Annotated in this window: 49 protein-coding genes and 2 pseudogenes (2 of these 51 running past the window's edge); 21 read left to right on the forward strand and 30 right to left on the reverse strand. The window is 75.0% G+C overall.

What is annotated here, in order from left to right:
* Positions 1-797: the 3' portion of a phosphoenolpyruvate--protein phosphotransferase gene (gene ptsP, locus AB8735_RS07485; protein WP_372411792.1), read on the forward strand. 874 nt of this gene lie to the left of the window's left edge; 797 of the gene's 1,671 nt are visible here — the last part of the coding sequence; the start codon falls outside the window, past its left edge; its stop codon occupies positions 795-797.
* Between the two features lie 96 nt (positions 798-893).
* Here the strand turns inward: ptsP and AB8735_RS07490 are convergent, their stop codons facing one another.
* Positions 894-1,793, reverse strand: a complete 900-nt coding sequence (locus tag AB8735_RS07490) for a hypothetical protein (RefSeq protein WP_344022370.1) — start codon at positions 1,791-1,793, stop codon at positions 894-896.
* Positions 1,794-1,875: 82 nt separating this feature from the next.
* On the reverse strand, positions 1,876-3,888 hold the full coding sequence (locus AB8735_RS07495; protein WP_372406218.1) for an acetoacetate--CoA ligase: 2,013 nt from the start codon (positions 3,886-3,888) through the stop codon (positions 1,876-1,878).
* Positions 3,889-4,088: 200 nt separating this feature from the next.
* On the opposite strand from AB8735_RS07495, the gene AB8735_RS07500 reads away from it, so the two are divergent.
* Positions 4,089-6,470, forward strand: a complete 2,382-nt coding sequence (locus AB8735_RS07500) for a TIM-barrel domain-containing protein (protein ID WP_372406220.1) — start codon at positions 4,089-4,091, stop codon at positions 6,468-6,470.
* Between the two features lie 193 nt (positions 6,471-6,663).
* Here the strand turns inward: AB8735_RS07500 and AB8735_RS07505 are convergent, their stop codons facing one another.
* Genes AB8735_RS07505 through AB8735_RS07515 form a run of 3 tightly spaced genes read right to left on the reverse strand, consistent with a single transcriptional unit; the run spans position 6,664 to position 9,712 of the window.
* Positions 6,664-7,047, reverse strand: coding sequence for a DUF742 domain-containing protein (locus AB8735_RS07505; RefSeq protein WP_344030059.1), 384 nt, complete (start codon positions 7,045-7,047; stop codon positions 6,664-6,666).
* On the reverse strand, positions 7,044-7,502 hold the full coding sequence (locus tag AB8735_RS07510) for a roadblock/LC7 domain-containing protein (RefSeq protein WP_372406223.1): 459 nt from the start codon (positions 7,500-7,502) through the stop codon (positions 7,044-7,046). The genes AB8735_RS07505 and AB8735_RS07510 overlap by 4 nt, the downstream gene beginning before the upstream one ends.
* Positions 7,499-9,712 (reverse strand): nitrate- and nitrite sensing domain-containing protein, encoded by a 2,214-nt coding sequence (locus AB8735_RS07515; RefSeq protein WP_372406225.1) that lies wholly within the window; start codon positions 9,710-9,712, stop codon positions 7,499-7,501. The genes AB8735_RS07510 and AB8735_RS07515 overlap by 4 nt, the downstream gene beginning before the upstream one ends.
* Before the next feature lie 485 nt (positions 9,713-10,197).
* On the opposite strand from AB8735_RS07515, the gene AB8735_RS07520 reads away from it, so the two are divergent.
* Positions 10,198-10,551: a hypothetical protein gene (locus tag AB8735_RS07520; protein WP_344030050.1), complete on the forward strand. Its 354-nt coding sequence runs from the start codon at positions 10,198-10,200 to the stop codon at positions 10,549-10,551.
* Positions 10,552-10,581: 30 nt separating this feature from the next.
* On the opposite strand, the gene AB8735_RS07525 is transcribed toward AB8735_RS07520, so the two are convergent.
* From AB8735_RS07525 to AB8735_RS07545, 5 genes are all read right to left on the reverse strand, one after another.
* Entirely contained in the window at positions 10,582-15,228 is a 4,647-nt protein-coding gene (locus AB8735_RS07525; RefSeq protein WP_372406227.1) for a hypothetical protein, read from the reverse strand.
* A 32-nt stretch (positions 15,229-15,260) separates the two neighbouring features.
* Complete coding sequence (locus AB8735_RS07530) at positions 15,261-16,157, reverse strand: hypothetical protein (protein WP_372406229.1); 897 nt, start codon at positions 16,155-16,157, stop codon at positions 15,261-15,263.
* 265 nt (positions 16,158-16,422) lie between these two features.
* A complete protein-coding gene (locus AB8735_RS07535) occupies positions 16,423-17,958 on the reverse strand; it encodes a hypothetical protein (protein ID WP_344030043.1) in 1,536 nt (511 codons plus the stop codon).
* 71 nt (positions 17,959-18,029) lie between these two features.
* Positions 18,030-18,998: a DUF979 domain-containing protein gene (locus tag AB8735_RS07540; RefSeq protein ID WP_372406231.1), complete on the reverse strand. Its 969-nt coding sequence runs from the start codon at positions 18,996-18,998 to the stop codon at positions 18,030-18,032.
* Positions 18,995-19,687: a 5-oxoproline transporter, DUF969 family subunit gene (locus AB8735_RS07545; RefSeq protein WP_372406232.1), complete on the reverse strand. Its 693-nt coding sequence runs from the start codon at positions 19,685-19,687 to the stop codon at positions 18,995-18,997. The genes AB8735_RS07540 and AB8735_RS07545 overlap by 4 nt, the downstream gene beginning before the upstream one ends.
* Positions 19,688-19,808: 121 nt before the next feature.
* Between AB8735_RS07545 and AB8735_RS07550 the strand changes: the two genes are divergently transcribed.
* The 4 genes from AB8735_RS07550 to AB8735_RS07565 are packed head-to-tail and all read left to right on the forward strand — an operon-like array spanning position 19,809 to position 22,694.
* The gene (locus tag AB8735_RS07550; RefSeq protein ID WP_372406234.1) at positions 19,809-20,453 is read left to right on the forward strand and encodes a GntR family transcriptional regulator; all 645 of its coding nucleotides are present in this window, start codon (positions 19,809-19,811) and stop codon (positions 20,451-20,453) included.
* Positions 20,450-21,208 (forward strand): 5-oxoprolinase subunit PxpA, encoded by a 759-nt coding sequence (locus AB8735_RS07555; protein ID WP_344030031.1) that lies wholly within the window; start codon positions 20,450-20,452, stop codon positions 21,206-21,208. Before AB8735_RS07550 ends, AB8735_RS07555 begins: the two co-directional genes overlap by 4 nt.
* Positions 21,205-21,831 (forward strand): allophanate hydrolase subunit 1, encoded by a 627-nt coding sequence (locus AB8735_RS07560; protein WP_372406237.1) that lies wholly within the window; start codon positions 21,205-21,207, stop codon positions 21,829-21,831. Before AB8735_RS07555 ends, AB8735_RS07560 begins: the two co-directional genes overlap by 4 nt.
* Positions 21,828-22,694 (forward strand): biotin-dependent carboxyltransferase family protein, encoded by an 867-nt coding sequence (locus tag AB8735_RS07565; protein WP_372406239.1) that lies wholly within the window; start codon positions 21,828-21,830, stop codon positions 22,692-22,694. Before AB8735_RS07560 ends, AB8735_RS07565 begins: the two co-directional genes overlap by 4 nt.
* Before the next feature lie 17 nt (positions 22,695-22,711).
* Here the strand turns inward: AB8735_RS07565 and AB8735_RS07570 are convergent, their stop codons facing one another.
* Together AB8735_RS07570 and AB8735_RS07575 are read right to left on the reverse strand one after the other, a co-directional pair.
* Positions 22,712-23,752 (reverse strand): glycosyltransferase, encoded by a 1,041-nt coding sequence (locus tag AB8735_RS07570; protein ID WP_372406240.1) that lies wholly within the window; start codon positions 23,750-23,752, stop codon positions 22,712-22,714.
* A gap of 110 nt (positions 23,753-23,862) precedes the next feature.
* Entirely contained in the window at positions 23,863-24,069 is a 207-nt protein-coding gene (locus AB8735_RS07575) for a hypothetical protein (protein ID WP_344030018.1), read from the reverse strand.
* 234 nt (positions 24,070-24,303) lie between these two features.
* On the opposite strand from AB8735_RS07575, the gene AB8735_RS07580 reads away from it, so the two are divergent.
* Positions 24,304-24,741 (forward strand): SPW repeat protein, encoded by a 438-nt coding sequence (locus tag AB8735_RS07580; protein ID WP_344030015.1) that lies wholly within the window; start codon positions 24,304-24,306, stop codon positions 24,739-24,741.
* Positions 24,742-24,772: 31 nt separating this feature from the next.
* Here the strand turns inward: AB8735_RS07580 and AB8735_RS07585 are convergent, their stop codons facing one another.
* On the reverse strand, positions 24,773-24,982 hold the full coding sequence (locus AB8735_RS07585) for a hypothetical protein (RefSeq protein ID WP_344030012.1): 210 nt from the start codon (positions 24,980-24,982) through the stop codon (positions 24,773-24,775).
* Positions 24,983-25,094: 112 nt separating this feature from the next.
* Positions 25,095-25,424: a hypothetical protein gene (locus tag AB8735_RS07590; RefSeq protein ID WP_344030009.1), complete on the reverse strand. Its 330-nt coding sequence runs from the start codon at positions 25,422-25,424 to the stop codon at positions 25,095-25,097.
* 261 nt (positions 25,425-25,685) lie between these two features.
* Here AB8735_RS07590 and AB8735_RS07595 point away from each other — a divergent pair, with 261 nt between their 5' ends.
* Positions 25,686-27,098 (forward strand): FtsW/RodA/SpoVE family cell cycle protein, encoded by a 1,413-nt coding sequence (locus tag AB8735_RS07595; protein ID WP_372406243.1) that lies wholly within the window; start codon positions 25,686-25,688, stop codon positions 27,096-27,098.
* Positions 27,099-27,179: 81 nt separating this feature from the next.
* Positions 27,180-28,730 carry an ATP-dependent DNA ligase gene (locus AB8735_RS07600; protein ID WP_372406246.1) on the forward strand — a complete coding sequence of 517 codons (1,551 nt, stop codon included), beginning with the start codon at positions 27,180-27,182 and terminating at the stop codon, positions 28,728-28,730.
* Positions 28,731-28,917: 187 nt separating this feature from the next.
* Here the strand turns inward: AB8735_RS07600 and AB8735_RS07605 are convergent, their stop codons facing one another.
* Positions 28,918-29,331: an ankyrin repeat domain-containing protein gene (locus AB8735_RS07605; RefSeq protein WP_344030004.1), complete on the reverse strand. Its 414-nt coding sequence runs from the start codon at positions 29,329-29,331 to the stop codon at positions 28,918-28,920.
* Positions 29,332-29,561: 230 nt separating this feature from the next.
* Between AB8735_RS07605 and AB8735_RS07610 the strand changes: the two genes are divergently transcribed.
* Positions 29,562-29,756, forward strand: coding sequence for a hypothetical protein (locus AB8735_RS07610; RefSeq protein WP_004948848.1), 195 nt, complete (start codon positions 29,562-29,564; stop codon positions 29,754-29,756).
* 55 nt (positions 29,757-29,811) lie between these two features.
* Positions 29,812-31,353 (forward strand): annotated as a pseudogene (locus AB8735_RS07615) (hypothetical protein); the annotation flags it as partial.
* Between the two features lie 6 nt (positions 31,354-31,359).
* On the opposite strand, the gene AB8735_RS07620 reads toward AB8735_RS07615, so the two are convergent.
* The gene (locus tag AB8735_RS07620) at positions 31,360-32,865 is read right to left on the reverse strand and encodes a PLP-dependent aminotransferase family protein (protein WP_372406247.1); all 1,506 of its coding nucleotides are present in this window, start codon (positions 32,863-32,865) and stop codon (positions 31,360-31,362) included.
* A gap of 120 nt (positions 32,866-32,985) precedes the next feature.
* Between AB8735_RS07620 and AB8735_RS07625 the strand changes: the two genes are divergently transcribed.
* Positions 32,986-33,696, forward strand: coding sequence for a YitT family protein (locus AB8735_RS07625; RefSeq protein ID WP_372406249.1), 711 nt, complete (start codon positions 32,986-32,988; stop codon positions 33,694-33,696).
* A gap of 233 nt (positions 33,697-33,929) precedes the next feature.
* Positions 33,930-34,304, forward strand: a complete 375-nt coding sequence (locus AB8735_RS07630; RefSeq protein WP_344029995.1) for an RNA polymerase-binding protein RbpA — start codon at positions 33,930-33,932, stop codon at positions 34,302-34,304.
* Between the two features lie 80 nt (positions 34,305-34,384).
* Here the strand turns inward: AB8735_RS07630 and fxsA are convergent, their stop codons facing one another.
* From fxsA to AB8735_RS07655, 5 genes are all read right to left on the reverse strand, one after another.
* Entirely contained in the window at positions 34,385-34,954 is a 570-nt protein-coding gene (gene fxsA, locus AB8735_RS07635; protein WP_344029992.1) for an FxsA family membrane protein, read from the reverse strand.
* Between the two features lie 441 nt (positions 34,955-35,395).
* Positions 35,396-36,160, reverse strand: a complete 765-nt coding sequence (locus AB8735_RS07640) for a polyprenol monophosphomannose synthase (RefSeq protein ID WP_344029988.1) — start codon at positions 36,158-36,160, stop codon at positions 35,396-35,398.
* Complete coding sequence (gene lnt / locus AB8735_RS07645) at positions 36,157-37,815, reverse strand: apolipoprotein N-acyltransferase (RefSeq protein WP_344029985.1); 1,659 nt, start codon at positions 37,813-37,815, stop codon at positions 36,157-36,159. Before lnt ends, AB8735_RS07640 begins: the two co-directional genes overlap by 4 nt.
* A gap of 490 nt (positions 37,816-38,305) precedes the next feature.
* Complete coding sequence (locus AB8735_RS07650) at positions 38,306-39,940, reverse strand: amidohydrolase (protein WP_372406253.1); 1,635 nt, start codon at positions 39,938-39,940, stop codon at positions 38,306-38,308.
* Between the two features lie 149 nt (positions 39,941-40,089).
* On the reverse strand, positions 40,090-40,533 hold the full coding sequence (locus AB8735_RS07655) for an Lrp/AsnC family transcriptional regulator (RefSeq protein WP_030365423.1): 444 nt from the start codon (positions 40,531-40,533) through the stop codon (positions 40,090-40,092).
* A 197-nt stretch (positions 40,534-40,730) separates the two neighbouring features.
* Here AB8735_RS07655 and AB8735_RS07660 point away from each other — a divergent pair, with 197 nt between their 5' ends.
* On the forward strand, positions 40,731-41,126 hold the full coding sequence (locus AB8735_RS07660) for a hypothetical protein (protein WP_344029965.1): 396 nt from the start codon (positions 40,731-40,733) through the stop codon (positions 41,124-41,126).
* A 41-nt stretch (positions 41,127-41,167) separates the two neighbouring features.
* Here AB8735_RS07660 and AB8735_RS07665 read toward each other — a convergent pair whose 3' ends face one another.
* On the reverse strand, positions 41,168-42,340 hold the full coding sequence (locus tag AB8735_RS07665; RefSeq protein ID WP_344029963.1) for an acyl-CoA dehydrogenase family protein: 1,173 nt from the start codon (positions 42,338-42,340) through the stop codon (positions 41,168-41,170).
* A gap of 313 nt (positions 42,341-42,653) precedes the next feature.
* Between AB8735_RS07665 and AB8735_RS07670 the strand changes: the two genes are divergently transcribed.
* On the forward strand, positions 42,654-44,168 hold the full coding sequence (locus AB8735_RS07670; protein WP_372406257.1) for an alpha/beta hydrolase: 1,515 nt from the start codon (positions 42,654-42,656) through the stop codon (positions 44,166-44,168).
* Positions 44,169-44,172: 4 nt separating this feature from the next.
* Here the strand turns inward: AB8735_RS07670 and AB8735_RS07675 are convergent, their stop codons facing one another.
* Positions 44,173-44,802, reverse strand: a complete 630-nt coding sequence (locus tag AB8735_RS07675) for a TetR/AcrR family transcriptional regulator (RefSeq protein WP_344029957.1) — start codon at positions 44,800-44,802, stop codon at positions 44,173-44,175.
* 77 nt (positions 44,803-44,879) lie between these two features.
* Between AB8735_RS07675 and AB8735_RS07680 the strand changes: the two genes are divergently transcribed.
* Both AB8735_RS07680 and AB8735_RS07685 read left to right on the forward strand, forming a co-directional pair.
* Positions 44,880-45,494, forward strand: coding sequence for a DUF6230 family protein (locus tag AB8735_RS07680; RefSeq protein ID WP_372406259.1), 615 nt, complete (start codon positions 44,880-44,882; stop codon positions 45,492-45,494).
* A complete protein-coding gene (locus AB8735_RS07685) occupies positions 45,485-46,345 on the forward strand; it encodes a DUF6114 domain-containing protein (RefSeq protein WP_372406261.1) in 861 nt (286 codons plus the stop codon). Before AB8735_RS07680 ends, AB8735_RS07685 begins: the two co-directional genes overlap by 10 nt.
* 29 nt (positions 46,346-46,374) lie before the next feature.
* Here the strand turns inward: AB8735_RS07685 and AB8735_RS07690 are convergent, their stop codons facing one another.
* The 3 genes from AB8735_RS07690 to AB8735_RS07700 are packed head-to-tail and all read right to left on the reverse strand — an operon-like array spanning position 46,375 to position 49,292.
* Entirely contained in the window at positions 46,375-47,169 is a 795-nt protein-coding gene (locus tag AB8735_RS07690; protein ID WP_372406262.1) for an ABC transporter ATP-binding protein, read from the reverse strand.
* Between the two features lie 2 nt (positions 47,170-47,171).
* Positions 47,172-48,227, reverse strand: coding sequence for an iron ABC transporter permease (locus AB8735_RS07695; protein ID WP_344029945.1), 1,056 nt, complete (start codon positions 48,225-48,227; stop codon positions 47,172-47,174).
* A complete protein-coding gene (locus AB8735_RS07700; protein WP_372406263.1) occupies positions 48,228-49,292 on the reverse strand; it encodes an ABC transporter substrate-binding protein in 1,065 nt (354 codons plus the stop codon). It abuts the gene before it with no gap.
* 161 nt (positions 49,293-49,453) lie between these two features.
* On the opposite strand from AB8735_RS07700, the gene AB8735_RS07705 reads away from it, so the two are divergent.
* Positions 49,454-50,191, forward strand: coding sequence for a PIG-L deacetylase family protein (locus AB8735_RS07705; protein WP_372406265.1), 738 nt, complete (start codon positions 49,454-49,456; stop codon positions 50,189-50,191).
* A 90-nt stretch (positions 50,192-50,281) separates the two neighbouring features.
* Here the strand turns inward: AB8735_RS07705 and AB8735_RS07710 are convergent, their stop codons facing one another.
* The 4 genes and pseudogenes from AB8735_RS07710 to AB8735_RS07725 all read right to left on the reverse strand — a co-directional run bounded on the left by AB8735_RS07710 (position 50,282) and on the right by AB8735_RS07725 (position 53,652).
* Positions 50,282-50,767: a PTS-dependent dihydroxyacetone kinase phosphotransferase subunit DhaM gene (locus tag AB8735_RS07710; RefSeq protein WP_372411793.1), complete on the reverse strand. Its 486-nt coding sequence runs from the start codon at positions 50,765-50,767 to the stop codon at positions 50,282-50,284.
* Positions 50,741-51,385 (reverse strand): annotated as a pseudogene (dhaL, locus tag AB8735_RS07715) (dihydroxyacetone kinase subunit DhaL); the annotation flags it as partial. The pseudogene dhaL and the gene AB8735_RS07710, both read right to left, overlap by 27 nt.
* 84 nt (positions 51,386-51,469) lie before the next feature.
* The gene (locus tag AB8735_RS07720) at positions 51,470-52,396 is read right to left on the reverse strand and encodes an L-tyrosine/L-tryptophan isonitrile synthase family protein (protein ID WP_372406266.1); all 927 of its coding nucleotides are present in this window, start codon (positions 52,394-52,396) and stop codon (positions 51,470-51,472) included.
* On the reverse strand, positions 52,393-53,652 hold the full coding sequence (locus AB8735_RS07725; protein ID WP_372406268.1) for a cytochrome P450: 1,260 nt from the start codon (positions 53,650-53,652) through the stop codon (positions 52,393-52,395). The genes AB8735_RS07720 and AB8735_RS07725 overlap by 4 nt, the downstream gene beginning before the upstream one ends.
* Positions 53,653-53,879: 227 nt before the next feature.
* On the opposite strand from AB8735_RS07725, the gene AB8735_RS07730 reads away from it, so the two are divergent.
* Both AB8735_RS07730 and AB8735_RS07735 read left to right on the forward strand, forming a co-directional pair.
* A complete protein-coding gene (locus AB8735_RS07730) occupies positions 53,880-54,080 on the forward strand; it encodes a hypothetical protein (protein WP_344029930.1) in 201 nt (66 codons plus the stop codon).
* Positions 54,080-55,989, forward strand: the 5' portion of a protein-coding gene (locus tag AB8735_RS07735; protein ID WP_372406271.1) for a heavy metal translocating P-type ATPase. It continues 460 nt past the right edge of the window; only the first 1,910 of its 2,370 coding nucleotides appear in the window; it begins with the start codon at positions 54,080-54,082; its stop codon lies beyond the right edge, outside the window. Before AB8735_RS07730 ends, AB8735_RS07735 begins: the two co-directional genes overlap by 1 nt.

Consider the following 55,989-nt stretch of genomic DNA (forward strand, 5'->3'; position numbering starts at 1 on the left):
TCTTCCTCGACGACAGTGCGAAGGCGCCGTCCGAGGAGAAGCAGGTCGAGGCCTACCGCAAGGTCCTGGAGGCGTTCCCGGAGGGCCGGGTCGTCGTGCGCGTGCTGGACGCGGGCGCCGACAAGCCGCTGGACTTCCTCACGCCGGCGGACGAGCCCAACCCGGCACTGGGCGTGCGGGGTCTGCGGACGCTGCTGGACCACCCGGAGGTGCTCCGCACCCAGCTCACCGCGCTGGCCAAGGCCGCCGAGGGGCTGCCGGTCTACCTCGAGGTCATGGCCCCGATGGTGGCGGACCGCACCGACGCCAAGGCGTTCGCGGAGGCCTGCCGCGAGGCCGGGCTGCAGGCCAAGTTCGGCGCGATGGTGGAGATTCCGTCCGCCGCGCTGCGGGCCCGCTCGATCCTGCAGGAGGTCGAGTTCCTCTCGCTGGGGACCAACGACCTGGCGCAGTACACCTTCGCGGCGGACCGTCAGGTCGGTGCCGTGTCGCGCCTCCAGGACCCGTGGCAGCCGGCGCTGCTCGACCTGATCGCGGCGTCCGCGGACGCCGCGAAGGCCGAGGGCAAGAGCTGCGGCGTGTGCGGCGAGGCCGCCTCCGACCCGCTGCTCGCCTGTGTCCTGACGGGTCTCGGGGTGACCAGCCTGTCCATGGGCGCCGCCTCGATCCCCTACGTCCGTGCCACGCTGGCCAAGCACACGCTGGCCCAGTGCGAGCGGGCCGCGGCCGCGGCCCGTGCGACGGACACGGCCGAGGAGGCCCGGCTCGCGGCGCAGGCGGTACTGTCCGGCGAATGAGCCGGTGCGCCACGTGAGTTGAGCACGTCGTGTGAGTTGAGCACGTATGCGAGTCGAGGGGTGCCCCGCCGGATCGGCGGGGCACCCCTTTCGCGTTCACGTCCCCCGGGTGTCCTCCTCCGGGTCGAGGGCGATGCCCGCCTCGTACTCGACGCCGGGCTCGGGCGGGACGGGCTCACCGGTCACCGGGTCGGTGCAGTACGCGGAGAAGACCTCGGCCTCGTTCAGCGGGCGGGGCCGGCCGCGGCGCAGGCTCCAGCCCCTGACCGCGTCCGGCTGCCCCGCGCGGTGGGTGCGGGCGACGACACCGCCGGGGCGGTCGGTGGCGATGCCCGCGGCGAGGACCGTGCAGAAGAGCAGGGCGTCCGGCTCGTCCAGCCGCAGGCCTCCCGTGTCGTCGCAGTGGGCCCGGAGCAGGGCGACCAGCGGGACGTCCCCCTCAGTAGGGACGCTGCACACCAGGTGGTGCGTCCCCGCGCCCAGTGCTTCGAGGATCCGGCGCAGGGCGCGCGAGGCCCGGGCGAAGGGCTCCCGCCCGGGGTCGTCCCCGCAGCCGGCGCAGCCGTGGCGGGTGAGCAGCTGCGTGGCGTGCTCCCAGGTGGCCTGCTGTCCCGCGGCGTCCAGGAGGCGGGGCAGCAGGCGGGCGACGGGCTGGCCCTCGTAGACGACGGTGCTGCCCGTGGCGGCGATCTCGGCGGTGTACCGGGTGCGGCTCGTGGCGCTGTCGGGGTCGAGGCCCGACCGGTCGCAGTAGTCGGCGTATTCCACCGGGTCGAACAGGGCGACGCTGGTGTGCGTGCCCCGGGCGGCGAGGGCGCGGAGCAGGCCCTCCACGTGCCGCAGATAGGCCGGGTGGTCGTCGAAGCCGAAGCTCGGGTATCTCCGCATCGTGGCGAAGTCCCGCTCGTCGGCCAGGACGGCCACCGTGCTCGGCGCCTCCCTGCGCAGCTTCCGGCGTGCGCTCTGCCGGTTCCGGATGTCGTCGGTGCGCGCCATCTCTTCCACTCCCCCTCGCGGTGTGCGACCAATGCTCACTCACCGTAACCGGGGGCACTGACAATGGCGGTCGGCGGAGGGTTCAGGCGCGGCCGCGGGCCTTGGCGAGGTCCTCGTAGAAGCGCAGCAGCTCGACGTCGTCGACCGAGCCGGGGTTGACCGCCTTCTCCAGCGGGGTGCCCTGGAGGATGCGCTTGACGGGGACTTCGAGGCGCTTGCCGGTGAGGGTGTGGGGGACGGCGCGGACCGCTATCACCTCGTCGGGAACGTGCCGGGGGGAGAGTTCCGCGCGGATGGTGCTCTTGATGCGGCCGAGGAGGTCGTCGTCGAGGGTCGCACCGGGGGCGAGGTGGACGAAGAGCGGCATCCAGTAGCCCCCGTCTGGTTCCTCGACGCCGAGGACGAGGGACTCGCGGATCTCGGGGAGCCGCTCGACGGCCTCGTAGATGTCGGCCGAACCCATGCGCACGCCCTGCCGGTTGAGGGTGGAGTCGGAACGGCCGTGGATGACGACGCTGCCGCGCGAGGTGAGGGTGATCCAGTCCCCGTGCCGCCAGACGCCGGGGAACACCTCGAAGTAGCTCTCGCGGTAGCGCTCGTCGCCGGGGTCGTTCCAGAAGCGGACCGGCATGGACGGCATGGGGCCCGCGACGACCAGTTCGCCGACCTCGTCGGTCACCGGCTCGCCCCGGTCGTTCCAGGCCTGGAGGTCCGTGCCGAGGCCCGGTGCCTGGAGTTCGCCGACGTACACCGGCAGCGTGGGGACGGCTCCGGCGAAGCAGCTGCACACGTCCGTGCCGCCGCTGACGGAGGCGATCCACATGTCCTCGGCGACCTCGTCGTGGATCCACCGGAATCCGTCCGGCGGCAGCGGCGAGCCGGTCGTCGCGACGCACCGCACGCGGGAGAGGTCGAAGTCGCGGCCCGGGTGGATGCCGGCCTTGCGGCAGGCCATGACGTAGGCGGCGGAGGTGCCGAAGAGCGTGGTGCCGGTGCGTTCGGCGACGCGCCACTGGGCGGCGGTGTCGGGGTGACCGGGGCTGCCGTCGTAGAGGACGACGGTGGCGCCCACCAGCAGGCCGGAGACGAGGAAGTTCCACATCATCCAGCCGGTGGAGGTGTACCAGAAGAACCGGTCGCCGGGGCCCAGGTCGCAGTGGAGGGCGAGCTGCTTGAGGTGTTCGACGAGGATGCCGCCCTGCGACTGGACGATGGCCTTGGGCAGGCCGGTCGTGCCGGAGGAGTAGAGCACCCACAGCGGGTGGTCGAAGGGCACCTGCTCGAAGACGGGCTCGGTGTCGCCCGTGGTGAGCGCGGACCATTCCAGGGCGCCCTCGGGGGCGGGCGTGCCGAGCAGCGGGATGTGCACCACGGCGCGCAGGGTGGGCAGTTGCTCGCGGAGCTCGGCCACCACGTCGGCGCGCTCGTGCCGCTTGCCGCCGTAGGTGTAGCCGTCGACGGTGAACAGGACGACGGGTTCGACCTGCTGGAAGCGGTCGAGGACGCTGCGGGCGCCGAAGTCGGGCGCGCAGGAGGTCCATACGCCGCCGACGGCCGCGGTGGCGAGCAGGGCGACGACGGCCTCGGGGATGTTGGGGAGGTAGCCGCTGACGCGGTCGCCGGGCCGGACGCCGAGCTCGCGCAGGGCGGCGGCCAGCGAGCCGACCTGGGCGCGGAGTTCGGCCCAGGTGACGGGTCCCGGCTCGTGGGTCTCGTCGGTGTGGAGCAGGGCGGGCTCGTCGGCGCGGGCGGGGTCCTCGGCCGCGCGCAGGGCGTGCTCGGCGTAGTTGAGGGTGGCGCCGGGGAACCAGGTGGCGCCGGGCATGGAGCGGTCGGCGAGCACGCGGGTGTACGGGGTGGAGAAGCGCACGTCGCACCACTCGGTGACGGCCTGCCAGAAGCGCTCGGGCTCCGTCACGGACCAGCGGTGCAGCGCGGCGTAGCTCGCGGCGGGGTCGCCGGGTACGGGCGCGGGGGCGCCGTGCTCCTCGGCGGCGTGTGCGTGGAAGCGGGTGACCTGGGCGCGGGCAACGCGGTCGGCGTCCGGCCGCCACAGGGGCTCCGGCTGGTCGGCGGGCTGCGGTGCGGTGGTCATCGGCTGCTCCCGGCTCTGCGCGTCGTGTGCGGGGGCCGCGCCGCCCGATGGGTACAGGCGCGCGGCTGACCAGGACGATGCCATGTGATCGACGCGCGCACCAGGGGTGTTGGCTCACATCGGCGGAGGCGCGTCCTTCCACGGGTGAACGGCGGCCGAAGGCGCTCCGTCCGGTGGTCCGCCGGTGGCAGGGTGAGCGCATGGATGCGCATGACCTGGAACGGTCGGTCAAATGGGTGACATCGTTCAGGACGGTGGGGGCGGCGCGGGTGCTGCGTTCGGTGCGGGCCGCGTGGTGGCGGCGGCGCGTGGACGCGGCGGGTCTCGCGGGGCCGGGGGCCGAGCGGGCGCGGGTGCCCGGTGCGGCGCGGGGTGCCGAGCCGGAGCCCGGCGGGGGGCTGGTGCGCTTCGCCCGGTCGTCGCTGCGGGTGCGGGTGGCGGCGGGCGGCGCGGTGTTCTGCGGCTGGGACGGGGCGGTGCCGGAGCCCTCGTACGCCCTGGCCGGTCCGGTGCCGGAGGCGGACGAACGGGCGGTGCTGGAGCCGGACCGGGACGGCGGCTGGCGGGTGGTGTCCGAGCGGGTGCTGGTGGCGGTGTCCCGGCACGGGGCGGTGGAGGTGCGCACCCCGGGCGGCGTGGTGCTGCGGCGCGACCATCCGCCGCGCTGGTGGGACCCGGTGGAGGCGGCGGCGGACGGGGCGGGGCCGCGCTGGGCGCAGCGTTCCGAAGTCCCCGCGGACGCGCGGTTCTTCGGCCTGGGCGGCCGGTCGGCGGGGCCGCGGCTGCGGGACGGGGCGTACCGGCTGTGGAACGAGGACCCCGGCGGCTCGTTCGGCCCCGGGGACGATCCGCTGTACATCACCATGCCGGTGCAGCTGGTGGTGGCCGACGCCGGGACGCACCTGGTCTTCCACGACAACCCGTGGGACGGGCGGGTGACGCTGTGGGAGGGCGAGGAGGGCGCCGGGTCGGGGCACGACCGGCCGGGCCGGTGCGAGGTGCGGATGGGCGGCGGGCCGCTGCGCTCCTGGGTGATCACGGGTCCGCCGGCGCGGGTGCTGCGCGGCTGGGCGGCGCTGACGGGCGGCGCGGCGGTGCCGCCCGCGTGGGCGCTGGGGCCGCAGCACGCGCGCTGGGGGTTCGGTGACGAGGAGGAGGTGCGGCGGGTGGTGGCGGGGTACCGGGAGCGCGGGCTGCCGCTCTCGGCGGTGCATCTGGACATCGACCACTACCGGGGACACCGGGTGTTCACGGTGGACCGCGAGCGGTTCCCCGATCTGCCCGGGCTGGCGGCCGAGTTGGGCGGGCGGGGGGTGCGGCTGGTGTCGATCGTGGATCCCGGGGTGAAGGCGGAGCCGGGGTGGGAGGTGTTCGACGGTGGGCTGGCCGCGGACGCGTTCGTCCGCGACGCGCGGGGGCGGGTGGTGCGCGGCGAGGTGTGGGCCGGGACGTCGGTCTTCCCCGACTTCACCGATCCGCGGGCGCGGGAGTGGTGGGGCGGGCTGTACGCGGAGCGGCTGGCGCAGGGCTTCTCGGGGTTCTGGCACGACATGAACGAGCCGGCCGCGTTCACCGCGTTCGGCGAGCAGACGCTGCCGCGGTCGGCCCGGCACGCGCTGGACGGCGCGGGCGGCGACCACCGCGCCGCGCACAACGTGTACGCGCTGGGCATGGCCCGGGCGGGGTACGAGGCGCTGCGCGCGCTGCGGCCGGACGAGCGGCCGTTCCTGTTCTCGCGGTCCGGCTGGGCGGGGATGCAGCGGTACGGGGGGACGTGGTCGGGGGACGTGGTGACGGGCTGGCCGGGGCTGCGGGCCTCGCTGGCCCTGGTGCTGGGGCTGGGGCTGTGCGGAGTGCCGTACTCCGGGCCGGACGTGGGCGGCTTCACCGGCTCGCCGTCGCCCGAGCTGTATCTGCGCTGGTTCCAACTGGGCGCGTATCTGCCGCTGTTCCGCACGCATTCGGCCATTTCGGCGGGGCGCCGGGAGCCGTGGGAGTTCGGGCAGGAGGTGCTGGAGCACGCGGGGGCGGCGCTGCGGGAGCGGATGCGGCTGCTGCCGTACTTCCTGACGCTCGCGCACCTGGCCCGGATGACGGGCGCCCCGTACGTACGGCCGGTGTGGTGGCGCTCCCCGGAGGACCGGGCCCTGCGGGACTGCGAGGACCAGTTCCTGCTGGGGGACGCGCTGTTGGTGGCGCCGGTGCTGGAGCCGGGGGCGGAGCGGAGGGCGGTGCGGCTGCCGCGGGGGCGGTGGTACGACGTGGCGACGGGGCGGGCGTACGAGGGGCCGGGGCAGGTGTTGGTGGATGCGCCGTTGTCGCGGATTCCGGTGCTGGCGCGGGCGGGGGCTTTGATTCCGGTGGCGGGGGCGTCAGTTTGTGCGGGCGGTGCGTCCGGGGTCGAGCTGGAGGTGTGGGCGCCGGCGGTGGGGCGCAGTGGGGGTGGGGTGGTGGTCGTCGAGCGGTCGGTGGGGGATGTGGAGGTGGTGCGGTTTGCCACGGGGTGGCGGGACGGTGTGGTGGTTGTGGAGCGGGAGGGTGGGGGTGAGGTGGGATATCCGGTGCGGGTGCGGGGGGTTTGAGGGAGGGGGGTGTTGCCCCTGGCCCGCCCTTTCACCGTTTCTTGCGCGCTGCCGCGCGGGGCAACGCGGCTGCGCCGCGTTCGTCCTCAAGCGCCGGACGGGCTGATTCAGCCCGTCCGGCGCTTGAGGACACCCGCGCGGAGCGCAAGGAAACGGTGAAAGGGCGGGCCAGGGGCAAAAACCCTCCACCCCCTCACAGCGCACGCAAGCCCGCTATCACCAGCCTCAGCACGCTCTCCTCCGGCAGTTCCGCCGGCGGGATCGGGCGGTCCACGCGGACGACCCCCGCCTCCAGCAGGTCGCCGACCAGGACGCGCACCACCCCGGGGGGCAGCTCCAGCAGGTCCGCGAGTTCCGCGACGGAGCGCGGGCGGGGAGCCGTGAGCTCAGCGATGCTCACGTGCTCGGGCCCGAGACGGTCGTCGGCCCCGCCGACGGTGCGCTCGGCGATGACGAACGCCGTCCGGTCGAGCCGGTGTTCCGCCCCGCCCCGCGTCCGCCCCCGCGTCATCGCGTACGGCCGGACCACCGGCCCGGCGTCGTCGTCGTACCAGTGCCCGTCCGTCCGGTCCGTCATCCGCCGGCGGCCTCGCCGGTGCGCGGTGCGCTGGCCAGGTGGGCTCCGACGCGCTTGACGAGCAGCGTCATCTCGTAGGCGATGAGCCCGATGTCGGAGTCCGCGGCGGCGAGCACGGCGAGGGCGCTGCCGTGCCCGGCGGCGGTGACGAACAGGAAGGCGCCGTCGAGTTCGACGACGGTCTGGCGGACCTCCCCGGCGTCGAAGCGGCGTCCCACGCCCTTGGCGAGGCTGTGGAAGCCGGAGGCGACGGCGGCCAGGTGCTCCCCGTCCTCGCGGCCGAGGTCCTTGGAGGCGCCGAGGGCCAGTCCGTCGCCGGAGAGGACGAGCGCCTTGCGGATGTCGGCCACGCGGTCGACGAGGTCGTCGAGGAGCCAGTTGAGGTTGCTGCTGCCGGTGCCGGCCGTGGTGGCCGTGGTGGCTGTGTCTGCCGATGCGTTGCGTATGGCGGTCATCGACCGTCCCTTTCGTCGGTGGTTCCGGTGCTGTCGTGCTCGTGCTCTTGTTCAGTGGCGGCCCGGCCGCGGCGCCAGCCCCGCTGGAGGGAGGCCATGCGCGCGCGGACGTCCTCGGCGTCGCGCACCGCTTCGTGCGTGGTGGTGTCCGCCGGCCGCGGCACGGGCCCGGCGCGGCGGATGCGCCGGGGCAGGACCGGGGTGTCCTCGTCGTGGTCGAACGGGCGGGGCCGGGGCTCCGGTTGGGGCGGCCCGACGGGCACGACGGGCGCCGTCGCGGGCTTGGCGGGCACGTCCCCGAGGAGCGCGGCGGGGAGGAGGACGACGGCCGTGGTGCCGCCGTAGGGGGACGGCTGGAGGGAGACGCGCACGTCCTGGCGCCGGGCGAGCCGGCTGACGACGAACAGGCCGAGCCGGTCGGTGTCGGAGAGCTCGAACTCCGGCGCCTCCGCGAGGGCGAGGTTGGCCTCCAGCAGGACCTCGGGGGCCATGCCCATGCCGCGGTCGTGGATCTCCAGGGCGAAGCCGTTGGGCACCCGCTCGCCCACGACCTGAACGGTGGAGTGCGGCGGGGAGAACACCGTGGCGTTCTCCAGGAGTTCGGCCAGCAGGTGGGTGAGGTCGGCGACGGCGGGGCCCCGGACGGCCAGCGCGGGCAGCCGCCGCAGTTCGATGCGCTCGTACGCCTCGACCTCGGCGACGGCGCCGCGGACGACGTCCGTCAGCCGGACGGGCTTGCGCCACTGCCGGGAGGGGGCGGCGCCGGAGAGGATGACCAGGCCCTCGGCATGGCGTCGCATGCGGGTGGTGAGGTGGTCGAGGCGGAAGAGGGCGGCGAGTTCGTCGGGGTCGTCGGTGCGCCGTTCCATGGTGTCCAGCAGGGCGAGCTGGCGGTGCAGCAAGAGCTGGGAGCGGCGGGCGATGTTGACGAAGACGGCGGAGACGCCGCGGCGCAGGTCGGCCTGTTTGACGGCGGCCTCGACGGCCGCCCGCTGGAGGGTGTTCAGGGCCCGTCCGACCTGGCCGAGTTCGTCGTCCGTGTGCTCCAGGCGGGGCACCTCGGTCTCGACGTCCACCGGTTCGCCGGCGGCGAGGCGGCGCAGCACGGCCGGCAGGCGCACGCCGGAGACCTCGTGGGCGTCCCGGCCGATCTGCCGCAGGTCGCGGACGAGTCCGCGGCCGGTGCGCCAGGAGACGACGACGGAGGCGACGAGGGCGGCGAGGCCGAGGACGCCGGCGAGGGCGGCCTTGGTGAGCACCCAGGTGGCGACGGGGTCGAGCCGGTCCTGGTGGCGGCGGTTGGCCTCGGCGTCGAGCCGGGCGAGGTCGGCGAGGACGGTGCTCGCAGCGGCCTGCCAGCGGGCGGCGTCGACGGCGCGGGCCGCGCGGCCGGGCCCGGCGAGGACGACGGCGTTCTCGGCCGTCTCCAGGGCGCGGGCCTCGGTGCCGCGCCAGTAGTCGTCGAACATCTTCTGGTCCTCGACGGGCAGGACGGCGACGTTGGTGCGGTAGAGGACGGTGCGTTCGGCGATGTGGTCGGAGAAGGCGCGGAGTTGGCGCGCGTCCATGCCGTCCCCGGCGGAGGCGGCGGCGAACAGGGCGTCCTCGCGGGAGAGGGCCTCGCGGGAGGAGCCGAGGCCCACCAGGGCGCGTCGCTGCTGTTCGAGGCCGGCGTCCCGGACGGAGCCGAGGAGGGTGAGGAAGTCGATGTGGGCCTCGATGGCCTCGTCGTACGTCCGGACGGCCTCGTCGGGCGGGACGGAGCCGGCGCGGGCCCGGTAACGCAGGGCCGGGAGGCGGTCGAGCCGGCGTTCCATGGCGGCGAACCAGTCCGCGGCGGCGGGGCTCATGTCGTCGCGGACGTCGCCGTCGGCGCCGGAGCGGAGGGCGGCGCGGGCCTTGTCGGTGGCGCGTTCGGCGCCGTGCAGGGCGGTGAGCGCGGCCGTGCGGGTGCGGGAGGGGGCCGCGCCGGGGCGGGGGCGGGGGGTGGCGAGGACGACGAGGGCCTGGCGGCGTTCGGTCTGGAGGGCCGTGATCACGTCCTCGGCCGGGTCGCCGATCTTGCGGGAGACCTCGGCGGCGGTGAGCAGTTCGGCCGCTTCCTGGCCGGTGATCGCCGTGGCGAAGGCCCACAGCACCGTCAGGCTCAGCAGGGGCACCAGCAACAGCCCCACGATCTTCCGGCGGATCGACTTGCCGCGAAAAGGCACGCTCCCGTGAAAAGGCACGCTCCCGCGAAAGGGCACGTTCCCGCGAAAGGGCATGGCCTCCCCCACTGCACCCCGCGGCCCGGGGGTGGTGCTCCGACAGTGCTGCGGTGCGTGAGCCTACTACTGCGGGGATTACGGCTCGAAGGGCTGTACGCCCCTGCGGAGCAGGGGTGTTGAGCAAGTCGTCCGACTTCTCCCGTGATTCCCGGACTTCTTCCGTCCGCATCCGGTGCGGCCACTCCCTGGAACGGGTGATTCCGGTTCTGTCGGGGCGACCGTCCCCGCCGTACGCCCAGGTGGCCGCTCAAGTGACCGGAATCCTGCGCCGGTTCGGGGCGGGCCCGGCCATCGCCGCCCGTACCGCCGGGCGGAGACCCCGGGCCACGGCCCCGCACCGGCGCACGCGGGCCCGTCGTCCGGGTTATTTTGGGCACACCTGCGGGAAAAGCCCGAGCGCGGGCAGCCACTGGGGGAGGTGAGCCGCCATGGACGGGACACGGCGCGTGGAACGGCCCGGGGCGCGCAGACCGTTGTGGGTCGACGAACCGGTCCACCGGCCCCGGATGCCGGACCCGGTGCGCGCCGCGGCGGTGCGCGCGGTGCTCTTCGTGGCGCTGACGCTGCTCCAGGCGATGATCGTGCTGCTCTTCACCCTCGCCGGTTCCTGGTGGGCCTTCCCCATGGTGCTGGCCACGGTGGCCAGCACCGTGGCCACGACGTGGTGCGTGCTCGACGTCTGGGTCACGCGGCAGGTGTGGCGGCAGCGGCACGGGGTGGTGTCCGTGCCGAGCAGTACGGCGCGGGAGGTCCGGCGGGTGGGGCGGCCCCGGTATCCGTGACCGGTCGCGGATACCGGGGCCGCCCCGCCCTCAGACTCCCCGGAGGGGGCGGCCCCCGGACGGGACGGCCTCCCCTTCCGGCCGGCGGAACATCCGCGTCGCCGTGATCTCGCCGTGCACCGGCTCCGACTCCGGGTCCTGCTGGGGCAGGCCCGGCCGCAGGTGCTCCTCGACGCTGATGTACTTCAGGCCCGCCCGCAGGTCGGCATCGTTGCGCAACCGGATGACCAGCGGGAACTCGGCCAGCGCCGTGGTGTCGAACAGACCGGTGGTGTAGAGCAGCTGGACGCCCAAGGCGTCGGCCACGGCCCGCTGGAGCTCCAGCAGATAGGTGGCGTTGGCGCGGCCGATGGGGTTGTCCAGGAACAGCGTGCCCGCGTGCTTCTGCCGGTCCCGCCCGCGGTCGTTGCTGCGCAGGGCGGCCATGGTGCAGTAGAGGGCGATCGCCGCGGTCAGCAGCTGGCCGCCGGAGAACACGTCGCCCATCTGTCCGACCGGCACCCGCTCGGCGCGCAGCACCGCGTCCGGCTTGAGGATCTCGACGGCCACGCCGCGCGGCAGCAGCGCCGCCCCGACGCCGCGCAGCAGCAGCGACATGCCGTCGCGGCGCAGGTCGGAGTTCTTCCTGACGGCGGAGCGGGTGGCCTCGTCGATCACCTCGCCCAGCCGCTCGGTGAGGGTGCTCTGGTCGGGGTCCTCGAAGCGGATGCGCAGGAACTCCTGGCCGGACCACTCCCCCAGCCCCTCCGGCAGCCTCGACAGCCGCTGGGCGGAGCGCAGCGTGGTGAGCGAGGACTCCACCAGGCCGCGCAGCCGGTCGACGATGCTGTCGCGGTTGCGCTCCAGCTGCTCCAGCTCGTCGGTGAGCACGCGCAGCCGGGGCGCGAAGGCGTCCGCCCAGGCGGCGGCGTGCTCCGGCAGGGCAGAGGCGGGCAGTTCGCGGATCTGCTGGCGGGCGGGGGTGCGGACCTGCTCGTAACGGGTGGCGTTGGCGTGGCGGACGAGGATGTCGCTCGCCTCGCGGACGGCCGCCTCGGCCGTCGACAGGTCGCCCGCGCAGCCGCGCAGCGAGCGCCGGGCCTCGGCCGCCGCCTGACGGGCCTCCTCCAGGGTGCCGGTGTACGGCTCGGGCTGCTCCTCGGCCTCCTCGGGGGCGTTGTCGCGCAGCAGGTCGCGCAGGAGGGCGGCGGTGTCGTCGAATCCGCCGGCCGCGTCCTCGGCGGCGCGGTGGGCGCGCAGCAGGTCGGCGTGGGCGGTGCGGGCGCCGTCCAACGCGTCGGTGCGGGCGGCCAGTTCGGCGGTGGCGGTGCGCAGCAGCTCCTTGGCCTGCTCCGCGTCGGCGGGCTCGCGCTCCTCGGGGAGCTCGGCGTGCGCGTCGCCGTCGGCGGGGGCCAGCCGCTCGGCCTCGCCGCGCAGCCGGCCGAGCTGCTCGCTGGCCGTGGACGCGCGGCCCTCCAGCAGCTGGACCAGGGCCTCGGCGCGGGCGGCGGCGGCCTGGCGGGACGGGCCGTCGGCGCCGTCGGGGCTCTCCAGCAGCTGGGCGGCGCGGGTGCGCACCTTGTTGGTGAGGCGGTCGAGTTCGGCGCGGGCGGCGCTCTCGTCGCTCTCGGCGCGGGCCTGCTCGGCGCGCAGGTCGGCGCCGACGCCGACCTTCTCGTAGACCTGGGAGGCGGCGCGGTAGGCCTCGCGCAGCGCGGGCAGGGAGTCGCCCGCCCCCGGCCCGTCCTCGACGGCCTCGTCGGGGGCGCCGGCGATCTCCGCGCGCTCGGCGCGCAGCGCACGGGCCGTACGGCGCGCGTCGTCGGCCGCGCGCTGGGCGGTGCGGCGGTCCTCGTCGGCGGCGCGGGCGCGGTCCACGCAGGCGGCGGCGCGCTCCTCCGACTCGGCGGCCTCCTCGGCGAGTTCGCGCAGCCGGGTCTGCCAGCGGGAGCGCTCGCGCAGCCGGTGGGCGAGACCGGCCAGCGCGTCGGCGACCCGGCGGGCGCGCTGGGCGGCCTCCTGGCGCTCGTCGCGCACCGCGGCGGTCCGCGCGGCGGCCTCCTCGGCCTCGGCCCGGGCGGCACGGGCCGCGGTCAGCACCTCCTGGGCGGCGTCGGCGACCGTGCGGCAGCGCCCGGCCTCGGCGGCCAGCTCGGCGAGCCGGCCCTCCGGGCAGCCGGCGCGCCAGGAGGACAGCCGGGCGGCGAGGGTGCGGTCGGCCGCCAGCCGGGCGGCGACGGCGCGGATCTCCTCGTCGCGGGCGGCGGCCCGCTCGCGCAGGGCGTGCCGCTCCTCGTCGGCGGCGCGCTCGTCGTGCATGGCGGGGTTCGGCGGCACCAGGAAGACGTCGGAGACGCCGCTGTCCCCGCCCTCCGGAGCCGGGGCCAGGAGGGCGGCGGCGGTGCCGACGGCCACGGCGGAGCGCGGCAGCAGCGAGGCCGCGCCCAGCACCTCGCGGGCGCGGAGGTGGGAGTCGGGGTCGGTGATGACGACGCCGTCCACCAGCTCGGGGCGGCGCGCGAGCACGGCGGCGTGCTCGGCCGGGTCCACCGACTGGGCGAGGTAGCGCCAGCCGGGGAGCGCGGGGATGCCGTGCTCGCCCAGGAACTCGACGGCGGCCAGGACATCGGGGCCGGCGGGCAGCAGGCCGCCGTCGCCCAGCGCGCCCAGGATCCGCGAGTCGTCGGCGGCGGCGGTGCGCAGGTCGAACAGGTTCCGCTCGGCGGCGGCGACGTTGTCGTCGAGCAGCTCGCGGAGCGCGTCCGCGTTGCGGTCGAGCTCCTCGGCGGACAGGGCACCGCCGTGCGGGGCGTCGCCGGAGCGCTGCCCCGGGACCGGACCGGGCGCCGACTGGCCGGGCAGGCCGAGGAGTTCGGCGATGCGCCGCTCCGCGCCGAGCGCCTCCGCGGCGCGGCGCTCGGCCCCGTACGCCGCCTCGGCGGATGCCGCGGCGTCGGCCGCGCGGGCCGCCGCCAGCTCGGCGCGCGACTCGGCGCCCGCGGCGTCCTTCGCCTGCGCGGCGGTCTGGAGGGCGGCCTCGCGGACCGTCTCGTACGCGGCCGACGCGGCCTTCTCCGCGTCACTGGCGGCGAGCGCGGCGCGGGCCGGGTCGGCGTCGGGTGCCGAGTCGTCGAGCCAGCCGGCCCGGACGGCCTCGGCGGTCTCCTGCTCGACCTCGGCGAGGCGCTGGCGCAGGTGCCCGCCCTCGCTGCGGGCGCGCTGGGCCTCGGTGGCGGCGGTGGTGGCGTCGCGGTGGGCGGCCTCGCCGGTCTCCTGGAGGACCGCCGAACGCTCCTCCTGCTCGTTGGCGAGGCTCTCGGCGCCCTCCGCCGCGCCGTTGAGCGCGCGCACCAGGGCGGCGGCCGCGCGGGAGCGGGCCTCCAGCGCGGGGGCCGCGTCGCGCTCGGCCTCGTGGATGGCGGCGGCGACGCGGGCCGAGCGGTCGGCCGCGGCGCGGTGGCGCAGCACGGTCTCGGCCGCCTGCCACGCCGAGTGCAGCGTACGGGCGTCGTTGAGCTCGCGGCGCTGGGCGGCGGCGGCCTTCTCGGCGGCGGCCAGCGCCAACGAGGCGTGCCGGTAGGCGAGTTCGGCGGAGACGGCGGCGCTGCGGCCGCGCGCGGTCTCGGCGTCGGTGACGCGGTGCGCGGCGGCGGCCACCTGCTCGGCGAGCTCGGCCGCGCGCCCGCGCTCCTCGGCGGCACGGGCCGTCAGGCGGCGGGCCAGGACGCGGGTGCGGCGCTCGGCCCCGGCATGCACGCCGCGGGCCGTCTCCCGGCGGCCGCCGGCCTCGACGATGCGGGAGAGCAGGTCCAGGGAGCCGGCGGTGAAGTCCCGCTCGGCGGTCAGCTCGGCGCGGCGGCCGAGCTTGTGGGCGAAGCCGTGCACGAGGTCGGCCAGGCCGTCGGTGTCCCGGGTGTCGGTGACGGCGCGCAGCAGCAGGTCGGTGAAGTCGGAGTCGTTCTTCACCGCGAAGAGGCCGGCGGCCTCGCCCTCGTCGGCATTCATCTCCCGCTGGTAGCGGAAGAGTTCGGGGTCCAGGCCGAGCTCGCCGAGGTGCTCGTTCCAGCGCTCGTGGATCTCCTCCCACACCACGTCCAGGTGCGGGTATGCCTTGCCGGCCTCGGTGAGGGCGTCGCGGAAGCCCTTCATCGTGCGGCGGCGGCCGCGGGCGCCGGAGCCGCCGTCGGCCGAGGGGCGCATGGCGGTGGACTCGGCGACCGGCAGCGCGTCCAGGCTCATCCCCGGGCCGGGGCGGAACGAATACCACGCCTCGGCGAACTTGCGCGGGTCGCTGGAGACCTGACGGCCGCGCCACTCGCTGACCTTGCCGACCACGACCGTCTCGCCGGTGAGGACGTGCTGCCACTCCAGCGCGACATGGCCGCAGTCGTCGGCGAGGAGGAACTTGCGCAGCACGCCGGAGCTGGCGCCGCCGAGGGTGTTGCGGTGGCCCGGCAGCATCACCGAGAAGATCAGCTTGAGCAGGACGGACTTGCCGCCGCCGTTCTCCAGGAACAGCACGCCCGCCGGGGCGGGGCGGCGCGGCGGGCCGACCGGCTCGTCCTCGAAGAACTCCGCCTGCGTGGGTGCGGGCGTGGGCACGGGCGCACCCACCCCCCGCAGATCCAGCACGGTGTCGGCGTAGCGCGCACCGGCGGGCCCGATGGAGTAGAGGCGGACCCGGGACAGCTCGTACATGGCGGCGGACTCTCGTTGCTCGCGGTTCGTGGTCAGTTGGCGTGGAAGGGCAGGCCGGCGTCGGCGACCAGCTCGAGGTCGTCGGCGTCGTCCGGCGGCAGCAGGCTGGGCAGGCCGTCGCCCACCGGCACGACGCCCAGCTCCAGCAGCTCCGTCATGGCGGCGCTGCCGGCCATGTCGCGGACCTGGAGCTGGTAGCGCGGGGTCGTGCGGAAGGCGCCGCCCGCGTCGTCGCCGGTGCGCTGGAGGAAGCCGGAGTCGACGAGGAAGGCGACGGCCTTGGCGATGATCCCGGTGGTCGAACCGGCCAGCCGACGGGCGTCCTTGGTGGCGCCGGTGGCGCTTCGCCGCGCGTAGACCCGCCAGGCGGCCTCCAGGCCGGGGGCCTCACTGACCGGGTCGGTGTTCTCCCCGCCCTCGGCGGCCCGCTCCTCCAGCCGGCGGCAGGCCTGGCGGACGAAGGCGTCCACGCCGTTGACGGTCACCCGGCCGATGTAGCCGTCGTCGGCGAGGTCCTCGGGGCGAGGGAAGGCCATGGCCGCGACGGCGAGATGGGCCAGCCCGTGCAGGAAGCGGTCCCCGGAGTCGACGGTGGCCCGGCGGGCGTAGTCGCCCATGCGGACGGCGAAGACCGAGTCCTCGGCGGCGGTGACGGCCATCCCGGCCCGGGTGGACACCTCCAGCACGACGAGCCCGAGCCCGGCGGCGACGGCGTCGGCGAGCCGGGCGAACGCGGGGTCCTCGCGGTGGCGGCGCAGCAGCTCGGTGTACTCGGCGTCGCGGGCGGGCTGGAGCTTGGGCTGGAGGCCGAAGGCGATGAGCCTTGCGGCGTCGGCGGCGTCGGCGGGGGTGAGGGGGGCACCGCCGGACCGCTCCGGCTCGGCGCCGGGGGCGTCCGGCGTCTCGTCGACGAGGTCGTGGTCAGTCACGGGTGTGGCTCCTGTTGCGTGGTGGCTGCGGCTGCGTGGGGGGATGGAGTGTGCCCCGGTCCCGCCCTTTCACCGTTTCTCCCGGGGCTGCGCCCCTCGGCCCGAAGCGCCCTGCGGGCGCTGTCCTCAATCGCCGGACGGGCTGATTCGTGCGCCCGGGCGCGAGATTCAGCCCGTCCGGCGCTTGAGGACGAACGCGGCGCAGCCGCGTTGCCCCGCGCGGCAGCGCGCGAGAAACGGTGAAAGGGCGGGGTAGGGGAAGCCACTACGCCCCCTCCGAACGATCCGCCGCCATCCCCGCCGCGTCCAGCAGCGCCGTCCCCACGATGAGGTCGGCGCCGCCGAACCCCGGGTCGTCGAGCGGCGTGCCATCGTCGACGGCGAACAGCAGCGAGGTCTCGCCCTGGCGGTAGGCCGTGCCCACGGCCGGACTCGCCGCGTGGACGGCCAGCAGCGCGACGAGGTACGGCAGTTCGGGGTCGCGCAGGCGCGCGTCCGCGAGCAGTCCGGACAGCCGGCGCGGCGCGTCCGCCGGCAGCGTCAGCAGCTCCATCGCGCTCGCGAGCTGCTCCTCGCTGAAGCGGCTGTCGTCCGGCGTCGCGATGAGGTCCGGCTCCGGCATCTCCGCGCCCAGGTGCTCCCGCTCGGCGGGCGGGGTCAGCAGCAGCTCGACGAGGTCGCCGACGCGCACGGACGCGGGGGTGCGCAGCCCCGCGCCCCGGGCGAAGAAGGCCTCCGTGACGCGTCCGGCCTGCTCCAGCGGCAGCGGCAGGACGGGGGCCAGCAGCTGCCCGTACAGATCGAGGCCCGACCGGGCGGCCGGGGTGGCGAACGCCTGCCGGTCCTGCTCGGCGCGGAACAGCGGCCCGGCCTCCAGCAGCCGGGACTGGAGCTGGGTGTGCCGGCGGATGCAGTCCTTGACGATGTCGACGAGCTCGGCGGCGCGCCGCTTGTGCTCGGGGTCGCTGCCGGAAGCCGCCTCGTCGCGCACCTTGCGGATGTTGGTGAGGATCGCGTTCTCGTGGCGGTAGCGGTCGGCGACGTGGTCGAGCGCCTCGGCGATCATGTCGGGGACGGCGTTCAGCCAGTCCACGGCGCGGACGTTGCGCCGGGTGGCGTCGAGGGTCTTGCGGAGGGTCTCCGCGTACTGGACGGTCCGGTAGCGGGCCTGCTCGGCGGCGAGCTGTGCGTCGGCGAGGCGGCCGCGGCTGACGAGGACCTCCAGCTTGACCTCGGCGGCGATCTGGGCGCTGGTGACGTCCGTGTCGAGCGCGCCGACCAGGACGTTGACGGCCTCGTCGGTGGCGCGCAGGAAGACCGTGCCGCCGGGGCCGGGGACCTCCTCGATCAGCTTGAAGTCGTAGTCGCGGCGGACGTAGGCGCCGTCGGTGCCGAAGGTGCCGTAGACGACGCGGAAGCCGCGGTCGGCGCTGCCGACGTTGATGAGGTTCTCCAGCACCCAGCGGGCGACGCGCTCGTGCTCGGACTGCGGGCGCCCGGGCGCCTGGGCGGCGACGCGGGGCAGGAGCCTGGTCACTATCTGCTCATGGTCGGCGCCGGTGTCGAAGTCCATGTTGAGCGTGACGAGGTCGATGGCGGCCAGGGCCACCTCCGCCATCGCGTACACCCCGTACTCGCCCGCGAGGTTGGCCTTGCGCGCGTCGAGGTCGTGCAGGGGCGCCGTGCAGGCGAGCGCGCGCAGTCGGCGGGCCAGGCCCTCGTCGGCGGCCGGGCCCGGGGCCGGCCGCGCGAGGGGACCGTTGAGCTGGGGCGGAACGGCCGCCGGGGCTGGAGATGTCACGTCGCACAGAGTAAGCGGTCGCACTGACATCGGCCGAAACGGCACGTTCCGCGGGCGCCGGGCCCGCCAACTCAGACGGCAAAAAGGAACATAATGGCCATATTGCATCCAAGAAGGATGAAAGCCGTGGGCAGTTGGGCCTTGATGGGACCGTACCGGTCGCCCAGCTCCAGCAGAGCCGCCGGAACGAGGTTGTAGTTGGCGGCCATCGGCGTCACCAGCGTCCCGCAGAAACCGGCGAGCATCCCCAGCGCGAGCACGGCCGGGGCGTTCCCGTGGGCCTGTTCGACCAGGACGGGCCAGCCGACGGCGGCCGTCATCACCGGGAAGGCGGCGAAGCCGTTGCCCATGACGACGGTGAACAGGAACATGCCCGCGCAGTAGACGACGACCGCGAGGAAGACCGAGCCGTCGGGCAGCACGGCCGCGGTGATCCTGCGGACCTGGTCGCCGACCCCGGCGGCGGCGAAGATCGCGCCGAGGGTGGCGAGCAGCTGGGGCAGGAGCACCGCCCAGCCCATCGACTCCAGCATCGAGCGGCCCGCGTGGAGCGGCGTGGCGAGCCGCTTCTCACGGAGCATCACCATGCCGACGACCAGGGCGACGACCGAGCCGATGCCGAGCCCGAGGACGGTCTCGCTGCCCTTCTGCAACAGCGGACCGCCGTCCCAGTGCACCTTCTTGAGGCCGACGGCACAGGCCAGGGCCACCGCCGGGACCGTCAGGGCGGGGACGAACAGCCGCCCGCCGAACCGCCGGGCGCCCGCCGCACGCCGTTCCGCCGCCCCCTCGGGCGGCGCGCCGCGGCCGGTGCGGCCGAAGCCCGCGAGGCCGGCCATGACGAGGACGGCGGCGCCCAGCGGTTCGGCCGGGGCGCGGTGGTCGGCCACCCACGTCCCGTAGATGAAGCCCAGGCCGAGCAGACCCCAGAAGAGGGCACTGCCGTGGCGCCTGGGGTTGGTGCGGTCGGTGAGCATCTGGGCGGCCAGCACCAGGAAGAGCCCGCCGACGAGCCAGTAGAACCACTCCGCCTTGATCACTTCACCGCCGCCTTCCGGTCCGCGGGCGGGGCGACGAGCAGCCCGCGGTCCAGCCTCAGCAGCCGCCACCCGTGCACGGCGAGGGCGCACACGGCCGTCGGTATCGCCCACAGCGCGAGCTCCAGCGGTTCGAGACGGGTGTGGTAAGTGGTGTTGACGAAGCCGGTGATGAGCAGGATGGAGCCGACCGCCAGGAAGACGTCCTCGCCGAAGAAGAAGCCGACATTGTCGGCGCTGGCGGCGAACGAGCGGATCCGTTCGCGGGCCTTGTCCGGCAGCGGGCCGTGTGCCCGTTCGGCCGCGGCCTCGGCCATCGGCGCGGCCAGCGGCCGCACGGTCTGGGCGTGCCCGAGGACCCCGCCCAGCCCGACGGCGGAGGTCAGCTGGCGCAGCAGCAGATAGAGGGCGAGGAAGCGGCCGGCGGTCAGGGAGGCGAAGCGGGCGACGAGCCTGCGGGCCTGCTCCTGGAGGCCGTGGTGTTCCAGCAGGCCGATGACGGGCAGGGTGACGGCGAAGATCGTCACGCCCCGGCTGCCGGCGAATCCGGTGCCGAAGGCGGCCAGCACCTCGCGCGGCGACAGGCCGCCGAGCAGGCCGGTGACGATGCCCGCCACACCGACGACGAGCAGGGGGTTGCGCCGCGCGGCGAACCCGGCCACGACCACGAGGACGCCCAGAAGTACGAGCATGCGCCCCGCCTTTCGCATCTCGGACCTCACTCGACCGGGTGAGGTGACTGGCGAGGAGGCTAGGATGTTGTTCAACAATCCTCAAGGGTTTGCGCCCGGTCACCTCTCCTGAGGAGATGTCATGACCCGTTCCACCGCGCAACGTCTCGCCGCCGCACTCCGCGAGCGGATCGAGCGCGGCGCCCTGCCGCCCGGGACCCAGCTCTCGGAGGAGGCGCTCAGCCTGGACCTCGGAGTCTCGCGCAACACCCTGCGCGAGGCGTTCCGCCTGCTGGTCCACGACAGCCTCGTCGAACACCAGGTCAACCGCGGGGTGTTCGTCCGCGTCCCCGGCCCCGACGACGTCACGGACATCTACCGGATGCGCGGCGCCCTGGAGACCGCCGGCGTGCGCGCCGCCGAACACGCGCCCCCCGCACTGCTCGATGCGGTGACCACGGCGGTGACGGAGGCCGAGTGGGCCGCCGACGACGGCGACTGGCCGGCGGTCGCCACCGCCGACCTGGCCTTCCACCGGGCGCTGGCCGGGCTCTGCGCCAGCCCGCGCGTCGACACCGCCATGGACCGGCTGCTCGCCGAACTGCGCCTGGCCTTCCACACGATGCCCTCGCCCCGCCGCTTCCACGAACCCTTCCTGGTCCGCAACCGCGCCATCGAACAGCTCCTGGCCAAGGGCGAGTACACCCGCGCCGAGGCCGAGCTGACCGCCTATCTGGACGACGCCCGGCGGCTCATCGTCGACACCATGCCGGAGGAGCGCCCGTGACCGTCCTCGACCTCAACGCCGATCTGGGCGAGGGCTTCGGGCGCTGGCGGCTGACCGACGACGAGGCCCTGCTCTCCGTCGTCACCAGCGCCAACGTCGCCTGCGGCTTCCACGCCGGCGACCCCTCGACCATGCGCCGCGTGTGCGAACTCGCCGCCGCGCGCGGGGTGCGCATAGGGGCCCAGGTCTCCTACCGCGACCTGGCCGGCTTCGGGCGGCGCGCCATGGATGTGCCCGCGGACGAGCTCGCGGACGAAATCACCTATCAGATAGGCGCGTTGCGCGTCTTCGCCCGCGCGGCCGGGACCGACGTGGCCTATGTGAAGCCGCACGGCGCCCTCTACAACCGCACCGTCGCCGACGCCGGGCAGGCCGCGGCCGTCGTGGCCGGCGTCCTCGCGGCCGGGGCCCCGCTGCCCGTCCTGGGCCTGCCCGGCTCACAGTTGCACGAGGCCGCCGGGCGGGCCGGACTGCCCGTCGTGGCCGAGGCGTTCGCCGACCGCGCCTACACCTCCCTCGGCACACTCGTCCCGCGTGGCACCGAGGGCGCCGTGATCACCGATCCCGACGCCGTGGTGGCCCGCTCGGTGCGCCTCGCCCGCGAGGCGTCCGTCACCACTCTGACCGGCGAGGACGTCACCGTCCGCGCCCGCTCGCTGTGCCTGCACGGCGACACGCCCGGCGCGGCGGCGCTCGCCCGGCGGGTGCGGGAGGCGCTGGAGTCCGCCGGGGTCCGGCTGGAGGCGTTCGCATGACCGCCGCGCCGCGTCCCCTGCGCGTGGGGCCGCACGCCCTGCTCATCGAGGTCGCGGACACCGCGGCGGCCCAGGCGCTCCACGCCGAACTGCTGCGCCGCCGGGAGGCGGGCGCGCTGCCGCCCGTGACGGAGATCGTCCCGGCCGCGCGCACCGTCCTGTTGGACGGCCTCGCCGATCCCGGTTCCTTCGCCGCCGAGATCGCGGCGTGGACCGTGCCTCCGCCGCCGCCCGCCGAGGGCGAACCGGCGGTCATCGGCGTGCACTACGACGGCGCCGACCTGGCCGAGGTCGCGGCCCTGTGGCAGGTCCCCGAGGAAGAGGTGGCGCGCGTCCACTCCTCGCTCGAATTCCGGGTCGCCTTCTGCGGGTTCGCGCCCGGCTTCGGCTATCTGACCGGCCTGCCGGAGGAGTTGCACGTGCCGCGCCGGGCCACTCCGCGCACCTCCGTGCCCGCCGGCTCGGTCGCGCTGGCCGGCGCGTACACCGGCGTCTACCCGCGCTCCTCCCCCGGCGGCTGGCTGCTCGTCGGCCGTACGGACGAGGTGATGTGGGACGCCGGGCGGGAACCGGCGGCGCTGCTGGTGCCGGGCCGCCGGGTGCGGTTCGAGGTGCTCCGGTGAACGCCCTGACGGTCGTCCGGGGAGGGGCGCTGACGACCGTGCAGGACCTGGGCCGTCCCGGCCACGCCCACCTCGGCGTCCCGCGCTCCGGCGCCCTCGACGGGCCCGCCCACCGGCTGGCCAACCGGCTCGTGGGGAACCCGGCCGGCCGCGCGACCCTGGAGACCACGGTCGACGGCTGTGCCGTGCGCGTCTCCTCACCGGTGACGGCGGCCGTGACCGGCGCCCCCGGCCCGGTCCGGGCGGACGGCCGTCCGGTCGCGTGGGGCACCCCGGTGCGGCTGCCCGCCGGCACCGTCCTCGACGTGGGGCCGGCGACCGCGGGGCTGCGCAGCTACGTCGCGTTCGCGGGCGGGGTGGACGTACCGCCCGTGCTCGGCAGCCGCTCGCGCGATCTGCTCTCCGGCCTCGGGCCCGAGCCGCTCGCCGACGGCGCGGTCCTCCCGCTGGGCGCTCCCTGCGGGCCGCCCGTCGCGGCGGACGCGGTCCCGTGGGCGGCACCGCCCGCCCGCGAACTCGTCCTGCCGCTCGTGCCCGGCCCCCGGGACGACTGGTTCGCCCCCGGGGCACGGGCCGCCCTCGCGGCCGGCCGCTTCCGGGTCTCGCCGGCGAGCAACCGCATCGGCCTGCGCCTGGAGGGTCCCACGCTGGAACGCCGGCCGGGCACCGGCGAACTCCCCAGCGAAGGAATGGTGCTGGGCGCGGTACAGGTCCCGCCGGACGGGCGCCCGGTGGTCTTCCTGGCCGACCATCCGACGACGGGCGGGTATCCGGTGATCGGCGTGGTCGCGGAGGAGGCGCTGGCGGGGGCGGCGCAGGCGGGGCCGGGGGTGCGGGTGCGGTTCGTGGTGGCGCGGGGGTGACACGGCCGGGGGCCGTGTCACCCCACGGACACCCCCACCACCTCCCCGTAATACCCCAGCAGTTGATCCCCCACCACCTCCCACGTCCGCCCCGCCACCAACTCCCGCCCCGCCAACCCGAATTCCGCCCGCCGCCTCCGGCCCGACTCCAGCGTCAGGACCGCGTCGCGCAGCGCCTGTGCGTCGCCATGGCGCACGAGCAGGCCGGTGCGGCCGTGACGGACGGGGTCGCAGGGATCGCCGGTCGCGGGGGCGATCACCGGTACGCCGCTGGCCAGCGCCTCACGGACGCCCAGGGAAGAGGCCCGCGGCGGTCCGGGATGGACGAAGACGTCCAAGGAGGCGTGGATCCGGGCGAGTTCGTCCCCCGTACGGCAGCCGAGGAAGCGCGCCCCCGGCAGCAGCCCGCGCAGCGCCGCCGCGTACGGGCCGTCGCCGGCGATCACCAGCCGCACGCCGGGCAGCGCACAGACCGGTGCCAGCAGGTCCAGCCGCTTCTCGGCGGCGAGCCGGCCGACGTAACCGACGATCAGCTCCCCGCCGGGCGCCAGCGCACGGCGCAGTTCGAGGTCGCGGCGGCGGGGGTGGAACCGCTCGGGGTCCACCCCGGGCGGCCACGGCCGCACCCGCGGCACTCCGCACTCGGCCAGGGCGCGGGCCGCCGCGGGGGACGGCGCCAGGGTCCGGTCGGCGGTCCGGCGCCCGCCCTCGGCGGGGCCCGCGGGGACGGTCCGCCGGACGGCCACCACGGGCACGCCGAGCCGGCCGCCCGCCGCCACGCCGCGCGCCCTCAGCGCATCGGACCCCGTCACGTGCACGAGGTCGGGGCGGTGCGCGGCGAGCGCCCTCGCGAGGCGCCGGCCGCCCGGCCAGACCGGTGCGGGCAGCCGCACGACCGCCGCGACGACGTCGCTCCGGCACCGGACCCGGCGGCGCGCGGGCGCCAGGACGAGCGGTTCGTGACCGTGCCGCTCCAGGTGCCGGACGGTCTGCCAGGCCCAGTGGGCGGCGCCGTCGATGTCGGGCGGAAACGATTCGGTGACGATGGCGACACGCATATCGCTGTTGTCCACAGCGGGGGCGTGGCGCGGGCCACGGGGATCTTTCCGCCCGGGGAACGTCGCATGAGCGTTGGGGCGGCCCCTCGGAACCGTCCCCGGCCGCGCGGTCAGTCGATGCCGCGGACGATGTGCGGTTCGTCGTCCTCGTCGCCGAAGGCGCGGAAGGCGTCGAAGACGTCGACGCCGTCGGGCACATGGGGTCCGGGCTCGCCGCGCGCCGGGGCCCGGAGGGCGGGCGCGGGGCCGGCCGGCCCGTCACCGGGGCCCGGTAAGCGCTCCGGCAGGAGTTCTTCCTGTGCTGCGGGCTGTTCCATGAGGTGGTACCTCCCCCTGACGAGCCGTGCGGTGTCGTTCCGGGGACACGGGCCGGGTACGGCACCGGCCCCTGGAAGAACACCCTTCCCCGCACACCCGTCCGGTACGCCCTCGACGCCTCGCACGTCATCAGATCGGACCATTCACCCCATTCAGGTGAATTAAGGCTCAATGAGGTTAAAATACAAGAGGTCCGACTCTCCTGTTCCCCGTGTGGAAAGAAGGTGGCCGACGTGACCGCCCCAACGTCACCCCGGATCGAGCACCACCCGGACATCATGGCCCTCCGCGCCCATTCGGAGGAGACGACGGCGCTCCCCGCCGCCCAGGCCGTCGAGGCGCTCGCCCTGCTGTGCGGCGTCTACCTGGCCGCCTCCGCCTGGATCGTGGGCTTCAACGGAGCGACCACCCTGACCGCGAACAACCTCATCACCGGAATCGCCTTCGCCCTCCTGGCCGGTGGCTTCGGCTCCGCCTACGAGCGCACGCACTCCATGAGCTGGGCCGCACTGGGCGTGGGCGTCTGGACGATCGTCTCGCCCTGGGTCGTGGCCGGCCACTCCTTCGGCACGGCCGCCACCGTCAGCAACGTCATCGTGGGCGCCGTCTGCTGCGTGACCGCGCTCGCCCTGGCGGGACTGGGCGTGGACCGGGCCCGGACCCGGCGCTGACGGGGCGCCCCCGCGCCGCCCGCCGCGCGCGTCAGCGCGGGCGGACCGCCGCGGGTCCCTCGTCGGCCGGGCCGGGAACGACGGTCCCCGCGGCGGCTCCGGCCGCCGCGGGCTCGTCCGGGCCGACGGCGGCCCAGCCGGACCGGTCCGCCCCCTCGCCGAGCGCCCGGCGCGCTCGCTTGCGGAGCTGCGAGTCCATGTCACGGCGGATCCGTCCGATGATCTCATCCATGTCGGGCATGCGGGCGAGAGTAGATCATCGGACCCCAACACCGCATGGGATCACGGGCATTCACCCGTGGGGATGACGGAAGGATCACGGAGGACGACGGAGGGCCGGCACCGACGGGCCGTCAGCCGCCCTGCGCCCCGACGAGCACCCCGGCCCCGCTCCGCGCGTACCAGCGGTCGCCGCGCTGCTCCGCCAGCCCCTGCCCGGCGAGCCCGGCGACGTGCTTGAGGATGGTGCGCGGCTGGTAGCCGACCGCGGCGCACAGGTCCTCGACGGACGCGCCTCCCGCCCCGTAGGAGCACAGGCCGTCCCAGGTCCTGGCCGTGTGCCGGCCCAGGTCGGGGGCGACGGTCCGCTCCGGCTCGGGGCGGGTGCGCGGGCGGGACGGGCCGACCGGCCTCGGGGTGCGGTTGACCCTGCGGTGCCTGCGGCCCTTCTGGCGCTTGCTCATGAACCACTCTCCTGTTCCGGTGTGCAGCGGGGCGCGTTGCCGTGAGGTCAACTCACCGCACCCCCGGGCGGTTACGGACCTCACCTTCGGCGGTCGCGCCATGACGCACCGCTACCACGGAGTGCCGGACAACAGTCCTCCATGTCGGATATGTGACGCTGGTGGCGTGCAGATATCGAATGTCGAGGATGAGACGAGACGCACCGGATTGCCGAGAAATCTTGAACCGGCCCGGGTTTTCCATGGCCGGAGCCGATCAACATGACGGGTGTGACCGTGGAACCCGTGCGCACGCAGGACGACGGCGGCGAGGCGCCCGTCCCGCCCCCCGCGGCCCGCGGACGGCGCCGTCTGCGGGAGGCCGTGCTGCTCTGCCTCGCCGTCCTGATCAGCACGTTCGGCTACCTCTACGCGGGGCTGGCGACCACCGGGGAGATCCCGCCGCAGCTCGCGGGCTTCGCGGGGAGCATGGTCTGCCTCGCCCTGGTCCCGCACCTGGTGCTGCGCCGCTGGGCGCCCGACGCCGACCCGCTGATCCTGCCCCTGGCGACCCTGCTGTCGGGCATCGGGCTGGTGCTGCTGTTCCGGCTGGACTTCGCCTACGCCAAGCGGTACGAGTCCCCCGGCACCGCCTCCGGCCAGCTGCTGTGGACCGTCATCGGCGTCGCCGTCTGCGTGGGCGTCCTGCTGGTGCTCCGGGACCACCGGCGGCTCCAGCGCTACATCTATCTGACGATGGCCGTGGCCCTGGTGCTGCTGATGGCGCCCGCGGCCTTCCCCGGGGACACCTACGGCGCCAAGCGGTGGATCTTCCTCGGGCCGCTGTCGTTCCAGCCCGGCGAGTTCGTCAAGACCATGATCGCGGTCTTCTTCGCCGGCTACCTGGTCACCCACCGCGACGCCCTCGCCCTCACCGGACGCAAGGTCCTCGGCGTCCGCCTCCCGCCCGGCCGGCAGCTCGCCCCCATCCTCGCGGTGTGGGTGCTGAGCCTGATGGTCCTGATCCTGGAGCGCGACCTCGGCACCTCGCTGATCTTCTTCGGGCTGTTCGTGGTGATGCTCTACGCGGCCACCGAGCGCACCAGCTGGGTCGTCTGCGGCCTGCTGATGGCCGCCGTCGGGGCCGCCGCCGTCGGTTCGACCGAGCCGCACGTCAAGGGGCGCATCGTCGCCTGGCTGCACCCCTTCGACATCTACCTGCCCAAGGGACAGCGGCCCCCGGGCCTGATCTCCGACCAGGCCGCGCAGGCCCTCTTCGGCTTCGGCAGCGGCGGGGTGACGGGCACGGGCCTGGGCCGGGGCCACCCCGAGCTGATCGGCTTCGCGGGCCGCAGCGACTTCATCCTCACCACCGTCGGCGAGGAGCTGGGGCTCGCCGGGGTGATGGCGATCCTGCTGCTCTACGCGCTGCTCGTCCAGCGCGGTCTGAGCGTGGCGCTGCGCTCGCGCGACCCGTTCGGCAAGCTGCTCGCCGTGGGCCTCGCGGCGGCGCTGGCGCTCCAGGTCTTCGTGGTGGCCGGCGGTGTGCTCGGGCTGATCCCGCTGACCGGCAAGGCCCTGCCCTTCCTCGCCAAGGGCGGCTCCTCGCTGGTGGCCAACTGGCTCATGGTCGCCCTGCTGCTCAGGATCAGCGACGCGGCGGGGCGCGAACGGGCGCCCGCGCGCCCGGAGTAGCCCGGGGCGGTGCCGGCCGCCTCGCACCGCTGCGCCCCTCCGGGGGCGGCACAGGGCGTGAGCCCGGTGCACCATAAAAGCGTGCTGCTGGACGCTCTGGCCCGGGTCTCCGCGGAGGTCGCCGCGGTGCGCTCGCGGACGGCCAAGACGGAGCTGCTGGCCGGGCTGTTCCGGCAGGCCGAGCCCGCGGAGGCACCGCTCGTCGTCTCGTACCTGGCGGGGCGGCTCCCGCAGCGCCGGACCGGCGTCGGCTGGCGCACCCTGCAGGACCCGCCCGCCCCGGCGGCCGTCCCCTCGCTGACCGTCCCCGACGTGGACGCCGCGCTCACCGCCCTCGCGGCGGTGGGCGGGCAGGGCGCCCAGGCGGAGCGCAAGCGCCTGGTCGACGCGCTGCTGGCCCGCGCCACGGAGCGCGAGCAGCGCTTCCTGCTCCGGCTCATCGGCGGCGAGCTGCGCCAGGGCGCCCTGGACGCGCTGGCCGTCGAGGGCGTGGCGGCCGCCACGGGCGCGGACCCGGACGAGGTGCGGCGCGCGGTGATGCTCGGCGGCTCGCCGGGCGCCGTCGCCCGGGAGCTGCTGGCGCACGGGCCGGCGGCGCTGACGGCCTTCCGGCTCCGGGTGGGGCGCCCGGTGCTGCCGATGCTCGCGCAGACGGCCGAGGACGTGGACGAGGCGCTGGACCGGCTGGGGCCGTGCGCGGTGGAGGAGAAGCTGGACGGCGTCCGCGTCCAGGTGCACCGGGACGGCGCGGACGTGACCGTCCACACCCGCACCCTGGACGACATCACCGCCCGCCTGCCCGAAGTGACCGCCGCGGCCGCCGCGTTGCCCGTCTCCTCCGTCGTCCTCGACGGCGAGGTGATCGCCCTGGACGCCGACGGGCGGCCGCACCCGTTCCAGGAGGTCGCCGGGCGGGTCGGTTCCCGCTCCGGCACCGGGCTGCCCCTCTCGCCGGTCTTCTTCGACGTCCTGGCCGTGGACGGGCGCGAGCTGCTCGGCCTGACGACGGCGGAGCGGCACGCGGAACTGGCCCGGATCGTCCCGGAACCGCTGCGCGTCCGGCGCCTCGCCGTCCCCGACCCCGCGGACCCCGCCGCCCGCGCGGCGGCCCGGGAGTTCGCGGCGGAGGTGCTGCGCCGCGGTCACGAGGGCGTGGTCGTCAAGGCCCTGGACGCGCCGTACACGGCGGGCCGGCGGGGCGCCTCCTGGCTGAAGGCCAAGCCCGTCCACACGCTGGACCTGGTGGTCCTGGCCGCCGAGTGGGGCCATGGCCGCCGCACCGGCCGGCTCTCCAACCTGCACCTGGGCGCGCGGCGTCCGGACGGCACGTTCGCCATGCTCGGCAAGACGTTCAAGGGCCTGACGGACGCGGTGCTGGAGTGGCAGACGCGGCGGCTGCGGGAGCTGGCGGTGAGCGACGACGGGTGGGTGGTGCGGGTGCGGCCGGAGCTGGTGGTGGAGATCGCGTACGACGGCCTGCAGCGGTCGTCGCGGTATCCGGCGGGGGTGGCGCTGCGGTTCGCGCGGGTGGTGCGCTACCGGGAGGACAAGCGTCCGGAGGAGGCGGACACGGTGGACGCGGCGCTGGCGTCCGCGGGGTGGGGCTCTCCCCCGCCCCACCCCCTCCCCTGACCGGGGCACCGCCCCGGGCGCCGCGTCGGCGGACGGGGCGGGCGTGACGCACGGCAGGTGACCGCGGGGGCCACGGCGGCGGCACGGACGACGCGACGTCAAGTAGTGGTGCGCATGGGGGAGTTGAGGTCGGCCGGACGCAAGAGGCTTCCGCGTCCCCGTCAAGTCCCCCTTTTCCTGCCTCCGGTCACTTCCCCGCGAACAGCTCCAGCAGGTCCTGGCGCCCGAACATGCCGGCCGTCTCGACCGCCGACGGCGTGCCCGCGGCCGGGTCCGCGCCGTGCTCCAGGAGCAGCCGGACCACCTCGTCCTCGGACTTGAACACGGCACCGGCCAGCGGCGTCTGGCCGCGGTCGTTGGCCCGGTTCGGATCGGCGTCGCGGGCCAGCAGGACCTCGACGGTGTGCGGATGGCCGTGGTACGCGGCGAGCATCAGCAGGGTGTCGCCCCGGTCGTTGGTGAGGTTGACCGGAACTCCGGCGTCCACATAGGCGGCGAGGGTGTCGGTGTCGCCGTGGCGCGCCAGGTCGAAGACCTTGGCCGCGAGCTGGAGCACCTCGGGGTCGTGGGCGGGCTCGGTCTCGGGGGTGGGCTCGGGCATGGGCTGCGTCCTCGGGGATCGGTCGGTCGGTTCCTGTCGTTCCGGCCCCACCCTACGTAGCGCCGCCGCGTGACGGACACGCCCCGGGGAGGCGGGCCGGGTCCGACCGGGTGACCCGGGCGGCGCGTCACTCGTGTGCCTCTTCCCGGATGTCGGGGTTCCTGCTTGCTGTGACTCTGGAGGGACCCATGGTGACCGTGGTGACCGCCCCACCAGTCAGGAGACCCTCCATGATCCTCTCCATCTCCGGCGTCGTGCTGCTGGGCATCGTCGTATTCCTGTTCTTCCGCAAGGACGGGCTGAAGGCGTCCCACGCGCTCGTCTGCGCCCTGTTCGGCTTCTACCTCGCGGGCACGGCCATCGCTCCCAGCATCAAGGCGGGCGGCGCCAGCCTGGCGGGGCTGCTCGGCGGCCTGAGGTTCTGACGGCCTCGGAGCCGCACCTCGGGGTCCGCACCAACGTCGTCCACAGGAGGCCGTCATGGGCCGGCGAGGAGTCTCCCGCACCCTGTCCGACCGCACCGGGTCCGGCCGGGAACGGCTGCCCCACGGGCGGGAGTTCGCCCGGAGCGTCACCGACGGCGCCCGGGACGTGCTGCATCCGGTGATCACCGTCGCGCGCGGCTGGCGCTCGCTGGCGGCCGCCGGGCGGCGGGGCTGGGCGCGCACGCCCCGGGAACAGCGCGGCGCCGCGCTGCTGCTGGCCGCCTCGTGCGTCCTCATCGTCGCCCTCGTGCCGTACGGCCCGCCGCTCGCCGCGGCCGCCCTGCTGGCGGCCGGGGCATGGCGCGGACGCGACCGGGCGCAGGAGCCGACGGGCCGCCAGGACCCGCTGGCCGCCCGGCTGCAGTCGCTGTACGAGGCGCTGGTGCCCTACTTCTCGTCCCCGCTGGACCCCGCGCCGCTCTACCGCCACGGGGGCGGCTGGCGGGAGGCCTTCGACGACCACGGCTTCGACCGGGAGGGCCGGCTGGTCACCCTGCGGCTGCGCTACCCGGCGTACTTCACCGACGGCGAGAGCGACGCGCGCGCCAGGGTCGAGCACCTGCTGCGGATAAGGGCGGGCCGGGATCGGGAGTACCGCTTCGCGTGGGACGAGGAGGAGGGCACCCTGGAGGTGACCGCGCTGCCCGCGCTGCCGGCCGGCATCGGCGCACAGCGCTTCGTGACGGCGCCGGGCGAGATCGTCCTCGGGTTCACGGACCCCGGCACCGTCCGGCGGACGCTGCCGGTGACCGACGGGGAACGCACCCACGACGTCCCGCCGGTCGTCTGGCGCACCGGCCGGCAGTCCACGGAGCCGCACCTGCTGGTGCTGGGGACGCCCGCGGCCGGCGTCACGACGCTGCTGCGCTCGGTCCTGCTGCAGGCGCTCCCGCACGGGGACGCGGTCGTCGTGGACGGCGGCGGCACCGGCGAGTTCAGCTGTCTGGCCGGCCGCGAGGGCGTCCTGGCCGCGGAGTCGGGGCTGTCCGGCTGCCTGGCGGCGCTGGAGTGGGCCGAGCAGGAGACGCAGCGGCGGCTCGTGGCCACCAACACGGCGCGGCAGCAAGGGCGTCCGGCCCCCGAGGACGTCCGCCGCGCACTGTGGATCGTGGTGGACCGGCCCGCCGCACTGGGTGAACTCGCCGCCCGGCAGGGGCTGGCGGACCCGCAGGAGCTGCTCCAGGTGCCGCTGCGGCACGGCCGGGCCGCGAACGTGACGGTCGTCGTCGGCGAACAGCTGGAGAACGCCCGGCTGCTGGCCGAGGCGGTCCTCGCGCACACCCGGGCCCGGGCGGTGCTCGGCCCGGTCCCCGTCGAGCAGGTGCGCGCCGTGCTCGGCGGGCCGCCCGACACCACCCCCGTCGAGAACGTGCCGCCGGGCCGGGGCTGGGCCCGGCTGGGCACCGGCCCCGTGCACCGCCTCCAGGTGCCGGCCACGCCCGACCCGTACGACGAGGACGCCCCCGACGCGCAGCGCCGCGCGGTGCTGGCGCTGCTGCCGGAGTGGCCGCCGTCCGTGGCCGCGGCCCCCGCCCCGGACGGCTCAGGCCACGAAGGTCCGGGGGGCGTCGACGGCGACGGGGGCGCCGGTGGCCACCAGGCGGGCGGCCTCGGCGAGGCGCGCCACCGCCTCGTCGGCGACGGGCGCGGCGACGGTGAAGGGCAGCCGTACGTACCCCTCGAAGGCCCCGTCGACCCCGAACCGCGGTCCGGACGGCACGCGTACCCCCAGCCGCTCGCCGACCTGGGCGATGCGCGAGCCGGAGAGCCCGCCGGTGCGCACCCACAGGGTGAGCCCGCCGCGCGGGACGCCGAACTCCCAGTCCGGGAGGCGCCGTTCGAGGGCGTCCACGACGGCGTCCCGGCTGACGCGGACCTCGTCGCGGCGTACGGCGACGGCGGCATCCCAGCCGCCGCCGTCCAGCAGCCAGGCGACGGCGAGCTGTTCGAGCACGGGCGTGCCGAGGTCGGCGTAGGGGCGGGCGGCCACGAGGCTGCGGATCACCTCGGGGGCGGCGCGCACCCAGCCGATGCGCAGCCCGGCCCAGAAGGACTTGCTGGCCGAGCCCACGGTGACCACGGTGCTGCCGGCGGGGTCGAAGGCGCAGACCGGGCGGGGCATCTCCAGCCCGGGTTCCAGCACGAGGTCGGCCATGGTCTCGTCGGCGACGAGTACGGTGCCGGCGGCCCGGGCCGCCTCGACGAGTTCGCGGCGCTGTCCCTCGGGGGCGAGGGAGCCGGTGGGGTTGTGGAAGTCGGCGATCACGTAGGCCAGGCGTGGGGCGGCGTCCCGCAGGACCTGGCGCCAGGCGGGCAGGTCCCAGCCTGCGAGCCGGTCGGCCATCCCGACGGGCACGAGCCGGGCGCCGGCCTCGCGCATCAGCTGAAGGACATTGGCGTACGACGGTGACTCGACGGCGACCCGCTCGCCGCGCCCGGCCAGCAGCCGGCAGATGGCGCCGACCGCGCCCATCGCCCCGGTGGTGACCATGATCTGCTCGGGCATGGTCGGCACGCCGCGCGCGGTGTAGCGGTCGGCGAGCGCCTGCCGCAGCGCGGGCAGCCCCGCGGGGTAGTCGCCGTGGGTGTGCGCATAGGGCGGGAGTTGCTCCAGCGCGCCCCGGAAGGCGTGGGTGAGCCAGGGCTCGGGGGCCGTCAGGGCGGCGCAGCCGAGGTCGATCATCGAGCCGGTGGCGTCGGGCGGGAGCGGGTCCAGCGCCCGGCTGGGCAGCGGGCTGCCCGCGGGCACGGCGGTCCAGCTGCCGGCGCCGCGCCGGGATTCGAGGAAGCCCTCGCCGCGCAGCGCCTCGTAGGCGGCGGCCACGGTGGTGCGGCTGACGGAGAGCGCGGCGGCGAGCTCGCGCTCGGCGGGCAGCCGGGCGGCCACCGGGACGCGGCCCTCCAGCACGAGCAGCCGGATGCGGTCGGCGAGGGAGCGGTAGGCGGGCACCCGGCGGCCGCCCAGCGGCGTCACCGCGCCGTCCCCGCCCTGGGCGTCGAGGAGCCGGGCGAGCTGCTGTGCCCCTACCGAGGCGGTCCACTGACTCATCGTTGCAGTCCACCTTTTCAGAATTGGCCATGGATCTTCGGTGCTTCCAGTCCACAGACTGCCACGAGACAGGCCACCCGCACCACCGTCGGGGCCGGCCGAGAACATCGGGGAGGGGTAGTGCCGACACCGACACCAGCCGGGACGCAGCAGATCGCCGGCCGTCTCGTCCGGCTGTACGCCGGACTCGCTCTGTACGGGGCGAGCGCGGGGCTCCAGTTGCGGGCGGGGCTCGGGCTGCCGCCGTGGGACGTACTCAACCAGGGGGTGGCCCGGCACGCCGGGCTGTCGATCGGGACGGCCTCGATCCTGATCGGCGCGCTGGTGCTGCTGCTGTGGATCCCGCTGCGCCAGAAGCCCGGGCTCGGCACGGTCTCCAACGTCCTGCTGATCGGGCTGTCGCTGGACGCCACGCTCTCGCTGGTGCCCGCGCCCTCCTCGCTGTGGGTCCGGATACCGCTGCTCGTCCTCGCCGTGGCACTGTGCGGGCTGGCGACCGGCCTGTACATCTCGGCCCGCTTCGGGGCGGGCCCGCGCGACGGACTGATGACCGGGCTGCACCGCAGGACGGGACGCTCGGTGCGGCTCGTGCGCACCGGCATCGAGCTGGCGGTGCTGGCGACCGGCTTCGCGCTGGGCGGCTCGGTCGGGGTCGGGACGGTGTTCTTCGCGGTGGCGATCGGACCGCTGGCACAGTTCTCCCTGCGTCTGTTCGGCCCGTCCGGGACGGCTCCGGAGAGCCGGACCGTGGCCGGGAACACTCCCGCCCCGGCCGTCGCCGCCGTATCCATGGAGGACCCCGGTGCACGGTCCGGAACGGCGAGCCGGTAGTGTACGCCTCTGACCCACCGATGAACCGTTACTGCGCGCTGAAGCGCCAGAAACGCTGGGTGACATCTGTTGTCAGATGTGACAAACCGGGCGCCGGTGGGTACAACAAGGGGCGGCACGACGGGCGACGCATGTCCCTCAACGGGGAATCTTCACCGCCGACCGGACGTTGACCGGATGACGACGACAGCGACACCTGTCCTGTGGGCGACAAGCCCGGGAGGCACGAATTCATGAGTGAGCGAGCTCTCCGCGGCACGCGACTTGTGGTGACCAGCTACGAGACCGACCGCGGCATCGATCTGGCCCCGCGCCAGGCGGTGGAGTACGCATGCCCGAACGGCCATCGATTTGAGATGCCGTTCTCTGTGGAGGCGGAGATTCCGCCGGAGTGGGAGTGCAAGGCGTGCGGCGCCGTGTCACTCCTGGTCGATGGCGACGGTCCCGAGGAGAAGAAGGGCAAGCCCGCGCGTACGCACTGGGACATGCTCATGGAGCGGCGCACCCGCGAGGAGCTGGAGGAAGTGCTGGCCGAACGGCTGGCGGTCCTGCGCTCCGGCACCATGAACATCGCAGTGCACCCGCGCGACAGCCGCAAGTCGGCCTGACGGCCGCGGCGCACGACAAGGGCCCGGCCACCGCTTCCGCGGTGGCCGGGCCCTTTTGTGCTTCCTCTTGTGCTTCCTCGCTAGCGGGGGAGCTGCGGGTCGTCGGCGCGCGGCGCCGGGCGCTCGTCGTCCCGGATCACCTGGCCCTGGACCACCTTGCCGTCCGGGGCCTGCATCCGGGCCTGCGCGAACGCCCGGCCGCCGGCGGAGCGCCCGAAGCGGCGCCCCACGGCCTTGCGGATCATCGAGCGGGTCGGCGGGAAGAGGCACAGCAGCCCGGCGGCGTCGGAGAGCAGGCCGGGGACCATCAGCAGGAGGCCGCCCAGCATCGTGAGGGCGTTGCCCCCGCCGGACGCCCCGGTCGCGGTCGGGGCCTCGGCCCCGGTCGCGGGTCCGCCGGGGGGCTGGAGCGACTCGGTCAGCCGCTGCCAGGCCCGCCGGCCGGCCCTCTTGATCACATACGAGCCGGCGGCCACCCCGGCGACCAGCAGCGCGAAGACGGCCCATCCGCCGGCCGCGTCACCGACCAGGATCAGGAGCCAGATCTCCAGGACCGCCCAGACGGCGATGGCGAGCGGGATCAGCTTGCGCGGCCCTCCGCGCAGGGGCTGTCGGCTGTTCACGGGCTGCTGTGGCGTTCCGAACGTCATGCCTCAAGTGTGCCTGGGCGGTGGAGTGTGCCCCCGGCCCGCCCTTTCACCGTTTCTTCCGGGGCTCCGCCCCTCGGCCCGGTGCCGCGGCTCCGCCGCGGTGGGGCGGGGCTTCGCCCCTGCACCCCACCGGGGGCTTCGCCCCCTGGACCCCGCTCGGGTTGCGCCCGCCGGGCCTTGACCGGGGCTGCGCCCCTGGCCCCCTGAAGCGCCCTGCGGGCGCTGTCCTCAAACGCCGGACGGGCTGAGATGGCACGCCGATCCAGCCTGTCCGGCGTTTGAGGACGAGCGGCGGAGCCGCGACAAACGGGGTCCGGGGCGGAGCCCCGGAAGCAGGGGTGCAGGGGGCGCAGCCCCCGCCCACCGTGCGGAGCACGGTGCCGGGCCGAGGGGGCGGAGCCCCCGGAAGAAACGGCGAAAGGGCGGGACCGGGGCAAACCCCTACCCCCGACGCCCCAGCGCCTTCGACACCCGCGCCCCGACCCCCCAAGACGTCACCCGCCACAACGCCTCGGCCACAATGTCCCGGCTCATCTTGCTGTCCCCCAGCTCCCGCTCCACGAACGTGATCGGCACCTCCACCACATGGAAGCCCGCCTTCACCGCCCGCCACGCCAGGTCGACCTGGAAGCAGTAGCCCTGCGAGGCCACTTCCTCCATGCCCAGCCCCTCCAGCGTCTCGCGCCGGAAGGCGCGGTAGCCGCCGGTGACATCGCGCAGCGGGACGTCGAGCATCAGCCGGGAGTAGGTGGAGCCGCCCTTGGAGAGGAACTCGCGGGACTTGGGCCAGTTCACCACCCGCCCGCCGGGCACCCAGCGGGAGCCCAGCGCCAGGTCGGCGCTCTTGAGCGCGGTGAGCAGCCGGGGCAGTTCCTCCGGCTGGTGCGAGCCGTCCGCGTCCATCTCGACCAGGACGCCGTAGCCCTGGTCCAGGCCCCAGCGGAAGCCGGCCAGGTAGGCGGCGCCGAGGCCCTCCTTGCCCTTGCGGTGCAGCACATGGACGTGGTCGTCGTCCTGGGCCAGCTCGTCGGCGATCTTGCCGGTGCCGTCGGGGCTGTTGTCGTCGGCGACGAGCACGTGCGCCTCCGGTACGGCGGCCCGCACCCGGCCGACGATGGGCTCGATGTTCTCCGCCTCGTTGTAGGTCGGAATGATCACCAAGGTCGTACCGAGCGGACCGAATTTCCGCTGACCGCCGTCTGTCACTGCTGGCCCTTCTTGTTCATGGTCTCCTCCGGTCGTTTCCGACGGCCGATCAGCAGTGCGGCCGCGCAGGAGAGGAGGCCCACGATAGCGAGCGTCCATTCGGGCGCCGCACCGGCTCGGTCGGCGACGGTGGTGCCGTCCCGCAGCGGGATCGTGGCGCTGATGACCTGGCGCGTGAACTCGGGGGCGCGCTGCTCCACCGTGCCGTCCGGGCCGACGACCGCGCTGATGCCGCTGGTGGCGGCCGTCACCACGGCCCGGCCGTGCTCGACGGCCCGCAGCCGGGACATGGCGAGCTGCTGCTCGGGCTGGTCGGTGCGGCCGAACGTCGCGTTGTTCGTCTGCACCACCAGCGCCCGGGCGCCCGCGTTCACGGTCTCGCGGACGATCTCGTCGTAGGCGACCTCGAAGCAGATGACGTCGCCGAGGCGGGCCGGGCCCACCTTCATGACGCCCGTGTGGTCACCGGGGTAGAAGTCGCGGGGCACCCGCTGCAGCCGCGAGATGACCTTGCTGAGCTCCTCGCGGAAGGGCACGTACTCGCCGAACGGCACGGGGTGCTGCTTGGTGTACGAGGCGCCGGGCCCCGTCTTCGGGTCCCAGACGATGCCCTCGTTGTAGACGTAGCCCGCCTTGGTGGGGTGGTCGACGAGCGCGCCGACGAGGACGGGCACGCCGATCGCCCTGACCGCCTGGTCGATGCGGGCGTAGGCCGCCTTGTCCTGGAAGGGGTCGAGGTCGGAGGAGTTCTCCGGCCAGATGACCAGGTCCGGCTTCTTCGCCCGGCCCGCCTTCACGTCCCGGGCCAGGTCCAGGGTCGCGTTGACATGGTTGTTGAGGATCATCATCGGGCGGCCCAGGAAGTCCATGCCCGGCTTCTGGACGTCGCCCTGGACGACGGCGATGTTCACCGTGTCGTCGGCCTTCGTCGGCACGGGGACCGCGTACCCGGCCAGCGTCACCGCGACGGCGACCGCCGCGGCCTCCACCGGGGGCAGCAGCGGGCGCACGCCCCGCGGCGCCCCGCTCCCCCGCAGCCGCAGCGCCGCGAGCACCGCGAAGGCCAGCAGCCCGCCCGTCAGGGCCACGGCGAAGGAGACCAGCGGGGCACCGCCCAGGGCCGCGAGCGGGGTGAACGGCGAGTGGGTGTTGGCGAAGGCCAGCCGCCCCCACGGGAAGCCGCCGAACGGCATCCGGTCGCGCGCCCACTCCTGGGCCACCCACAGACAGGCCGCCCACAGCGGCCAGCCGCGCAGCCGAGAGACGACCGCGAGGCAGGCCCCCAGCGCGGCCACGAACAGCGCCTCGGCGGCGGACAGGCCGAACACCACGTCGTAGCCGACCACGTTCAGCCAGCGCAGCAGCAGGAAGAAGAACGGCAGGGCGAGGACGAAGCCGGTCCAGGCGCCCTGGCGGGCGGTGCGCCCGTGCGTCAGCAGGGCCAGCGCCGCGACCGCGAGGACGGACAGCGGCCACAGGTCATACGGCGGGAAGGCGAAGGCCAGCACGGTGCCGGTCGCGGCGGCCAGGCCGGTGCGCGCCGCCTCGCGGCGGGCCAGCGCGGCCAGCCGGGCGGCCCGGCCGGGGCGCGGCAGCGCACGCGGGGGTGCGGAGTCGCCGACGGCTGCGGCGGAGGTGTCGGAACCCGGGGGCACGGTCGCGCCTTCCTGGAGGTCGTTCAGGGGTCACGTGACCGTACCTCGGTCCCGGGACTGCCTGCTCCCAGGGTGCGGAATGGCTCGGGGAAGCGGGGACGGCGGGTGGGGCGCGGTGTCCTTCGGGCCGGCCGGGGAACCGCTGGCTGCGGTTTCCCCTGGAACCGTTGTCTACTGAACGTCCGGGCCCCACCCGGGTCACACCTGCCGGCCCGGCGGAACTCCCCCGCCCCCGTGCGCTGGACCTGGCTCCCGGTGGCGGTGCGCGGTGGCGCCCCGCCTCGTGGCCCAGCGGCGTTCGACGACTGCGTGGAGCTCTCCGGTCGGACGTCCTGTGGTGGACCCGGCCGAACCTACCGGCCACGGCCCGCACCCTGTCAACAGCCGTTTGACCTGCGTCGTTGCCTCAAATCACCAGGTCAGTACGGAGGGCGTCACACAGGGCGACAGGCCGAGGGCACGTCGTTCGGCGGTACGCCGTGCCGGTGCGTCACTCGTTCGGCCGCTCGTGGACGGTCCGGCCGCCCACCACCGTCCGGACGCAGACGGGCAGTTGGCCGCCGGGGGTGAGGTCCGGCAGGCCCGGCGTGCCCGAGCGGGGGTCCGTGGACCAGTTGGCCACCCGGGTGTCCGGGACCTGGACGACGAGCTCCCCCGCCTCCCAGACCGCGTAGTCCGCCGGCGCGCCCGGCACCAGCACGCCCGCGTCGTCGCGGCCGATGGCCCGCCAGCCGCCGCGGGTGTGCGCGGTGAAGGCGGCGCGCACCGAGACGCGGTGCTCGGGCGTGCGGTGGAAGGCGGCGGCCCGCACGGTGCCCCACGGGTCGAGCGGGGTCACCGGGCTGTCGGAGCCCAGCGCCAGCGGTACGCCGGCGCGCAGCAGGGCCGCGTACGGGTTGAGGGTGCGGGCCCGCTCGCGGCCCAGCCGGGCGGCGTACATGCCGTCCTCGCCGCCCCAGGCGGCGTCGAAGGCCGGCTGGACGGAGGCGGTCAGGGCGAACTCGGCGAAGGCGGCGATGTGCCCGGGGGTGAGCATCTCGGCGTGCTCGATCCGGTGCCGGGCCGCGCGCACCCGGTCGAGTCCCAGCTTCCCGGCCGCCGCCCGGACGCCGTCCACGACGGCGGTCAGCGCGGCGTCGCCGATCGCGTGGAAGCCGGCCTGGAGGCCCGCCTCGGTGCAGGCGGTGACATGGGCCGCGACGGCGGCCACGTCGAGGTGCGCGGTGCCGGTGCTCCCCGGGGCGTCGGCGTACGGCTCGTGCAGGCACGCCGTGTGCGAGCCGAGCGAGCCGTCGACGAACAGGTCGCCGGCCGCGCCGACCGCGCCGAGTTCACGGATCCGGGCGGCGTCGTTCGCGGATGCGACGGCCTCGGCCCAGTAGCCGACGACCCGGGGCCCGGGCTCCTCGGCCGCCAGCCGCAGGAGGCCGGTCAGGTCGTCCTCGCCCGAGATCTGCGGGCCGGCGCACTCGTGGACCGAACCGATGCCCAGCGAGGCCGCCCGGGCGAGCACGGCGCGCTGCGCCGCGGTGCGCTGCGCGGGCGTGACGGCGGCGTGCGCCGCGGTGCGCACCGCGTGGTGGGCGGCGTCGGTCAGCGGCCCGTCCGGGCTGAAGCCGCGCAGGTCGCGGAGGTGGGGGACGAGGTCGAGGAGGGCCGTGGTGACCACCGCGGAGTGGACGTCGGCCCGGGTGAGGTAGAGCGGCCGGCCACCGGTGGCCGCGTCGAGCTCGGCCCGGGACGGCGCCCGCCGCTCGGGCCAGCGGTCGGCGTCCCAGCCGTGCCCGAGCAGGATCCGGTCCGCCGGGCGGGCGGCGGCGTGCGCCCGCACCCGGTCGAGCGCCTCGGCGAGCGTCGCGGCGCCGGTGAGGTCGAGGCCGGTGAGCGCGAGGCCGGTGGCGGTGGTGTGCACATGTGCGTCGGTGAACGCCGGGGTGACGAGGGCGCCGTTCAGGTCGATCACCTCGTCGACGCCGTCGGCGAAGGAGTCGGCGGCGCCTTCGGAGCCGACCCAGGCGATGTGGCCTCTCTCCACGACCATCGCGGTCGCGAAGGGGTCTGCGGGGCTGTGCACCTCGCCGTTGCGCAGCAGGATGGTCGTTGTCTGGTCTGGGCGCTCGCTCATGGCACCAGTTTGGCGGGAGGGGGTTGTGCGGGGGGGCTCGGGGGTGAGTTTTTGCCCCGGTCCCGCCCTTTCACCGTTTCTTGCGCGCTGCCGCGCGGGGCAACGCGGCTGTGCCGCGTTCGTCCTCAAGCTCCCCGGAGGGGGCAACCTCACCCCACCCGCGGCGGCCTCGCCTCATACGGCGTCGACAGCACGATCGTCGTCCGCGTCGACACCCCCGCCAACGACCGGATCCGCGCCAGCAGATGCTCCAGCTCCAGCGGCGTCGCCACCCGCACTTTGAGGATGTAGTTCTCGTCGCCCGCCACGCTGTGGCACGCCTCGATCTCCGGGATCTCCGCCAGGCGGTCGGCGATGTCGTCGGGGGCGCTGGGGTCGAAGGGTTTCACCGAGATGAACGCGGTCAGCGGCAGGCCGACCGCCTCGGGGTCGACCACCGCCGCGTAACCGCGGATGACGCCGCGCTGTTCGAGCCGGCGCACCCGCTGGTGCACCGCCGAGGTGGACAGGCCGGTGGCCTTGCCCAGGTCGGTGTAGCTCATCCGCCCGTCCTTGACGAGCAGTTCCACGATCTCTCTGTCCAGCTCCTCCACGCCGGTCAACCTACTGGGTCCGGGTGCGCCCGGCACAGTCGGCATCACCGCAGGCGTACGTGACGCGTGACGAACACCACAGGTCCGCGCCCGTGTCCCCCCGGCCTGGGCGATTACCTCGCAGTGCCCCAGGGAAGTGCTTGCTGTGGCCGGGGCCGAGACGCCCCGGCCGGGCCCAGCCGAGGGGGAGAACGACGATGACCGGCCTGGAACGCCTCGAGAACGACGGCGACAGCAGCGCGTACGGCAGCACGGACGACATGACGGATCCGACGGACCTGACGTCGATGTTCCGGGTGACGTGCCCGGACTGCGCGCGCCCCATCGCGCTGCTCGCGGACGAGGAGGAGCTCCCGGAGCACGCCCTGTGCCCGTCCCCGTGGAATCCGTTCGGGCTCACCGTCTGCCCCGGCTCCGGGCGGGCCGCGGAGGACGCGGAGCCGGCCGACGCGTCGGGGGGCGCCCAGGAACTGGACACGGCGCTGCTGCTCACGCTGCCGGAGAGCCTGGACTGGCGGCGGCAGCCGTTCTCGCACATCGGCGGCCCGGGCTCGCGGCCGCTGCGGGTGCCGGGGGCGCGCCGCCGCGCATGAGCGCCGGAGGGGGGCGGGGCCGGTGGCCTCGCCCCTTTCCGCTACTGCCCCTCGGGGCCCGCCAGATGGCGCGCGATCACCATGCGCTGGATCTGGTTGGTGCCCTCGACGATCTGCAGCACCTTGGCCTCGCGCATGTACCGCTCCGCCGGGAAGTCCGCCGTGTAGCCGTAACCGCCCATGAGCTGCACGGCGTCGGTGGTCACCCGCATCGCCGCGTCGGTGGCGAAGAGCTTGGCCATGGCGGCCTGGCGGGAGAAGGGCAGGCCCTGGTCGCGCAGCCGGGCCGCGGTCAGGTAGAGGGCGCGGCCCGCCTCGATCTGGGTGGCCATGTCGGCCAGCATGAAGCGCAGCCCCTGGAAGTCCACCAGCGGACGGCCGAACTGCCGCCGTTCGGAGACGAAGGCCAGCGCCGCGTCGAGCGCCGCCTGGGCGACGCCGACGGCGCAGGCGGCGATGCCCAGGCGCCCCGAGTCGAGGGCGGACAGGGCGATGGTGAAGCCCTGTCCCTCGTCGCCGAGGCGGCGGGCGTCCGGCACCCGCACGCCGTCGAAGTGCAGTTGGGAGGTGGGCGAGCCCTTCATGCCCATCTTGCGCTCGGGCGCGGCGGCCGAGAGGCCGGGGGCGTCGCCGGGCACGAGGAAGGCCGTGATGCCGTGGGCGCCCTCACCGCCGGTGCGGGCGAGCACCGTGTAGAAGTCGGCGATCCCGCCGTGCGTGATCCACGCCTTGGTGCCCTCCAGGACCCAGTCGTCGCCGTCGCGGGTGGCCTTGGTGCGCAGGGACGCGGCGTCGGAGCCGGACTGCGGCTCGGAGAGGCAGTACGCGCCGAGCAGTCCGCCGCCGAGCATCGCGGGCAGGTGTTCCGCGCGCTGCTGCTTGGTGCCGTAGCCGGCGAGCGCGTGGCAGGAGAGGGAGTGGACGCTGACCCCGAGGCCCACGGTCAGCCGGGCTGCCGCCAGCTCCTCCAGGACCTGGAGGTAGACCTCGTACGGCTGGTCGCCGCCGCCGAACTCCTCGGCGTAGGGCAGTCCGAGCAGTCCGGACGAGGACAGCAGCCGGAACAGCTCCCGGGGGAAGCGTCCGGCCTCCTCCTCCGTCGCGGCCTGCGGCACGATCTCCCGCTGCACCAGCTCGCGCACGAGCGCGAGCAGATCGCGGGCCTCCTCCGTCGGCAGCTGGCGCTCCACCGGCTGCGGGCCGTGGTCGGTCATGCGCGGCTCTCCTCCCTGTCGGGCGCGGGGCGGCGGCGCCGGAGGGTGTCGGCCCGCCACCGGTCCTGCCCAGCCGATGGTCCCCTGCCGGGTCGCGGAAACCGGGTGACCTGCGGCTGTGGCGCTTGGAGTATGCCCGATCGGGGGCTCCGCGTCACCGGTTGACAGATCTTGGTCCGGCTGCATACCGCGGGGAACCCCCACGGGCGCACCGTTCGTCAACTGGGCCCTCGCACACGTCATTTCGCCCCACACTCCCCCACTTCCCTTGATTCCGGGGAAACCACCGCACACCGGGTCTACCGTGCGTGCCATGACGCTCTCGCGCCGCACGCGTGGCGCCCTCGCCGCCGTCGTCCTGACCGCCGTCGCCCTGACCGCCGTCGGCCCGGCCGTCCCGCCCGCCACGGCCGCGCCACCGGTCTGGAGGAGCTGCGTCCGCGGCCCGGACGACACCCCGGGCAGGGCATTGGAGGCGGTGGGGGCCCGCTGCTCGGAGGTGACCGTTCCGCTGGACTGGGCGCGCCCCGGCGGCCGGACGGTCGCCGTCGCCGTCGCCCGGATCCCCGCCACCGACCCCGCCCACCGCATCGGCACGCTCGTCGTCAACGAGGGCGGCCCCGGGGACCCGGTGATCGACTATCTGACGGACCGTCATACGGCGCTCGGCGCGACCGCCGCCCGCTTCGACCTGGTGGGCGTCGACCCCCGGTTCGTCGGCCGCAACTCCCCGCTGGACTGCGGCTGGAGCACGGGGACGTACTTCCGCTCGGCGGGGTCCGGCCGGGCCGGCTTCGAGCGGACCGCCGCCTTCGAGCGCGACCTCGCCCGGCGGTGCCGCGAGCGCGCCGGGGGCCTGCTGCCGTACGCCTCGACGCGCAACGCGGCCCGGGACATGGACGCGGTCCGCGCCGTGCTCGGCGAGGAGCGCCTGTCGTTCCTCGGCGTCTCCTACGGGACGTACCTGGGCGAGGTGTACACCACGCTGTTCCCGGGCCGTACGGACCGGATGGTCCTCGACGGCGTCCACGAACCCCACCATCTCGCGCCCTGGCCCGAGTACGGCACGGAGCGGGTGGCCGAGGACGCCCTGCGGCACTGGGCCGGGTGGGCCGCCGCCCATGACGGCGCGTACGGCCTGGGCGCGACGCCCGACGCCGTGCTCGCCACCGTCGCCGGGGTCCAAGCAGCCGCGGAGCGGCGTCCGTTCACGGTCGGCGGCTACCGGCTGGACGAGCACGTCCTGCCGCTCCTGGTGTACGGGGCCCTCGGGGACGACCGGGAGGAGACCGACGCCCAGTTCGCCACGATGGTCCGCACGCTCCGGCGCGCCGCGGAGGAGGGCAGCGCCGACCCGGATCCCGCGCTGGCCGAGGTCCTGCCCTTCCTGCTGTCCGCCGAGGGCTCGGCCTACGGCAGCACCCAGACCGCCTATCTGTGCGCCGACACCCCCGGTCCGCGCGACCCGGAGGTCTTCCGGCGCGAGATCGAGCGCAAGCGCGTCCGCCACCCGCTGTTCGCCCCGCTGCTCAACAACCCCACCCCCTGCCTCTTCTGGCCCGCCCCTCGCGAACGGCCCACCGAGGTCGTCCCCGACGCACCGGCGCTCATGGTCAACGCGACCGGCGATCCCCGCGTCCCCTACGCCGAGGCGAGCGCCATGCACGAGAAGTGGCCGGGTTCCCGGATGGTGACGGTCACGGACTCGTTCCGGCACGCGGTCTACGGCACGGGCTACGCCGATGCCTGTGTCGACGAGGCGGTCAACTCCTATCTGGCGAGCGGGCGGTTGCCCGTGTCGGACCTCCGGTGCCCGGGCCGCCGGTGAGGCCTCACAGCTCCGTGCGCGAGGGCGCCGGACATCCCGGTTCATGGTCCTCGACCGCCCGCAGTGCGTCGCCCAGGGCGCGGACCAGCAGGGAGCAGACCACGTCGCGCGGGGGGCCGTCGCGGTCCAGCCAGTCCAGGGTGACGCCCTCGACTGCGGACAGCCAGCCGACCAGGGCCGTGCGCGCCACGGGCGGGAGGTCCGTACGGCCCCAGGCGGCGCGGGCGATGGTGGCCAGCAGGTCCTCGCGGACGCGGTCGCGGATCGCCAGGACCTCCGCGTCGAAGCCCACGCCGCCGGTGGCTATGGCGCGGTAGGCGGCCCGGTGGTGCCGGGCGTAGCGGAGGTAGCCGTCCACGGTGCGGCGGACGCGCTCGGCGGGCGGGAGGTCATGGGTGGTACCGGCCCGGAGGAGGAGTTCGGCGACCGACTCCTCGATGATCGCCAGGTAGTAGCCCCGCTTGCTGCCGAAGTAGTAGTAGACCAGCCCCTTGGCGACGCCGGCCTGCCGGGCGATGTCGTCCATGGACAGGGCGTCGTAGGAGGTGTCGGCGAACAACGTCCGTCCCACGGCGAGGAGTTCGGCGCGGCGGATCCTGCCGCGTCCGGTGCCGCGCTGTTGACTATCGTTCAAATCCGGTCCTACTCTCCAACTCCACGTGGACATCGGCAGTATCACACCTCGCACTTCCCCGGTCATGGGAGGACGCAGTGAGTGGATCGGACCGAAACCTGCCGGAAGGCCGGACCGCCTGGAAGAGAACGGCACTCGTCGCCCTGCCCGCCGTGCTCGCGGTCGGCGCGATGGGAGTGGGCATGGCCCAGGGGGCGCTCGCGGCCTCGTTCGCCGTCTCGGGCACGCACTTCCAGGTGGCGTCGAAGCGGCTGACGAGCGACGGGCTGGCGTCGTTCGTGCAGACCGACCGCTCGGTGGACGGCAAGGGCCATCCGGTGGCCCTGCTCGGCATCGGCAACGCCCGGCTGAGCGACATCTGCCAGGCGGCGGTGGTGAGTACGCCGCTCGGCAAGGTCGTCTTCAAACTGACGGCGGGCGGCGACGCGGGCGAGGTCACCGCCAGCGACCTGGTGATCGACGGCGAGGACCTGGTGGGCGACGCGGAGTTCGGCACCGCGCAGATCGGGCGGGACGCGTCCGCGCTGGACGCGGTGCCGGGGGTCAGGGGCGAGGCCGGGAAGTTCGGGCTCCAGGCCGGGAAGGTGACGGTCGCGGGGGTGCGGTCACACGCCTGGTCGGCGACCGGCGGGAACTTCCGGCTGAAGGGTCTGAAGCTCCAGGTCGCCCTGGAGGGCGACCAGTGCTTCTGAGGAGCCGTTTCCGGGGCTGGCGCAGGACGCGGCCCTTCTGGGCCGGCGCCCTCCTCGTCCTGGCCGGGGCGGAGTTGCTGGTCGTCCCGCTCTCGCCGGTGACCGTGCTGGTCAGCCTGGGGCTGGGCGGCCTGGCGGCGCTCGGGATCGGACTGGCGCTGATCGCGGCCGGACTCTTCCTGTGGTTCCTGCCCTCGGCGCGGCACTACGTGAGCGTCAACGCGCTGATCCTGTCGGTGCTGTCGTTCGCGGCGACGAACCTGGGCGGGTTCCTGGTGGGGACGGGGCTGGGGATCGCCGGGAGCGCGATGGGTTTCGGCTGGACGCCGAGGCGTACGCCGCCCGGGGGCGGCAAGGCGCTGGCCGTCGCACTGCTGCCCGTCCTGCTGGTGACGGCGCCGCCGTCGGCCGGGCGGGCGGAGGCGGCAGGCCGCGCACCGGCGGCGGCCGTCCCGCCGTCCGTGACGGCGACCCGGTTCGCGCCCCGGGGCTTCACGCTCGCCGGGGTGGGCGATGTCCCCACGGCGGAGGGGCCGTTGAAGGTGCTCGTGCTGCGCATGCGGGCCGCCGAGCTGAGCGACTACCGGCTGACGACGCACAACGGCCGCGGCGAACTCTCCCTCGCGGCACGCTCCTTGGAGCTGCGGGGACAGGTCACCCTCTACCTCACCCGGTTCCGGGGGTGCCTGGAGGGGGTCCTGTGCCTGACCTTCTCGCCCGACGCGCTGCCGGTGCCGCCGGTGGTGCCGCCGTTCGTCTTCATGACGGAGGTGACGGCGGAGCAGGCGCTGGTGACGGCGGATGTGATCCGGGCGGACGGGCTGGGGTTGCGGGCGCTGCCGGGGGTGTGAGGGTTCCCCCCTCCACCGGGTAGCACCCCCTACGTCACCGTCGTGGACACCGGTACCGCCCCCCGGTGGTCGAACGCGATCAACGGGTCACCCGTCAGCGGGTGTTCCACCACAGCGGCCCGTACGCCGAAGACGTCCGCCAGCAACTCCGGCGTCAGCACCTCCCGCGGCGTCCCCGAAGCCACCACCGCCCCCTCGTGCAGCACGTGCAACCGATCGCACAGCGACGCCGCCGCGTTGAGGTCGTGCAGCGACAGCACCGTCGTACGGCGCTGCTCGCGCAACAGCGCCAGCAGCTCCACCTGGTGACGGACGTCGAGGTGGTTCGTCGGCTCGTCCAGGACCAGGACCTGGGGATCCTGCGCGAGCGCCCGGGCGAGCAGGACGCGCTGGCGTTCGCCGCCGGACAGGGCGGAGAAGCGCCGGTGTCCGGCGCCGGACAGGCCGACGGACGCCAGCGCCGCCGCCACGATGTCCGCGTCGGCCCGGTCCTCGCCCGCGAACGCCCGCTTGTACGGCGTGCGTCCCATGGCCACCACCGCCCGGACCGTCAGTTCGAAGTCGCTGCCGCGCTCCTGCGGCAGGGCCGCGACCCGCCGGGCGGACTCGGCCGCCGGGAGCGAGCGGATGTCCGTACCGCCCACCAGCACCCGCCCGGCGTGCGGCCGCAGATAGCGGTAGACGGTGCGCAGCACGGTCGACTTGCCGCTGCCGTTGGGCCCGACCAGGCCCGCGATCTCGCCGTCCTCCGCGATCAGCCGGACGCCGGAGACCACGGACCGGCCGGACAGGACGACCTCCAGGTCCTCGATGGCGATGCGCACGGCTAGCCCCTCTCCAGGCGGCGGTCGAGCAGATAGAGCAGGGTCGGGGCACCGACCAGCGCGGTGACCACGCCCACGGGGAGCTCCTGGTCCGGCAGCGCCGTCCGCGCCACGAGGTCGACCACCACCAGCAGGACCGCGCCGAACAGCGCGGCCGCCGGCAGCAGCCGCCGGTGTGCGCCGCCGACGACGAGCCGGCAGACGTGCGGGACCATCAGCCCGACGAAGCCGATCGCTCCGGACACCGACACCAGCACCCCCGTGAGCACACTGGTCACCACGAACATCTCGCGGCGCAGCCGGGCCACGTCCACTCCCAGCCCGGCCGCCGTCTCGTCGCCCATCAGCATCGCGTCGAGCGCCCGGGCCCGGGCCAGGAGCGCGGCCAGGCCCAGGGCGACGGCCGCGAGGGGCACCGTCAGGGTGGACCACTCGGCGCCGCCGAGGGAGCCCATCAGCCAGAACAGGACGCCGTGCGTCTGCTGGTCGTCCCCGGCCTGGAGCACCAGGTAGTGGGTGAAGCCGGACAGGAACTGCCCGATGCCCACCCCGGCCAGCACCAGCCGCAGCGGGGAGAAGCCCCCGCCGCGCCGGGCCAGCGTCCACACCAGGGCGAAGGAGGCCAGGGCCCCGGCGAACGCCGCCGCCGACAGCCCCAGCCCGAACAGCCCTCCGGTGCCGGCCCCCAGGACGATCGCGGCGACCGCGCCGAGCGAGGCGCCGCTGGAGATGCCCAGCAGATAGGGGTCGGCCAGCGGGTTGCGGACCAGGGCCTGGGTGGCCGTGCCGACCAGGCCCAGGCCCGCGCCGACGACGGCCGCCAGCAGGGCCCGGGGCACCCGCAGCCGCCACACGATCAGATCGTGGGTGCCGGGCACCGGCGCCTCGCCCGTCACCCCGCGCACCACGGCCGACCACACGTCGCCCAGGGGCACCCGGGTCGAGCCCAGGCACACGGACGCGACCAGGGCCCCGAGCAGGACGACGACGAGCGCGGCGGCCACCGGTACGGGACGCGGCTCGCGTACCGGACGCGCCTCGTCCGCAACCTCCGTCATCTACTTGACCCGGTCGGGGTGCAGGGTGTGCGCGATCTCCTGCACGGTGTCCGCGCTGCGCACCCCGCCGATGGTGGTGCGCTCGGAGCCGATGCGCAGGAAGTGGCCCTCCTTGACGGCCTTGAGGTCCTTCGTCGCGGAGAAGGTCTTCAGGAAGTCCGCCGCCTCGTCGAACGCCTTGCGGTTGGCCTCCTCGCTGCCCCGGTTGCGGACGGCGAGCTGGATCCAGTCGGGGTTCTTGGCCACGACGTCCTCCCAGCCGACGGGCTTGAAGTCGCCGTCGCAGTCCGCGAAGACGTTGCGGCCGCCGGCCATGGTGATCACCGCGTTGGCGACCTGCCGGTTGCAGACCGCCATGGGCTGCTTGGTGCCGGCGTCGTAGTCGAAGAGGAAGTAGGACGGCCGCTTGTCCTGCGGCACGTCCTTGAGGGCGTCGCGCACGGCGTCCGTCTTCTTGCGCATCCCGCCGACGAGTTCGCCGGCGCGGGCGGAGGTGCCGGTGATCCGGCCGAGCTCCTCGATGTCGGCCGTCACGCCCGAAAGGTCGGTGCGCGGGGCCTTGTTCATGGCGGCGCACGCGGTCGACTTCAGGAAGACGTGCTTGATGCCGGCGGCCTTGAACTCCTCGGGCTTGGGGGCGTCGCCCATCCCGCCCATGTTCTTCATCGAGGAGAAGGAGTCGATGTAGACCTCGGTGCCGGAGCCGAGCAGCTTCTCCTTGGGGATCACCGTCTTCCCGAGGACCGGCACCTTCGCCGCCCGGTCCGCGAACTGCTGCGGCACCGCGCCCTTGCCGGGCGGGAAGCCCGTCCCGACGACCTTGTCACCGGCCCCCAGCCACATCAGCAGCTCCAGGGCCGCCGCGTTGCTGGTGACGATCTTCTTCGGTGCGGCGTCGAAGGTGGTCTTCGCACCCATGCAGTCCGAGACGGTCACCGGGAAGCCGGACCCCGATCCCGTGCCCTTCGCCGCGTCGGTCTCCTTCGCGTCGGAGCCGCCACCGCCACAGGCCGTCGCCGACAGGGCCACCGCGGCCAGCACACCGCACCACGCACGAGGGCGCATCAGGAACTCTCCAGAACTCGTCTTGAACTCGTCTTGCCAGGGGCTGAAACTCCGTGCCCCGATCAGTAGTCGGACGTCGGCCCGGAGGAGTTCCCGGCCCGCACGAAGATCTCCCGCGTAGGCTGCGGACGACCAGCGGACATGATCATGAGGAGAGCGCGATGACCGGCCCGCAACTGCAGGAGATGCCCACCGACTGGCGGCGCGCCCTCGCGGTCGTCGCCCACCCCGACGACCTGGAGTACGGGGCCGCGGCGGCCGTCGCCACCTGGCTCGACGGCGGTCGCGAGTGCGTCTACGCCCTCGCCACCAGCGGCGAGGCGGGCATCGACACGATGGCCCCCGAGGAGGCCGGACCGCTGCGCGAGCGCGAGCAGCGGGAGAGCGCGGCGGCGGTCGGCGTGCGCACCGTGGAGTTCCTCGGCCACCGCGACGGCGTCGTCGAGTACGGCACCGCGCTGCGCCGCGACATCGCCGCCGCCGTCCGCCGCCACCGTCCGGAACTGGTCATCACCCTCAACCACCACGACACCTGGGGCGGGGTCGCCTGGAACACCCCCGACCACCGGGCCGTCGGCCGGGCCGCGCTCGACGCCGTGGCCGACGCGGGCAACCGCTGGATCTTCCCCGAACTCGCCGGGCAGGGCCTCCAGCCGTGGAACGGGGTGCGGTACGTGGCCGTCGCCGGCTCCCCGCAGCCCACCCACGCGGTGGACGCGCGCGCCGGCCTCGACCGCGCGGTGGCGTCCCTGCTGTGCCACCGCACGTACATCGAGGCCCTCACGGACGAGGAGCCGGAGCGCTACTGCCGCACGTTCCTGGAGGGCGGCATGGCGGCGGTCGCCGACCGGTTCGGCGGGCGGCCGGGCGTCGCGTTCGAGCTGTTCACCCGCTACTGATCCTCCCGGGGGACACCCCCCGAACCCCCGGCCGGAACCACAGGTCCGCGGGGCGTGCTGGATCGGCGACGCGAGGCAGGCCCCGGTGACTCAGCCGGTGACCTTGCGATAGGTCCGGGCGTCCTCGGCCGCCGCCAGCACGGCGGCGAGGTCGCCGCCCGCCGAGGCCGTCACGACGGCGGCCACCGCGCCCTCGACGAACGGCGTGTCGGCGATGCGGACCCCTTCGCCGGTCAGGCCCTTGGCGGTCAGCACCGCGCTGCCCATGTCGCAGACGAGCACCACCCCCGCGCCCTCGTCCGCCTCGCCGATCGCCCGCCGGATCAGCTCGGCGCTGGTGCCGACGCCGCCGTCCGGCCGGCCGCCCGCGGGGACGGCCGGGGCCGGATCGCCCCCGCCGTACAGGGCCTCGGCGAGCGCGGCCGTGGCGGCGGCCACCTCGCGGCTGTGCGAGACGAGGACGACGCCGACACGGCCGGGCGCGCTCTTCTCCTCCGCGGCCGGCCGCTCCTCGACGGGCGGTTCGGGCGCGACCGCGCACAGGGCCGGGTCGGTGGCCTCGTAGAGGGCGGTGATCAGGAGGGCGGTCGAGGTGGCGCCCGGGTCCTGGTGGCCGATGCTGCGCTCGCCCAGGTAACTGGCCCTGCCGCGCCGGGCCTGGAGCGGAATGGTCGCTTCCGCGCCGGTCCGGGCGGCCTCGGCGGCCGCCTTCAACGCGGCGGCGGTGTCCCGCCGTTCGCCCAGGGCCGTGATGTACGCGTCGGTGGCCGGCTGGAGGGCGTCCACCATCGTCGCGTCGCCGGGCGCCGAGTCGCCCAGCCGCCGGACGCTCGCCACGGCCGCGGCGAGCGCCCGCCCCAGCGTCTCGGGCGCCACCTCGGCGTCCTCGCCCAGGATCTTGCCCATCCGCCGGAACACGGTTCCGTACAGCGGCCCCGAGGCGCCGCCCACGGTATTGGTCAGGTGCACCCCGACGGTCGTCAGCAGCGCCCCCGGGGTGGTGGGCCCGGCGTCGGCGACGGCCTGCGCGGCCGAGCCGAAGCCGCGCTTGAGGTTGCTCCCGTGATCGGCGTCGCCGATGGCGGCGTCGAGGTCCGTCAGATACGCGGCGTGGGCGACGAGGACGGTGGTCGCACGGTCGAGGAAGCGGCGGAAGAAGGGGAGGTCGAGGGTGGTGCCGGTGGTCGTCGTCATGGGGCTCAGGGTAGGGGTGGGGAGGGAGTGCACCCCGTTACCCCTCGGGATGAAGGACGAACTCCCCCGCGGACCCCGGGTCCCTCAGCCCTCCGCCTCGAAATGGCTCGGCGCCCCGCCCCGCCGCACCAACCGCCCCCGCCCCTCCGCCTCGTCCCGCCGCATCAGCCGCGCCACTCCCCCGGCATCGCGCAGCACAGCCGTGTGCCACGGCGTCGCCCACGCGTCCCCCGCCTCCAGCAGGCGAATGCCGAACTTCGGAGCCCCCACCGGCTGCGGATGGATCGACAGCCGCACCGACCGCGGGAAATGATCGGCGATCAGATCGCCCCACGCCCGGCTGCGGGCGATCACCTCGTACGCCCGCAGCCGGCACTCCCGCTGCAGAGCCGACCGGCTGCCGGTGAAGTCCGCGGTGTCCTCGACGAGGAAGCGGGTGATGCCGCGGTAGAGCCGGGCCGTCTCCTCGTCCGCGCGCACCTGCTCGCGCAGGACGTCGAGGGAGGGCGCGTACGCCTCGGTGACCAGCCGCCGTTTGGTGTCGTGGTCCGCATCGCCGTGCACCGACCGCAGGTCGAACGTGTCGAGGTGGGACAGCCCCGCGTCCCGGATCAGGGCGCGCAGCCCGTCCCCGTAGGCGTCGATGTGCGGGTCGGGGACGTGGATGACGTCGCCGAAGATGTGGCCGTCGGAGCAGATGACCAGCCGCGCCCCGGGCTCGTACACCTCCGCGATCCGCGCGCAGAGCCCGTTGAGGAACTCCAGGGAGAGCCGCTCGCCCTCGTCGGGGAGGTGGCCCAGGACCTTGGCGGGGTTGGGGGACTTGCAGGGGAAGCCGGGCAGGGTGAGCAGCACGGGTTCACCGGCGTCGGTGAACGTCCGTATCTGGTCGAGCTGTTCGGGGTGGTCGGCGGGGTCGGGCGAGCCCGGCCCGGTGGTGCGGTGGTACGGGAGGAGCAGCCGCAGGACGGCGGCGGGGACGGCGGTCCGTACGGGGGCGGCGGTGGTCATCGGCCCTCACCCCGCGCGTACGGGCAGCCGTCGAAGCGGACCGGGAGCGCGGACGTGCCGCGGCCGAGGACGGCCGGGATCCACGGCAGCTCCTCGTCGGACCCGGCCGCCGGGCGCAGGCCGGGCAGCCGGGCGAGCAACGTCCCGAGCGCGACCTGGAGTTCGACCCGGGCGAGGGCGGCGCCGGGGCAGTAGTGGGCGCCGTGCCCGAAGGCGAGGTGGGAGCCCTGCGCCCGGTCGAGGTCGAGGGTGTCGGGGTCGGGGAAGCGCTCGGGGTCGCGGTTGGCCGCGCACAGCGAGACGATCACCGAGTCGCCGGCCGGGACGCGGGTGCCGTGCAGCTCCGCGTCCTCGGCGAGGAAGCGCCAGGTGGTGAGCTCGAAGGCGCTGTCGTAACGCAGCAGTTCCTCGACGGCGGACGGCATCAGCCCCGGTTCGTCGCGCAGCCGCGCCAGCGCCTCGGGGTGACGGAAGAGGGCGACGAGGGCGGTGGTGATCTGGTTGGTCACCGGCTCCTGTCCGGCCACCAGCAGCTGGAAGATCATGGAGGACAGTTCCTCCGGGGTGAGTTCGCCCGCGTCGTGGGCGGCGACCAGCCGGGCGAGCAGCCCGTCGCCGGTGCCGCGCCGGTCGGCGACGACCTCCGCGATGTACTCCTCCAGGCCGCGCAGCAGCGCCTCGTAGGCGGGGCGTCCGGGGTCCTCGGGGCCCACCGGCGCGACGACCTTGCCCCATTCCCGGCGGAAGCGCGCCGCCAGGTGCGGGGGCAGGCCGATGGCCTCGGCGAGGGCGAGGAAGGGGAAGCGGGCGGCGAAGTGCTCGACGAGGTCGACCGGTTCACCCTCCGCGGGGAGGGCCGGGAGGGCGTCGACGAGCGCGTCCGCCAGCTCCTGGAGGCGCGGGCGCAGTTCCTCGGCGCGACGTGGCGTAAAAGCGTCGGCGACCATCCGGCGCAGGGCGGTGTGCCGGGGGGCGTCCTGGTGCAGCAGATGCACCTGGAGCCGGGAGTGCTGGGGCTCGGGCATGATCGAGGCGCGGGCGCGCCAGCGGTCGTTGCCCAGGGAGTGGTTCTTGCCCAGGCGGGGGTCCGCGAGGGTGCGCTGCGCGGCGGCGTGCCCGGTCACCAGCCAGGCGGTGACCCCGCTGGGGAAGAGCACCCGGTGCACGGGACCGGCCTCGCGCATCCGCGCGTAGAGCGGATAGGGATCCCGCTTGTACGCGGGGCCATGGAGGGGTACGGGGTCGGGCAGGGACACGGTGGTGCTCTCCTCGGGAGTCGTGGACCCCCAGGAAGTCGTACGGTGGGGATGGCTGGTTCCCGACCATCGTGTCCGGATTCCGAACAGTCCTTCCCGACCGCTCGATCTCCAGGTAGTCGTCCGCCGGCGGCCGTGGGTTCCCGGAAGCGGAAGGGACAATCCTCACGCGCCGGGCAGCCGGATTACGGGGTCCCGCGCGCCCCGCGGCGTGCCACGATGCGACGATGACCGCACGTCAATCCCTTGCCCCTTACGCCGCGCTCTGCGGCTTCGTCCTGTTGCTGGCCGCCCTGTTCGGCGTCGCGTACGCCGCCGGGTCGGCGGCCGGCCCCGTCTCCCCAGGGCTCCACCGCAGCGGCGGCGGCCCGGGCTCCGACGGGGGCTCCGGCGGCGGCATGGACGGCATGCCCGGGATGGGCCACTGATGGCCGCCCCGACCACGGCCGAGGCGGCCGAGACCGAGATCCTCGTCGGCGGCATGACCTGTGCCGCCTGCGTGGCGCGCGTCGAGAAGAAGCTCGGACGGCTGGACGGGGTGACCGCGAGCGTCAACCTGGCCACCGGACGGGCGAGGATCAGCCACCCGTCGGCCGTCTCCGCCGAGGAGCTGATGAAGGTGGTGGAGGGCGCCGGCTACACGGCGGCCCTGCCCGAGCCCCCCGAGGCGGAGGACGACGGCTCCGCGGGCGCCGCGGACGAGCCCTCGCCGCTGAACCGGGTGCTGATCACCGCCCTGTTGTCGGTGCCGGTGCTGGTGCTGTCCATGGTCCCGGCCCTGCAGTTCCGCAACTGGCAGTGGCTGTGCTTCGCCCTCGCCACGCCCGTCGCCGCCTGGAGCTCCTGGACGTTCCACTCCCGGGCCCTGCGCGGGCTGCGGCACGCGACGGCGACGATGGACACCCTCGTCTCCCTCGGCGTCCTGGCCTCCTACGCCTGGTCGGTGTACGCCCTGTTCTTCGGCGGCGCCGGGGACCCGGACATGCGGATGCCGTTCAGCCTCTGGCCCTCGGCCATGCCCGGCACCGCGGACGTCTACCTCGAGGCGGTCGTCGCCGTCCCGCTGTTCGTCCTGACCGGGCGGCTGCTGGAGTCCCGGGCACGGCACGGCACGGGTTCCGCGCTGCGGGCGCTCGCCTCGCTCGCGGCCAAGGACGTCGTCGTGCGGGCGGAGGACGGCTCCGAGCGCCGGATCCCCATCGGCGAACTGCGGGTCGGCGACCGGTTCGTCGTCCGTCCCGGCGAGCGGGTGGCCACCGACGGCACGGTGGTGTCCGGCAGTTCGGCACTGGACCTGTCCCTGGTCACGGGCGAGAGCGCGCCCGTCGAGGCCGGTCCGGGCACGGCCGTGGTCGGCGGCGCGGTCAACTCCGGCGGCCTGCTGGAGGTACGGGCCGGTGCGGTCGGCGCGGACACCCAACTGGCGCGCATCGCCAAGCTGGTGGAGGACGCGCAGACGGGCAAGGCCCGGGTGCAGCGGGTCGCCGACGCGATCGCGGGCGTCTTCGTCCCCGCGGTCCTGGCCGTGGCCGTGACGGTGCTGGGCTTCTGGCTGGGCGCCGGCGCCACCCCCGAGGCGGCGATCACCGCGGCGGTCGCGGTGCTGGTCGTGGCCTGCCCCTGCGCCCTCGGCCTGGCCACCCCGACCGCCCTGCTGGCGGCGACGGGCCGGGGCGCGGGCCTGGGCATCCTGGTCAGCGGACCGCAGGCCCTGGAGGGGCTGCGCCGGGTGGACACCGTGGTCCTCGACAAGACGGGCACGCTGACCACCGGTTCGATGACCGTCACGACGGTCACCGCCCGTCCCGAGGGCATCGGGGCCGAGGCCGCGCTGCGCCTGGCGGCGGCCGCGGAGGCGGGCTCGGAGCACCCGGTGGGCCGGGCCGTCCACGCCCACGGCACGGCACAGGCGGGCACCGAACCGCTGCCGCGCGCCGAGGAGTTCACCGCCACGGCCGGGGTGGGCGTCCGGGCCACGGTGGACGGGCGCCCGGTGGAGGTGGTGCGCGCGGACGGCGCCGACCTGGCCGCCGGCCCCCTCGCCGACGCCGCCGAGGAGGCGGACCGGCACGGCCGCACCGCCGTCCTCGTCCGGGTCGACGGCACCGCGGAGGCCGTGATCGCCCTCGGCGACACCGTGCGGTCCGGCAGCTACCGCGCCTGCGACCACCTCAAGCGGCTCGGGCTGCGACCCGTGCTCGCCACCGGTGACAGCGAGGCCGCGGCCCGGTCCGTCGCCGCGGAGCTGGGCATCGACGAGGTGCACGCCCGGATGACCCCCGAGGGCAAGGCCGGGCTCGTCCGCGAGCTGAAGGCCAAGGGCCACCGGGTCGCGGT

Origin of the sequence: Streptomyces luteireticuli (assembly GCF_041519305.1) — a bacterium.
GTDB lineage: Bacteria > Actinomycetota > Actinomycetes > Streptomycetales > Streptomycetaceae > Streptomyces > Streptomyces luteireticuli.

Bases quoted from the DNA above. Each gene is read 5' to 3' on its own strand.
- AB8735_RS07490 (WP_344022370.1), bottom strand. From the start codon at position 1,793: ATGGCGCGCACCGACGACATCCGGAACCGGCAGAGCGCACGCCGGAAG.
- AB8735_RS07495 (WP_372406218.1), bottom strand. From the start codon at position 3,888: ATGACCACCGCACCGCAGCCCGCCGACCAGCCGGAGCCCCTGTGGCGG.
- AB8735_RS07500 (WP_372406220.1), top strand. From the start codon at position 4,089: ATGGATGCGCATGACCTGGAACGGTCGGTCAAATGGGTGACATCGTTC.
- AB8735_RS07505 (WP_344030059.1), bottom strand. From the start codon at position 7,047: ATGACGGACCGGACGGACGGGCACTGGTACGACGACGACGCCGGGCCG.
- AB8735_RS07510 (WP_372406223.1), bottom strand. From the start codon at position 7,502: ATGACCGCCATACGCAACGCATCGGCAGACACAGCCACCACGGCCACC.
- AB8735_RS07520 (WP_344030050.1), top strand. From the start codon at position 10,198: ATGGACGGGACACGGCGCGTGGAACGGCCCGGGGCGCGCAGACCGTTG.
- AB8735_RS07525 (WP_372406227.1), bottom strand. From the start codon at position 15,228: ATGTACGAGCTGTCCCGGGTCCGCCTCTACTCCATCGGGCCCGCCGGT.
- AB8735_RS07545 (WP_372406232.1), bottom strand. From the start codon at position 19,687: ATGCTCGTACTTCTGGGCGTCCTCGTGGTCGTGGCCGGGTTCGCCGCG.
- AB8735_RS07550 (WP_372406234.1), top strand. From the start codon at position 19,809: ATGACCCGTTCCACCGCGCAACGTCTCGCCGCCGCACTCCGCGAGCGG.
- AB8735_RS07560 (WP_372406237.1), top strand. From the start codon at position 21,205: ATGACCGCCGCGCCGCGTCCCCTGCGCGTGGGGCCGCACGCCCTGCTC.
- AB8735_RS07570 (WP_372406240.1), bottom strand. From the start codon at position 23,752: ATGCGTGTCGCCATCGTCACCGAATCGTTTCCGCCCGACATCGACGGC.
- AB8735_RS07575 (WP_344030018.1), bottom strand. From the start codon at position 24,069: ATGGAACAGCCCGCAGCACAGGAAGAACTCCTGCCGGAGCGCTTACCG.
- AB8735_RS07585 (WP_344030012.1), bottom strand. From the start codon at position 24,982: ATGCCCGACATGGATGAGATCATCGGACGGATCCGCCGTGACATGGAC.
- AB8735_RS07590 (WP_344030009.1), bottom strand. From the start codon at position 25,424: ATGAGCAAGCGCCAGAAGGGCCGCAGGCACCGCAGGGTCAACCGCACC.
- AB8735_RS07595 (WP_372406243.1), top strand. From the start codon at position 25,686: ATGACGGGTGTGACCGTGGAACCCGTGCGCACGCAGGACGACGGCGGC.
- AB8735_RS07605 (WP_344030004.1), bottom strand. From the start codon at position 29,331: ATGCCCGAGCCCACCCCCGAGACCGAGCCCGCCCACGACCCCGAGGTG.
- AB8735_RS07610 (WP_004948848.1), top strand. From the start codon at position 29,562: ATGATCCTCTCCATCTCCGGCGTCGTGCTGCTGGGCATCGTCGTATTC.
- AB8735_RS07620 (WP_372406247.1), bottom strand. From the start codon at position 32,865: ATGAGTCAGTGGACCGCCTCGGTAGGGGCACAGCAGCTCGCCCGGCTC.
- AB8735_RS07630 (WP_344029995.1), top strand. From the start codon at position 33,930: ATGAGTGAGCGAGCTCTCCGCGGCACGCGACTTGTGGTGACCAGCTAC.
- fxsA (WP_344029992.1), bottom strand. From the start codon at position 34,954: ATGACGTTCGGAACGCCACAGCAGCCCGTGAACAGCCGACAGCCCCTG.
- AB8735_RS07650 (WP_372406253.1), bottom strand. From the start codon at position 39,940: ATGAGCGAGCGCCCAGACCAGACAACGACCATCCTGCTGCGCAACGGC.
- AB8735_RS07660 (WP_344029965.1), top strand. From the start codon at position 40,731: ATGACCGGCCTGGAACGCCTCGAGAACGACGGCGACAGCAGCGCGTAC.
- AB8735_RS07665 (WP_344029963.1), bottom strand. From the start codon at position 42,340: ATGACCGACCACGGCCCGCAGCCGGTGGAGCGCCAGCTGCCGACGGAG.
- AB8735_RS07670 (WP_372406257.1), top strand. From the start codon at position 42,654: ATGACGCTCTCGCGCCGCACGCGTGGCGCCCTCGCCGCCGTCGTCCTG.
- AB8735_RS07695 (WP_344029945.1), bottom strand. From the start codon at position 48,227: ATGACGGAGGTTGCGGACGAGGCGCGTCCGGTACGCGAGCCGCGTCCC.
- AB8735_RS07700 (WP_372406263.1), bottom strand. From the start codon at position 49,292: ATGCGCCCTCGTGCGTGGTGCGGTGTGCTGGCCGCGGTGGCCCTGTCG.
- AB8735_RS07705 (WP_372406265.1), top strand. From the start codon at position 49,454: ATGACCGGCCCGCAACTGCAGGAGATGCCCACCGACTGGCGGCGCGCC.
- AB8735_RS07720 (WP_372406266.1), bottom strand. From the start codon at position 52,396: ATGACCACCGCCGCCCCCGTACGGACCGCCGTCCCCGCCGCCGTCCTG.
- AB8735_RS07730 (WP_344029930.1), top strand. From the start codon at position 53,880: ATGACCGCACGTCAATCCCTTGCCCCTTACGCCGCGCTCTGCGGCTTC.